Source organism: Sporosarcina ureae (assembly GCF_029267015.1).
Lineage (GTDB): Bacteria > Bacillota > Bacilli > Bacillales_A > Planococcaceae > Sporosarcina > Sporosarcina ureae_D.
On sequence record NZ_JARIEA010000044.1, the window covers coordinates 1 to 57,671 of the forward strand.

At 40.9% G+C, this 57,671-nt stretch carries 52 protein-coding genes and 1 other annotated feature (1 of these 53 running past the window's edge); of the genes, 14 read left to right on the forward strand and 38 right to left on the reverse strand.

Annotation, left to right across the window (positions count from 1 at the left end):
- Window positions 1-572: HD domain-containing protein (locus Q7P97_RS06575; protein ID WP_303968219.1), on the reverse strand; the 572-nt coding region annotated here is incomplete at its 3' end.
- A gap of 504 nt (window positions 573-1,076) precedes the next feature.
- A complete protein-coding gene (locus Q7P97_RS06580; protein WP_303968222.1) occupies window positions 1,077-1,289 on the reverse strand; it encodes a hypothetical protein in 213 nt (70 codons plus the stop codon).
- Window positions 1,290-1,510: 221 nt separating this feature from the next.
- Between Q7P97_RS06580 and Q7P97_RS06585 the strand changes: the two genes are divergently transcribed.
- On the forward strand, window positions 1,511-1,927 hold the full coding sequence (locus tag Q7P97_RS06585) for a coiled-coil domain-containing protein (protein ID WP_303968225.1): 417 nt from the start codon (window positions 1,511-1,513) through the stop codon (window positions 1,925-1,927).
- 153 nt (window positions 1,928-2,080) lie between these two features.
- Here Q7P97_RS06585 and Q7P97_RS06590 read toward each other — a convergent pair whose 3' ends face one another.
- Entirely contained in the window at window positions 2,081-2,425 is a 345-nt protein-coding gene (locus Q7P97_RS06590) for a hypothetical protein (protein WP_303968227.1), read from the reverse strand.
- 15 nt (window positions 2,426-2,440) lie between these two features.
- Window positions 2,441-3,706, reverse strand: a complete 1,266-nt coding sequence (tyrS, locus tag Q7P97_RS06595; RefSeq protein ID WP_303968229.1) for a tyrosine--tRNA ligase — start codon at window positions 3,704-3,706, stop codon at window positions 2,441-2,443.
- A 370-nt stretch (window positions 3,707-4,076) separates the two neighbouring features.
- On the opposite strand from tyrS, the gene Q7P97_RS06600 reads away from it, so the two are divergent.
- From Q7P97_RS06600 to Q7P97_RS06615, 4 genes are all read left to right on the forward strand, one after another.
- A complete protein-coding gene (locus tag Q7P97_RS06600) occupies window positions 4,077-7,019 on the forward strand; it encodes a transglycosylase domain-containing protein (protein ID WP_303968231.1) in 2,943 nt (980 codons plus the stop codon).
- 266 nt (window positions 7,020-7,285) lie between these two features.
- Complete coding sequence (locus Q7P97_RS06605) at window positions 7,286-7,918, forward strand: N-acetyltransferase (RefSeq protein WP_303968233.1); 633 nt, start codon at window positions 7,286-7,288, stop codon at window positions 7,916-7,918.
- Window positions 7,919-7,933: 15 nt separating this feature from the next.
- Window positions 7,934-8,578, forward strand: a complete 645-nt coding sequence (locus tag Q7P97_RS06610; protein ID WP_303968234.1) for an acetoin utilization AcuB family protein — start codon at window positions 7,934-7,936, stop codon at window positions 8,576-8,578.
- Window positions 8,575-9,729, forward strand: a complete 1,155-nt coding sequence (locus Q7P97_RS06615) for an acetoin utilization protein AcuC (protein WP_303968236.1) — start codon at window positions 8,575-8,577, stop codon at window positions 9,727-9,729. The genes Q7P97_RS06610 and Q7P97_RS06615 overlap by 4 nt, the downstream gene beginning before the upstream one ends.
- A 116-nt stretch (window positions 9,730-9,845) precedes the next feature.
- Here Q7P97_RS06615 and ccpA read toward each other — a convergent pair whose 3' ends face one another.
- On the reverse strand, window positions 9,846-10,847 hold the full coding sequence (ccpA, locus tag Q7P97_RS06620; RefSeq protein WP_303968239.1) for a catabolite control protein A: 1,002 nt from the start codon (window positions 10,845-10,847) through the stop codon (window positions 9,846-9,848).
- Between the two features lie 134 nt (window positions 10,848-10,981).
- A complete protein-coding gene (locus Q7P97_RS06625; RefSeq protein ID WP_303968242.1) occupies window positions 10,982-12,064 on the reverse strand; it encodes a bifunctional 3-deoxy-7-phosphoheptulonate synthase/chorismate mutase in 1,083 nt (360 codons plus the stop codon).
- Window positions 12,065-12,237: 173 nt separating this feature from the next.
- Here Q7P97_RS06625 and Q7P97_RS06630 point away from each other — a divergent pair, with 173 nt between their 5' ends.
- Entirely contained in the window at window positions 12,238-14,364 is a 2,127-nt protein-coding gene (locus Q7P97_RS06630) for a cell division protein FtsA (RefSeq protein WP_303968414.1), read from the forward strand.
- Window positions 14,365-14,464: 100 nt separating this feature from the next.
- On the opposite strand, the gene Q7P97_RS06635 is transcribed toward Q7P97_RS06630, so the two are convergent.
- The 9 genes from Q7P97_RS06635 to Q7P97_RS06675 all read right to left on the reverse strand — a co-directional run bounded on the left by Q7P97_RS06635 (window position 14,465) and on the right by Q7P97_RS06675 (window position 24,154).
- Window positions 14,465-15,232, reverse strand: coding sequence for a YtxH domain-containing protein (locus Q7P97_RS06635; protein WP_303968244.1), 768 nt, complete (start codon window positions 15,230-15,232; stop codon window positions 14,465-14,467).
- Between the two features lie 59 nt (window positions 15,233-15,291).
- Window positions 15,292-15,744 (reverse strand): DUF948 domain-containing protein, encoded by a 453-nt coding sequence (locus Q7P97_RS06640; protein ID WP_303968246.1) that lies wholly within the window; start codon window positions 15,742-15,744, stop codon window positions 15,292-15,294.
- A gap of 162 nt (window positions 15,745-15,906) precedes the next feature.
- Window positions 15,907-17,220, reverse strand: coding sequence for a UDP-N-acetylmuramate--L-alanine ligase (gene murC / locus Q7P97_RS06645; protein ID WP_303968249.1), 1,314 nt, complete (start codon window positions 17,218-17,220; stop codon window positions 15,907-15,909).
- A gap of 131 nt (window positions 17,221-17,351) precedes the next feature.
- Window positions 17,352-20,306 carry a DNA translocase FtsK gene (locus Q7P97_RS06650; RefSeq protein ID WP_303968252.1) on the reverse strand — a complete coding sequence of 985 codons (2,955 nt, stop codon included), beginning with the start codon at window positions 20,304-20,306 and terminating at the stop codon, window positions 17,352-17,354.
- Between the two features lie 187 nt (window positions 20,307-20,493).
- The gene (gene ytpR, locus Q7P97_RS06655; RefSeq protein WP_303968255.1) at window positions 20,494-21,099 is read right to left on the reverse strand and encodes a YtpR family tRNA-binding protein; all 606 of its coding nucleotides are present in this window, start codon (window positions 21,097-21,099) and stop codon (window positions 20,494-20,496) included.
- Complete coding sequence (locus Q7P97_RS06660) at window positions 21,096-21,911, reverse strand: DUF1444 domain-containing protein (protein ID WP_303968259.1); 816 nt, start codon at window positions 21,909-21,911, stop codon at window positions 21,096-21,098. Before Q7P97_RS06660 ends, ytpR begins: the two co-directional genes overlap by 4 nt.
- 33 nt (window positions 21,912-21,944) lie before the next feature.
- The gene (locus Q7P97_RS06665; protein ID WP_303968261.1) at window positions 21,945-22,463 is read right to left on the reverse strand and encodes a hypothetical protein; all 519 of its coding nucleotides are present in this window, start codon (window positions 22,461-22,463) and stop codon (window positions 21,945-21,947) included.
- A 78-nt stretch (window positions 22,464-22,541) separates the two neighbouring features.
- The gene (locus Q7P97_RS06670; protein WP_303968264.1) at window positions 22,542-23,057 is read right to left on the reverse strand and encodes a DUF84 family protein; all 516 of its coding nucleotides are present in this window, start codon (window positions 23,055-23,057) and stop codon (window positions 22,542-22,544) included.
- Window positions 23,058-23,080: 23 nt separating this feature from the next.
- Window positions 23,081-24,154: a M42 family metallopeptidase gene (locus Q7P97_RS06675; protein WP_303968267.1), complete on the reverse strand. Its 1,074-nt coding sequence runs from the start codon at window positions 24,152-24,154 to the stop codon at window positions 23,081-23,083.
- Between the two features lie 200 nt (window positions 24,155-24,354).
- On the opposite strand from Q7P97_RS06675, the gene Q7P97_RS06680 reads away from it, so the two are divergent.
- Window positions 24,355-24,669, forward strand: coding sequence for a hypothetical protein (locus Q7P97_RS06680; protein ID WP_303968270.1), 315 nt, complete (start codon window positions 24,355-24,357; stop codon window positions 24,667-24,669).
- Between the two features lie 357 nt (window positions 24,670-25,026).
- On the opposite strand, the gene Q7P97_RS06685 is transcribed toward Q7P97_RS06680, so the two are convergent.
- From Q7P97_RS06685 to dat, 4 genes are all read right to left on the reverse strand, one after another.
- Window positions 25,027-25,872, reverse strand: a complete 846-nt coding sequence (locus Q7P97_RS06685) for a YtnP family quorum-quenching lactonase (protein WP_303968273.1) — start codon at window positions 25,870-25,872, stop codon at window positions 25,027-25,029.
- 118 nt (window positions 25,873-25,990) lie between these two features.
- Window positions 25,991-26,635, reverse strand: coding sequence for a tRNA (guanosine(46)-N7)-methyltransferase TrmB (gene trmB, locus Q7P97_RS06690; protein WP_303968276.1), 645 nt, complete (start codon window positions 26,633-26,635; stop codon window positions 25,991-25,993).
- A gap of 39 nt (window positions 26,636-26,674) precedes the next feature.
- Window positions 26,675-27,643: a nuclease-related domain-containing protein gene (locus Q7P97_RS06695; RefSeq protein WP_303968279.1), complete on the reverse strand. Its 969-nt coding sequence runs from the start codon at window positions 27,641-27,643 to the stop codon at window positions 26,675-26,677.
- A complete protein-coding gene (dat, locus tag Q7P97_RS06700; RefSeq protein ID WP_303968416.1) occupies window positions 27,627-28,511 on the reverse strand; it encodes a D-amino-acid transaminase in 885 nt (294 codons plus the stop codon). Before dat ends, Q7P97_RS06695 begins: the two co-directional genes overlap by 17 nt.
- A gap of 378 nt (window positions 28,512-28,889) precedes the next feature.
- Between dat and Q7P97_RS06705 the strand changes: the two genes are divergently transcribed.
- Window positions 28,890-29,111, forward strand: coding sequence for a DeoR family transcriptional regulator (locus Q7P97_RS06705; RefSeq protein ID WP_085426601.1), 222 nt, complete (start codon window positions 28,890-28,892; stop codon window positions 29,109-29,111).
- A 51-nt stretch (window positions 29,112-29,162) separates the two neighbouring features.
- Here the strand turns inward: Q7P97_RS06705 and Q7P97_RS06710 are convergent, their stop codons facing one another.
- Entirely contained in the window at window positions 29,163-29,894 is a 732-nt protein-coding gene (locus Q7P97_RS06710; RefSeq protein WP_303968283.1) for a pseudouridine synthase, read from the reverse strand.
- Between the two features lie 3 nt (window positions 29,895-29,897).
- Window positions 29,898-31,514 carry a putative polysaccharide biosynthesis protein gene (locus tag Q7P97_RS06715; RefSeq protein WP_303968286.1) on the reverse strand — a complete coding sequence of 539 codons (1,617 nt, stop codon included), beginning with the start codon at window positions 31,512-31,514 and terminating at the stop codon, window positions 29,898-29,900.
- Between the two features lie 151 nt (window positions 31,515-31,665).
- Between Q7P97_RS06715 and Q7P97_RS06720 the strand changes: the two genes are divergently transcribed.
- Window positions 31,666-32,922 carry a BaiN/RdsA family NAD(P)/FAD-dependent oxidoreductase gene (locus tag Q7P97_RS06720; protein ID WP_303968289.1) on the forward strand — a complete coding sequence of 419 codons (1,257 nt, stop codon included), beginning with the start codon at window positions 31,666-31,668 and terminating at the stop codon, window positions 32,920-32,922.
- A 215-nt stretch (window positions 32,923-33,137) separates the two neighbouring features.
- Here Q7P97_RS06720 and leuS read toward each other — a convergent pair whose 3' ends face one another.
- On the reverse strand, window positions 33,138-35,552 hold the full coding sequence (gene leuS, locus Q7P97_RS06725; RefSeq protein WP_303968292.1) for a leucine--tRNA ligase: 2,415 nt from the start codon (window positions 35,550-35,552) through the stop codon (window positions 33,138-33,140).
- 80 nt (window positions 35,553-35,632) lie between these two features.
- Window positions 35,633-35,850: a binding site (T-box leader), on the reverse strand.
- A gap of 146 nt (window positions 35,851-35,996) precedes the next feature.
- Here leuS and mnmL point away from each other — a divergent pair.
- A complete protein-coding gene (gene mnmL / locus Q7P97_RS06730; protein WP_303968295.1) occupies window positions 35,997-36,950 on the forward strand; it encodes a tRNA modification radical SAM protein MnmL/YtqA in 954 nt (317 codons plus the stop codon).
- 1 nt (window position 36,951) lies between these two features.
- Window positions 36,952-37,560 (forward strand): tRNA 5-(aminomethyl)-2-thiouridylate-methyltransferase MnmM, encoded by a 609-nt coding sequence (mnmM, locus tag Q7P97_RS06735; RefSeq protein WP_369684260.1) that lies wholly within the window; start codon window positions 36,952-36,954, stop codon window positions 37,558-37,560.
- A 37-nt stretch (window positions 37,561-37,597) separates the two neighbouring features.
- Here mnmM and Q7P97_RS06740 read toward each other — a convergent pair whose 3' ends face one another.
- The 6 genes from Q7P97_RS06740 to Q7P97_RS06765 all read right to left on the reverse strand — a co-directional run bounded on the left by Q7P97_RS06740 (window position 37,598) and on the right by Q7P97_RS06765 (window position 43,324).
- The gene (locus Q7P97_RS06740; RefSeq protein ID WP_303968298.1) at window positions 37,598-38,323 is read right to left on the reverse strand and encodes an SDR family NAD(P)-dependent oxidoreductase; all 726 of its coding nucleotides are present in this window, start codon (window positions 38,321-38,323) and stop codon (window positions 37,598-37,600) included.
- 26 nt (window positions 38,324-38,349) lie between these two features.
- Entirely contained in the window at window positions 38,350-38,484 is a 135-nt protein-coding gene (locus Q7P97_RS06745; RefSeq protein WP_303968300.1) for a hypothetical protein, read from the reverse strand.
- Between the two features lie 101 nt (window positions 38,485-38,585).
- The gene (locus Q7P97_RS06750; RefSeq protein WP_303968302.1) at window positions 38,586-39,251 is read right to left on the reverse strand and encodes a 3'-5' exonuclease; all 666 of its coding nucleotides are present in this window, start codon (window positions 39,249-39,251) and stop codon (window positions 38,586-38,588) included.
- Window positions 39,252-39,319: 68 nt separating this feature from the next.
- Entirely contained in the window at window positions 39,320-41,248 is a 1,929-nt protein-coding gene (locus Q7P97_RS06755) for a DUF294 nucleotidyltransferase-like domain-containing protein (RefSeq protein ID WP_303968305.1), read from the reverse strand.
- Between the two features lie 188 nt (window positions 41,249-41,436).
- Window positions 41,437-42,984 carry a solute symporter family protein gene (locus tag Q7P97_RS06760; protein WP_303968308.1) on the reverse strand — a complete coding sequence of 516 codons (1,548 nt, stop codon included), beginning with the start codon at window positions 42,982-42,984 and terminating at the stop codon, window positions 41,437-41,439.
- Between the two features lie 13 nt (window positions 42,985-42,997).
- A complete protein-coding gene (locus Q7P97_RS06765) occupies window positions 42,998-43,324 on the reverse strand; it encodes a DUF485 domain-containing protein (protein ID WP_085426611.1) in 327 nt (108 codons plus the stop codon).
- Between the two features lie 456 nt (window positions 43,325-43,780).
- Between Q7P97_RS06765 and Q7P97_RS06770 the strand changes: the two genes are divergently transcribed.
- Entirely contained in the window at window positions 43,781-44,440 is a 660-nt protein-coding gene (locus Q7P97_RS06770; protein ID WP_085426612.1) for a GntR family transcriptional regulator, read from the forward strand.
- A gap of 53 nt (window positions 44,441-44,493) precedes the next feature.
- Here the strand turns inward: Q7P97_RS06770 and brnQ are convergent, their stop codons facing one another.
- The 10 genes from brnQ to Q7P97_RS06820 all read right to left on the reverse strand — a co-directional run bounded on the left by brnQ (window position 44,494) and on the right by Q7P97_RS06820 (window position 56,890).
- The gene (gene brnQ, locus Q7P97_RS06775) at window positions 44,494-45,876 is read right to left on the reverse strand and encodes a branched-chain amino acid transport system II carrier protein (protein WP_303968313.1); all 1,383 of its coding nucleotides are present in this window, start codon (window positions 45,874-45,876) and stop codon (window positions 44,494-44,496) included.
- Window positions 45,877-46,217: 341 nt separating this feature from the next.
- Window positions 46,218-49,292, reverse strand: coding sequence for an AAA family ATPase (locus Q7P97_RS06780; RefSeq protein ID WP_303968316.1), 3,075 nt, complete (start codon window positions 49,290-49,292; stop codon window positions 46,218-46,220).
- The gene (locus tag Q7P97_RS06785; RefSeq protein ID WP_303968418.1) at window positions 49,289-50,443 is read right to left on the reverse strand and encodes an exonuclease SbcCD subunit D; all 1,155 of its coding nucleotides are present in this window, start codon (window positions 50,441-50,443) and stop codon (window positions 49,289-49,291) included. The genes Q7P97_RS06780 and Q7P97_RS06785 overlap by 4 nt, the downstream gene beginning before the upstream one ends.
- Window positions 50,444-50,548: 105 nt before the next feature.
- The gene (locus Q7P97_RS06790) at window positions 50,549-51,268 is read right to left on the reverse strand and encodes an NAD-dependent deacylase (protein ID WP_303968318.1); all 720 of its coding nucleotides are present in this window, start codon (window positions 51,266-51,268) and stop codon (window positions 50,549-50,551) included.
- Window positions 51,269-51,395: 127 nt separating this feature from the next.
- Window positions 51,396-52,400: an aliphatic sulfonate ABC transporter substrate-binding protein gene (locus Q7P97_RS06795; protein WP_303968321.1), complete on the reverse strand. Its 1,005-nt coding sequence runs from the start codon at window positions 52,398-52,400 to the stop codon at window positions 51,396-51,398.
- A gap of 27 nt (window positions 52,401-52,427) precedes the next feature.
- Window positions 52,428-53,183 (reverse strand): ABC transporter permease, encoded by a 756-nt coding sequence (locus Q7P97_RS06800; protein ID WP_085426617.1) that lies wholly within the window; start codon window positions 53,181-53,183, stop codon window positions 52,428-52,430.
- Window positions 53,116-53,958, reverse strand: coding sequence for an ABC transporter ATP-binding protein (locus Q7P97_RS06805; RefSeq protein WP_303968326.1), 843 nt, complete (start codon window positions 53,956-53,958; stop codon window positions 53,116-53,118). Before Q7P97_RS06805 ends, Q7P97_RS06800 begins: the two co-directional genes overlap by 68 nt.
- A gap of 238 nt (window positions 53,959-54,196) precedes the next feature.
- Window positions 54,197-55,123 (reverse strand): cysteine synthase A, encoded by a 927-nt coding sequence (cysK, locus tag Q7P97_RS06810; RefSeq protein WP_303968330.1) that lies wholly within the window; start codon window positions 55,121-55,123, stop codon window positions 54,197-54,199.
- A 42-nt stretch (window positions 55,124-55,165) separates the two neighbouring features.
- The gene (locus Q7P97_RS06815) at window positions 55,166-56,377 is read right to left on the reverse strand and encodes an MFS transporter (RefSeq protein WP_303968332.1); all 1,212 of its coding nucleotides are present in this window, start codon (window positions 56,375-56,377) and stop codon (window positions 55,166-55,168) included.
- Between the two features lie 33 nt (window positions 56,378-56,410).
- On the reverse strand, window positions 56,411-56,890 hold the full coding sequence (locus Q7P97_RS06820; RefSeq protein ID WP_099624715.1) for a PaaI family thioesterase: 480 nt from the start codon (window positions 56,888-56,890) through the stop codon (window positions 56,411-56,413).
- A 166-nt stretch (window positions 56,891-57,056) separates the two neighbouring features.
- Between Q7P97_RS06820 and Q7P97_RS06825 the strand changes: the two genes are divergently transcribed.
- Together Q7P97_RS06825 and pepF are read left to right on the forward strand one after the other, a co-directional pair.
- Window positions 57,057-57,509 carry a hypothetical protein gene (locus tag Q7P97_RS06825; RefSeq protein WP_303968338.1) on the forward strand — a complete coding sequence of 151 codons (453 nt, stop codon included), beginning with the start codon at window positions 57,057-57,059 and terminating at the stop codon, window positions 57,507-57,509.
- 80 nt (window positions 57,510-57,589) lie between these two features.
- Window positions 57,590-57,671, forward strand: the 5' portion of a protein-coding gene (gene pepF, locus Q7P97_RS06830; RefSeq protein WP_303968342.1) for an oligoendopeptidase F. The gene runs 1,730 nt beyond the window's last position; only the first 82 of its 1,812 coding nucleotides appear in the window; its start codon is at window positions 57,590-57,592; its stop codon lies off the right edge, out of view.

Below are 57,671 nucleotides of genomic sequence, written 5' to 3' on the forward strand. Positions count from 1 at the left end.
CTCAACATGTCTGTAAGTATATTTTCGAGGAAGTATTCAACACAATGCATATCTTGAAAATGCAAAATGGTTGTGAGTGCTTCTTCGTAGATCTCTAAAAATAAAGGTTCGGGATTATTCTTTTGGATCTCTCCAAATGATTCATATAGTAAATCCACTTTATCCGCAACTGATAAAATTCGGCCTTCTAACGTATCATCTTTACCCTCTTTAAATCGTTCTAGATAAATACTCTGAAACTCTGCCGGAATTTCTTTTTCCACAAAGTTTTTCGTCATCTCCTCTTCTACTTCACTGAATAATTTCTTCAACTCTTTCGATGCATATTTTACAGGTGTTTTAATATCACCAGTGAAAAGTTCCGCATAATCATGATTCAAAGCTTTCTCATATAAAAGCTTCCAATCTATTTTGTTGCCGAATTTCTCTTCTACCGTCCCAAGAAATTGAGCAATTTTTGTTACTTTAAATGAATGGCTGGCAACTGAATGTTTTTGATATTTAAATTTCCCCGGACATCTAATAATCTGTTCTAAATCTGATAAACTTTTAAAGTATTGATGTACCCCCATTGTCCTCATCTCCTAACGAGTTTCTGTTAGTAATTAAATACTACAAAATAGTTCTATTGGTAAATTCATACTGTTTCTGTATACTCTTTAACTCTAGTCTTTAATATTATTCCCTATCCCCAATGAAGTATGCTAATAATCACGTATTTGCACAATGGAGTTACAGAACTCTTATCATTTGTTCTGCATACATATTTCGAAACGAGGATACTCTCTGCCCGCTATATAGAGTCCAAATGCGAAAAGGATAGAAGGTGTGGAAATGTTTTTTCCACACGATTAGATCTTTATTCTTATTATTAAAGTTATTTAAAGTTCTTTGGTTATTGGTATGCCCCAAACTGACAGATGCATTTGTGCAATACCGACACATGAAGTAGCTCCAAACCGACAGATGGCTTGCTTACATTCCACATACAACGGCCGACTGATTATTTTATAAAAATATCAAATGAAAAAGAACGCCCGTGGAAAATGGCGTTCTTAATTTGTATAAAAATGTTATTACACCGTTTGTGCTTCGTCTTCTGTAACTGAAACATATAATACGTCTCTGTAATAGAAACAATATAATGTTCCTTTACTATCTGTAAAAACGATATCGTTACTTCTAGAATTTGTAGCTATGCTTAAAGCATCTTCTTTATCTATCGCTTCTACTATTCTTAAAATATTTCCAGCGTTAGCAAAGTGATAATGTACTCTGTACTTTTTCAAAATTTTCACTTCCCTCTAAATCTTATTATTCGACATAAAGATAGAAAACCCTTTTATTCATTCGATTAAATTCCAATTAAGCTATACTAATTACGAATGTATGTTCTTTACAAATTAATTGAAACATGATAAGATAAAAAAAACAAACATAGAGTATGTAAATCTCAAGTAGACGTCTATTATAAAAAAACACAAATAAAAAAATTAAAAGGAGGATTTCTATGACAGATCGAGAACTTCTTGAACTTTTGGTTGATAAAGTAACAAACATTGAACATGACTTTTTCGGTTTTAAGACTGATGTCTCTTCGCTGAAGACTGATGTCTCTTCGCTAAAGACTGACGTCTCTTCGCTGAAGACCGATGTCTCTTCGCTAAAGACTGACGTCTCTTCGCTGAAGACCGATGTCTCTACACTAAAAAAGGATGTTTCATCTATTAAAGAAGAGCAGATCTTTATGAAACAGGCTATATTTGAACTGGATGCGCGCTCCATCGCTACTGATCATAAAATTGATGCTTTAACTGAACAAGTCTCATCTAATACAACAAAGTTAGATGACCTACGCACTGCTCAACGCCTCGTAAGCGATCACGACACCGACATTCGTATGATCAAAAAAATGTTAACACAATAAATACAGTGTTCTTGAGTACCTATGTATTAAATTTCTTTGTTCGCTTATGCTAACCTAGCTATTTATTATATAGGTACTTTTTATATGTCCAATCAGTTATAATCTTCATTTCACGCAAAAAAGACACCTCCGAAGAGATGCCCCAAAATCTACTTATTTTCGTAACTTATCGTAAATCCGATCCATAATACTTACCATGAACACTTCATGTTTTTTTAACGCGGCTGATGCAGCTTCCACGATATTTTCAGACCGCATAGCCGTTGCTTGTTTGTTCGCTACGTTCCACAGTTTGAACGCTTCGATTAATTCTTGATGCTCACCAGTAAAAATGTCAGGTGGCGTTTCTTCTTTAATGGCTGCCTCCACATTAGTGAATAGCTTAGTCGCCCTTTTGACACCTTCTGGACTTTGTTCCTCAATGGCATCTATCATTTCATTAATCGCGTCGCCAATTGAACCTAACGTCATAGCGTACATCATATATTCTTTTTTCAATTCGTTATCCCCTAATTAAACAAACTTCACCATACTATAGTTCTTTTTACCGCGTCTCACAATTGTGAAAGCATCTTCCAAACGTTGCTCTGCTCCTACTGTGAACGCTGTATCTGTAATGCGTTCTCCGTTAAAGGAAATTGCACCATTCGTTACATCTTCACGTGCTTGACGTTTCGATGGAGATACACCTGCTTGGACGATGAAATCGACAATGTTTTGATCTACTTTTTCCATCTCTACAGTCGGCACATCTTTAAAAGCATCTTTCATTTCAGAAGCAGTCAATGCTTTTAAATCCCCGCTGAACAATGCTGCTGAGATACGGATCGCTTGATCAAGTGATTCTTGACCATGAATCAAACGTGTCATTTCTTCAGCTAGTGTCTTTTGAGCTTTACGTAGATGTGGCTCTTCTTGCACAGATACTTCTAGCGCTTCAATTTCTTCGCGGCTTAGGAATGTAAAGATTTTCAAGTACTTCACAACATCTGCGTCTGCAGCGTTGATCCAGAATTGGTAGAACTCGTATGGTGATGTTTTCTTCGCATCTAGCCATACTGCACCGCCAGCAGATTTACCGAACTTCGTGCCGTCTGCTTTAGTGACTAATGGAATTGTAAATCCGTATGCTTTTACTTCCTCATCATGCATCTTACGGATAACTTCTAGACCTGTTGTAATATTCCCCCACTGATCCGATCCACCGATTTGCACACGACAGTTGTAGTGATCAAATAGATGATTGAAATCTGCACCTTGCATAAGCATGTACGAGAACTCTGTGAAGGAAATTCCTTGTTCCAGACGTGATGCTACGTTATCTTTTGCCAACATGTAGTTGACACTCAATAATTTACCGTAGTCACGCAAGAATTCGATCAATGACATCGAACCGATCCAGTCATTGTTATTCACAAGTTTCGCGCCATTCTCTGTTTGGAAATCAAAAATCATTTCAAGCTGCTTTTTGATTCCACGAACATTATCAGCGATTTGATCCGTCGTTTGCAATTGGCGTTCTTCTGAGCGTCCAGAAGGGTCCCCGATCATCCCGGTTGCGCCACCGATCAATAGAATTGGCTGGTGTCCATGCAATTGAAAACGGCGCAGTGTGAGCATCGGAACGATATGACCGATATGCATACTATCTGCTGTTGGGTCTACTCCACAGTATAAAGAAATTTTTTCGTCCGTAAGAAGCTTCTCTAATCCTTCTTCATTTGTCTGCTGGTATAGCAAACCTCTCCAGCGTAAATCGTCCATTAATTCATTTGACATTTTCCATTTCCTCCTAATTTCAACATAAAAAGTCCCCACACGATCAATAAATGATCATGCAGGGACGTTAGTTGATTAATTAATAACGCGGTACCACCCGGCTTGAGAGCTGAAAACTCTCCGGCTTTGAGGCGCAGGTAACGTTGCGCAAAACGTACACTCCAAAACTGTAATTCATGCATAGTGCACCGAACAGCTTCCACTAACCGCTGTCTCTCTATGACGGAACTCACTATCACTACTTCGGTTTTTTCGACATGTAATTTCGTATGTGTTCAATTTTACCCATCTTCCATTGAAAGTCAACATTTATTGCATAACTTCTGTTTAATCTATGATATAATGAGTAAGATTTTGGGGGGAGAAAACTTTGAATAACGAAAAGAATAATAGAATTAAGCAACTTGAAGATAAGTTTGAACAAGCGAAAAAAGAGCCTTGGGCCAAAAAACTTCGCATCGGTACCGGCGTACTTTGGAACTTGTTTATTTTACTCATTATCTTCGCCGTGATCGGTGCTGTATTTGCAGGTTCTGTTGGAGCTGGATATTTTGCTTCTCTAGTCGCAAAAGAGCCCTTACGTTCAAAAGAAGAACTTCGCGACCAAGTGTTTAATTATGAAGAAACATCTGAAATGTTCTTTGCGAACAATATTTATCTAGGTAAGATCAACTCGGACATTGAGCGACGTCAAATCACACTGGATAAAGTGAATCAATATGCATTGGACGCAGTTCTTGCCACTGAGGATGAATACTTCGAAGAGCACAAAGGCATTGTACCAAAAGCGATTTTCCGAGGAGTCTTCCAAGACGTTACGAACTCGGACAGTCAAACAGGTGGATCGACATTAACTCAACAGTTAGTGAAAAATCAGATTCTGACAAATGAAGTTTCCTATGAACGTAAAGCCAAAGAAATCTTGCTGGCTATGCGCTTGGAACACTTCATGACGAAAGATGAGATACTCGAAGCCTACTTGAACATCATTCCTTATGGTCGTGATGTGACAGGACAGAATATCGCGGGAATTGAAACGGCAGCACGAGGAATCTTCGGAATTAAAGCAGCTGATCTAAGTTTACCACAAGCTGCATATATCGCAGGAATTCCGCAGGCACCTTATACGTACACACCGTTTTATAGTAAGAATCAAGGAATTAAGGAACGCGAAAAGCTGATGTACGGAGTAAACCGTATGAAGACCGTGCTATTCCGAATGCGTGATGCAGGTTATATTACGGACGCAGAATGGAAAGAAGCAAAGGCTTACGATGTGACAAAAGATTTCAGACAGCCGTCACGACGTGCTACTGAACGATATCCTTATGTCACACAAGAAATTCAAAATCGTACAATCGAAATTTTAGCGGAAGTACTAGCCGAAAAAGATGGTATCGATAAAGAACGTTTCGATGAAGATTCCAAGATTAAAGAAAAATACGAAATCATGGCAGACCGTTCTATGCGAACAGACGGCTATCGAATCTTCTCGACGATCAATAAAGATTTGTATGACAAAATGAATGAAGTGGCTGATAACTTCCAGTACTACGGATTTACGTATACTTCAGAATCAGTAGATGAAGAATCAGGTAAAACGATTACTACAGAAAATCCTGTTCAAGTCGGTGCTACGATGCTCGAGAACCATACAGGAAAAGTACTTTCTTTCGTTGGTGGGCGCGATTATGAACTTGAAGCATTGAATCACTCTACACAAGCTTTTCGACAAAATGGTTCTTCTATTAAGCCATTACTTGTTTACGCCCCAGCTATTGAATACGGCGTAATCGGCGCGGGAAGTCCCCTAGTCGATGTGAAATATAATTGGTCTGGTTGGAAACCTGGAAACTATTTTGACCGTGAGCTTGGTGTGCTATCTGCTAGAGAGTCTTTGGCACGTTCACAAAACTTATCAACAGGTCGATTATATAACCAAATCTTTGACCGTAAGCCAATTGATTTCCTTAAGAAAATGAATTTCTCAAAGGTTACGGATGATGATGCTCAAATCCCTGCCGCTTCACTTGGCGGATTGAAGCACGGAGTAACAGTAGAAGAGAATACGAACGCCTTCGCTACATTTGCGAATGGTGGGCAATTTATTGAATCGTATATGATTGAACGGATTGAAGATATGAAAGGCAATATCGTATTTGAACATAAAGCGGAACCCGTAGAAGTGTTCAGTCCAGAAACTTCTTATATCATCACCGATATGATGCGTGATGTATTAAAAGGCAACGGTACAGCTGCGAGATTACCTGGGTTGATGAATTTCCGTCCCGATCTAGCTGCTAAAACGGGTACATCCCAGCATTATGGTGATGCTTGGTTAGTCGGTTATAATCCGAATATATCGCTAGGTGTTTGGATGGGTTATAAAAACCAAAATACACCATTGTATAATGGTTACAACAGTGGTCAAATGCATCCATCAGAACGGACAGCAAGATTGTACGGTCAATTGATGAATACAGCAAACACTGTAATTCCTGAAACCATCAAAGCCAGAGATACATTTAAGCGTCCTGCCGGGGTTGTTACACGTTCATTCTGCGGCATTTCAGGTCTAGCACCTTCAGCAGCTTGTTCAGCAGCAGGACTTGTTCGATCAGATCTATTTAATTCGAAAAAAATGGTTCCAACAAAAGCAGATGATAGTATTGTTTCTTCTGCAGCAGTTCGAGTAAACGGTAAAGTATATCAGGCGTTACCTTCTACACCACGTGAATTTGTCACATCTGGTGGAATCGGCGTAACTACTGAATATGGCAAGCGCATGCTTGGACGTTTAGGCGGAGATGCATCTAAATTATTGGCTGGTCGTGGTGCTTATTCAAGCAGTGTAGCAGGATCTACCTTCCCTGCAGACAATGTACCGCCAGCACCAGTATCAGCCGGACAGAATGGTTCCGTTCTAACATGGACTGGTTCTTCATCAAATGATGTCATTGGTTATTACATCTATCAGAATGGTGTCAGAATCGGTACGGTTCATGACGGAGCATCCAGATCGTATAAAGTCGGGTATGGTTCGTACTATGTGCGCGCAGTAGACATTACTGGCCTGTTATCAGGTCCTTCCAATACAATCACAAATGCCGCACCTGCACCGAAAGCTCAGCCAAAACCTGAGACGAATAGTGATACAAAGCCAGGAACGTCGACTCCAGAAACAAAGCCGGATACCGGTTCTGAAGCGAAACCCGAAACGAAACCTGAAGCTACGCCAGAACCAAAACCAGAAACGAAGCCAGAAGCTACACCGGAACCTAAACCGGATGCAACTCCTGCAGAAAAAGAATAACGGATCAACCGGAATACAATCGTATATTGTATTCCGGTTTTTTCATGAAGCGCTTCTGTACATGCATTTTACTACCTATTCCAAAACCTATGCCCCCGCCCTTGCATCCACACGTCAAATTTAATACCGATAATTCAGTTATTTTATGATAATAATATACTTTTACTATCTATAAATTGTATACTGAATAGAGAGCTACACTAACCGTACCTACAGCGATTATTTATATGTATAAAGGGTAGAATTATTAGGAAGGGGTGAACTGCTTGGAACATATAAAAACCTACTTTTCCAGAACGTTTCCGCATGAAGAAGGTGAGCTTGTCATTGAAGGTCCTGTTTCATCCGAGCAATTGGCATCGTTTGACTTTCATGAAGGACTAAAAGCTTTCCGTCCACCAAAACAACAACAAGAGGCATTAGTGAAGATTGCCGCATTCCCTGAAGGACGTATTAATATAGCGAGAATTGAAAATATGATTATCGGATATGTGACGTACTTGTATCCTGATCCACTTGAACGTTGGTATGAAGCAGACTTAGATAACTTAATAGAGCTAGGCGCCATCGAAGTAGTTGCAGCGTATCGCGGTGCACGTATCGGTAAGTCTTTACTAGAATTATCGATGCTTGATGACGCAATGGAAGATTATATCATCATTACGACAGAATATTATTGGCACTGGGATTTAAAAGGCACAGGGTTAACAGTATGGGATTATCGTAAAATGATGGAGAAAATGATGCGTGCAGGTGGAATGGAATTTTTCTCTACAGATGATCCCGAAGTATGCTCCCACCCTGCCAATGCATTAATGGCAAGGATCGGAAAACGAGTCGATCAAGAATCCATCCAACAATTTGATCGTGTACGTTTCAAAAATCGCGTTAATTACTGAAAGTGAGGAATGGTCATGCTCGTACAAGATATTATGAAAACAGACGTGATTACACTTAATTCCACGCATACGATTGCAGATGCGGTACAACTAATGAAAGAAAAGCGAATTCGGCATATTCCCATTGTAGAAGATGGGCGCGTACAAGGTTTGGTGACAGACCGCGACGTGAAAGAAGCGTCTCCTTCAAGTATTTCTGAGAGACTGGAGCCTTCTCTTTATGAAACAACACTCGATAAAATTATGAAAACCGACTTATTGATCGGACATCCACGGGACTTCGTAGAAGAAGCTGCATTGATGTTCTACACGTACGAAATTGGGTGTCTACCTATCGTTTCCAATTATCAACTCGTCGGAATTTTAACTAAGACGGACTTATTGTATAACTATATTGAACTGACGGGTGCCAATCAGCCAAGTTCTCATATTCAAATTCGTGTACCGAACACCCCTGGCATTCTGTATGAAGTGTCAAAAGTATTCCATGACCACAATACGAACGTGCTCAGTGTACTCGTCTATCCTTATCAAGATGACGAACAGCATAAGATTCTAGCCATCCGGATTAAACGAATGAATCCGCTCCCCATCATCGAAGGGTTAAAAAAACAAGGGTTTGAAGTCCTTTGGCCAAGCGAACCGGAGATGGGCGTATGACAAGACAAGCGAGCTTTATCTTTTCAACCGACCAACTAAACTATGAATTTTCCGATACGCACCCTTTCAATCAAAAAAGAATCGTATTGACCAAGAGTTTACTAGACGAAATGAATACAATTGAACCAGATGAAATCGTCATTCCACGTACAGCAACAGATGAGGAACTGCTTCTAGCTCACGACGCAAAATATATTGAAATCGTAAAAAAAGCGAGTAAAGGTGAAGTGAGTGAAAATATTGGCAGTATCTATGGAATCGGTACAGAAGATACCCCCTTCTTCCATGGCATGCATGACGCCAGTGCATTGCTTGTAGGCGGTACGCTTACTGCGATTGAAGAAGTAATGGAAGGTCGTTCAAGATACGCGTTGAATCTCGGTGGTGGCTTGCATCACGGTTTCCAAGGTAAAGCATCTGGATTTTGTATTTACAACGATAGTTCAGTAGCTATTAAATACTTACAACAAAAGTACGGGGCGCGTGTACTGTATGTAGATACAGATGCCCACCATGGTGACGGAGTGCAATGGACGTTTTACGATGATCCAAACGTCTGCACATTTTCCATCCATGAAACAGGTCGCTATTTATTCCCTGGGACAGGCAATGTGACAGAGCGAGGAAATGGTGCAGGTTATGGCGCTTCATTCAATTTCCCTATCGACGCATTCACAGAAGACGAATCATTCCTGCACATCTATAAAACGGCTCTACGTGAAGTCGCAGCGCACTTTAAACCAGACGTTATCCTTACACAAAATGGAGCCGATGCACACTACTTTGATCCATTGACACATTTATATAGCACAATGAAAATCTACGAAGAGATTCCGAAACTAGCAAAGGAAATTGCTGAAGAATACTGTGACGGCAAATGGATCGCAATTGGTGGCGGTGGATACGATATCTGGCGTGTAGTACCTCGCGCATGGTCACATCTGTGGCTCACGATGAAAGACATCCCAACACCTACTGGGCGACTACCTGAAGCCTGGCTGAGCAAATGGCAACCTGAATCCCCCGTTCCTCTTATCGAGACTTGGGAAGACCCTGATGACTTATACGAAGCAGTCCCTCGAAAAAATGACATCAACGAAAAAAACGAGCAAATGCTAACAAGAGCACTGCACGTCATAAGAAAGTCATAATAAAAAGCAACTTATCGCAAAGATAAGTTGCTTTTGCATTTCCTATTCTCACAGAAAATATATTAAGTGTATAAAATCAGAACAACATATCCGTTTTTCAACAGCGTTATTCTATTTTACTGTCTAACTGACTGCCGCTCTTCCAAATAATAAGGCAAAATAACTTCAGTCTCTTCCACTTCTTCCTCGCTCATTAACTTCGTCAACAAACGCATCGACACAGCGCCTAAATCATACAGGGGCACTACAATCGACGTTAACTGTGGACGCACAATACGCGCTAAAATCGAGTGTTGGAAACAAATAATCTCCATATCTTCAGGAATTCTAAGATTCTTATCACGCACTCCGTTCATGATCCCAACAGCAATTTCATCGCTGCTCGCCATGACAGCGGTCGGAGGATCAGACACTTTACCTAGCCCATTCCAGCTTTCGTACGCGTCATCATACGTATTATCAGTTTCCACGATCAAGGACTCATCGATTGTCATTCCCGCTTCTTCCAACGCACGAATATATCCCACACGCTTGCAGTAACGATTAATGTCGCGCGTAAACGGTCCCGAAACAAAAGCAATGCGTTTGTGGCCGTTGTCAATTAACTTCTTCGTTGCTTCATATGCGGCTTGTTCATGATCAATATTGACAGAGGGTAAACTAGTTTCAAAATCCAACGTCCCTGCTAAGACAATTGGAACATTCGCCGTTTTCATTTCTTTACGTACTTCAGGTGAAATAGAATCACTCATGAAGATCAATCCATCTACTTGCTTACCTAAATGATCTTCAAATAATTCAACCTCTCGAGAGGTACTCTTATCCGAGTTGGAGAGAATGATATTGTATTCATACATTGTGGCAACGTCTGCAATCCCTCTAGATAACTCTGCATAGTAACTCTTGGACATGTCGGGGACTATTACTCCGATCGTCGTAGTGCGCTTGCTGGCCAGTCCACGAGCGACAGCGTTTGGTCGGTACCCTAATCGTTCAATACAGTCCAATACTTTTTTGCGAGTCGCCGGCTTCACGTTTTGATTGCCGTTCACTACACGTGAAACCGTTGCCATCGATACGTTTGCTTCTCTTGCTACATCGTAAATTGTGATAGCCATTTTTGCTCCTCCTATCCTTATTCTCTACTAGTATACCGTGTTCTTACGGATTATAAAGTTTTTCTATGCAGAAATATGCCATTCTATACAGAAAAACACCGAACCTTAGTAATAAAGGTTCGGTGTTGGATGTTTTAAATCGTTTGGTGTGTGTTCATGAAGCGAGTAATCTCTTCGTAGAACTCATCAAACTGTGCAATATCCATTTGCTGCGCTGAATCCGATAATGCTACGGCTGGATCTGGATGAACCTCCGCCATAACGCCGTCTGCTCCTACTGCGATTGCTGCTTTCGCTGTTGGAAGCAATAAATCTTTACGGCCAGTGGAGTGTGTAACGTCCACGAATACCGGTAAGTGCGTTTCTTGCTTCAAGATTGGAACAGCAGAGATATCGAGCGTGTTCCGAGTAGCCGTCTCATATGTACGAATTCCTCGTTCACAAAGCATAATCTCCGTATTACCCTTAGAAATAATATATTCAGCTGCATTGACGAATTCAGAAATCGTTGCAGACATTCCGCGCTTTAGAAGTACTGGTTTGTTGACCATTCCAGCTTCTTTCAGCAATTCAAAGTTCTGCATGTTACGTGCACCGATTTGGATTACATCGATATATTCGAGTGCTTCCTCCAAGTGTGACGGTGTAATGATTTCTGTGACGATAGAAAGTCCAGTTTCATCTGCAACTCGCTTTAGAATTTTTAAACCTTCCAGGCCTAAACCTTGGAAATCATATGGAGATGTACGTGGCTTGTAAGCTCCTCCACGGATCATTGTTAATCCTTTTGCTTTGATTGATTTTGCTACTGACAAAACCTGCTCGTAAGATTCTACTGCACAAGGTCCAAATACGAAAGACGGATTTCCATCTCCGATTTTATGGCCGTTTACATCCACAATCGTGTCTTCAGGTTTTCTAGTACGGGATACGAGCAATGCATTCTTCTGCTCATCTTGCTGTACTTCTAGTGCTGACATGAAAATAGACTTAAATACCTGTTCCAAGATACCGTCTGGCAAAGGACCATTGTTGGCCTTCTTCAAGACGTTGAGCATCTCGCGTTCGCGAACCGGATCATATCTGTTAACACCTTGCTTTTCTTTTAACTTACCAATTTCTTGGATAACACCTGTACGTTCATTGATCAATTTAAGAATATCTAAGTTTAACTGATCAATCGTACCTCTCAACTCACCTAAATCTTGATTGCTCATAATTCTGACTCCTCCCCGTACATATCTCCCTTTTCTAACACCGGAATCTATGGTACATTTTTATATAATAGACCTAGTATAATGAATACTCTTTGAAAAGTCACGCAATTTCACCGAATTAATCCTTATTCACTATTTTCACATAGAAAAAAATTGAAAAGAGGTTGGAAATCCTGATTACTAAGTTATTCGCTCTTGATATCGGGACACGCTCCGTAGTGGGCATTGTATTGGAAGAACAAAACGATTCATTCCATATTGTAGACTTGATTTCAAAAGAACATAAAGAGCGCTCGATGATTGATGGACAAATACATAATATTTTAAGCGTCGCCTCCATAATTCAAGAAATCAAAGAAGAGTTGGAACAAATTCACGGTCCTTTAAAGCGCGTAAGCGTAGCAGCAGCCGGTCGTTCATTGAAAACAGCAGAAGGAACCGTCACCGTCGATATTTCAGAACGAACGTTGATTTCCAAAGAAGACATTAACCGCCTGGAGTTATTAGCGGTACAAAATGCGCAAGAAAAGCTACTTTCCGCACATCAATCACAAGAGGATGACCACTATTATTGTGTTGGTTATTCTGTCTTGTATTATAAATTACATGATGAAAAGATTGGAAGCTTGATAGATCAAACAGGGAACACTGCAACAGTCGAAGTCATCGCTACATTCTTGCCACGAGTAGTTGTGGAATCTTTGCTCGCTGCATTAAAGCGTGCAGACCTTGAGATGGAAGCCTTAACACTCGAGCCGATTGCCGCGATTCATGTACTCGTCCCCCCTTCCATGCGTAGATTAAATATCGCATTGGTCGATATTGGAGCGGGTACATCGGATATTGCCATTGTTAGTGAAAATACCGTGACCGCTTACGGAATGGTGCCCGTGGCAGGCGACGAAATGACCGAAGCGCTAAGCACCCATTATTTGCTCGACTTCCCGATGGCTGAACAAATGAAACGACAAATCAATGATCATGATATCTTGAAAGTTCAAGATATTTTAGGGTTTGAACAAGAAATACCTGCTGAAGAAGTGATTGATGTAATTAAACCTTCCGTGAAGCATTTAGCTTTGTCGATCGCTAATGAAATCAAACGATTGAACCATAACACTTCTCCACAGGCGGTTATGATTGTGGGTGGAGGTGGATTAACACCTACTCTCACAAAAGAAGTGAGTACGCAACTAGACCTTCCTGAAAACCGAGTAGCCATTCGAAGTCTAGATGCCCTTTCAGGTGTCACACTTTCGGATCAGATCGAAGCTTCCCCTGCACTTGTCACGCCAATCGGTATCGCAATTGCAGCGCAAAGAGCACCCATTCACTATATTTCCCTGAGTGTCAATGAACAATCCATTCGACTATTCGAATTAAAAGAGCTGACAGTAGGTGACGCTTTGCTTGCAGCCCGTATTTCCGCTAGACAATTGTATGGTAAACCAGGGCTTGCATTGACTGTAAAAGTAAATGGACAATGGCGGACGCTTCCTGGCGAGCACGGTTCCTCGACGACCATCCTGTTAAACGGCACTGAAGCCGGCACAAAGGACAGCATAGCAAATCAGGACAACATTGAGTTGTTGTTCGGCAAAGACGGTACAGACGCTATAGCGACAGTCAGGGACTTGATGGATACACCTCAATCGATCACGTATCAACTGAACGGAGTAAGTAAGACTGCTATAGGCGAAATCCTGCTAAACGGAAAGTCCGTTACGATGGATACCGAGATTGCAGACCGAGATGAATTAACCTTACAACAAACAACAAGAGTAAAAGATATCTTAATGCCCCATTCAATTTCTGAAACGGACGCGTATACGATTATATGGAATGGTACTCCCCATCGTTTAAAGCAACGTGAGACCGTCTATATCGCAAACGGCCAAATAGTATCGGATGACTACCAGATTCAGTCAGATGATCACATCGAAACGCGTCATCCTAGTGCTCTTTCATTAAAAGAAATAGCGAAAGATTTGGATATTGTTCTTGAAGAGCGTGCTGATATACTGTTTAACGAAAAACCTATCGTCATTAAGAAGCAACGAACTGCCGTCTATGTAAACGAAAAACCAGCAAGTCTTGACTACCGTGTACAGTCAAACGACAAAGTAGAGTTTAAAGTATTATCCCATTCTCCTATTATATTTAGTGATATATTTTCATTCACTGATTTCACGTTACCTACGCAGTCCACGGCATCTTATCGATTACTGCGTAACGGTGAATCCATTCGCTTCAATGATTTGATATTCGGCGGCGACCAACTAGAGATCCTATTCGAATAAAAGCTACGCTGTGCAGTTTTGCATAGCGTAGCTTTTTATAGCATATTTTTCATCTAACAGTGTGCAAAAAAACCTTCCAATAAAGGAAGGTTTTTAACTATTACTTAGAGTGGCTTTTGTTGTTACTGTTTGAAGATGTATTATTTCCTTTAGACTGCTCATTCTTTTTAGCAGTAGTATCTGCTTTAGGTGATTTATTATCTTCTTTTTTATTTGAAGAATCTTTTGCTTTTGAAAGATTTCCGGATTCTTCGTTATTTTCTTTTGTACCTTTATAGTCCACTGCTTCTTCTCCTTCAGATGATACAGTTCCGTCATCCATAGGAATGTTTGCCTTTGATGTTGCTGATTTCACCTTACCTACTAGCTGCTCAGATTGCTCTTGGATGTTGTGGGACAGCTCGGAAGTTTTGTCTTTTGCCGCTGAAGTGAATGCTGCTGTTTTTTCTTTTGCAGTATCCGTTAAGTCAGCTGTATAATCTTTTGCCGCACTTGAGTATTCTGCCGCTTTGTCTTTCGCTGTACTAGACAGCTCAGCAGCTTTATCTTTCGCTGTGCTGGATAGTTCTACTGCTTTGTCTTTCGCTGTTGAACTCAATTCAATACTTTTCTCTTTCAGATGTGAAGCTTGTGTAGTTAAATCTTCACGCATTTCACGACCAGTTTTCGGTGCCAGGAATAGCGCAGTTGCCGCTCCAATAACTCCACCAATGATTGCGCCGGCAATGAAACTTCCTGTGCCGCTGCTATCTTCATCATACAGGTCATTTGTTGAACGGTATGTGTAGTTTGCTGGATATTGTGGCTGTCCATAAGTGTTTGAATAGTTACCTTGGTTGTTGTTGTAGTTTGGTTTGTTTTCTGTCATTTTTTTCTTCCTCCTGTGAATTAGCTGTTTTTTGTATGTTTCAAAGGAAAATGCTTGTACTAGGAGCGCGCTTTGTACACTGTCCAACCGGTGGACTTTTCAGGTTGCCGTTCCTTTATTTGATCGTATAGACCAACCGCAACAGTTCCCCATTGTACTACTTGCGCGATTTTATCACTGTTTTGTTCAGCTTGGGTAGTGACTGAGCTCGAGATCCGATGAACGGATTGATTGAGCGTATTCACTGAGTCGCCTACACCCTTTACCGCATCCACCACAGTGTTCAGCTTGTCCGCTTTCCCTTGCAGATCTTCGGCCAGCTGATTCGTTTTTTGTAGGAGCTGTGTACTTTCTGTAGTCACTCCTTCCAATTGCTTTGATAAGTCATCCACTGTATGCGAGACACTTTGTAAAGATGTTTTTAAAGACCCCAATGTCATCGCCAGACTTACACAAAGAATAAGAAATGCGATTGCCGCAATTACTGCAGCAATGTAAAGTAAATTGATCACCTTCGTAATCCTCCTAGAGCATATTCTTACGAAAACTTTACCCCTCTTTCAGAGTTTCTAAACTTTTCGTCCTACTACTCCTGTTCGACATAACTTAGCTATTCCCTTTATCAAATTACTAAAACTTCTAAAAAAAACGAGAGACAGCCCTCTCATAAAAGATTAGGCTGTCTCTTCTTTAGTTATATCGGATTTGAATAGCTTTAAATATTGTTGGATATCCCCAGCTCCCATGAATAGGATTACAGGATTTTGATGTGCCGCTAGACCTGACATATCATCCATTTTCAAATGTTGAGATTGCGGAATTTTATCAACCAAATCTTGAATTGTTAAACTTCCTTCTTGCTCTCTTGCAGATCCGAAAATATCACATAGGTACACATGATCTGCTTCAGAAAGACTTTCTGCAAATTGATCTAGCATCGCAGCTGTTCTGCTGAAAGTATGTGGTTGGAATACAGCAATCACTTCACGGTTTGGATATTTTTGACGTGCCGAGTCCAATGTCGCACGAATTTCCGTTGGGTGATGGGCATAATCGTCCACGATAACACGATTTTCTAATTCCATGACAGAAAAACGTCTTTTCACACCCGTAAACGTCGCGAAGCGTTCATCTACAATTTCAGCTGGAATATTCTCATAGTGACATAGCGTAATAACGCCCAATGCATTTTTAATAGCATGATCACCTGTCTGCATAATAGTGAAGCGATGATAGAATTCATTTCGGATGAATACATCAAACGAGCAACCATGTTGATCTTTTTCAATATTCGCCGCGTAGAAATCATTAGATGAATCTAACCCGTAATAGACAATCGGAACCTGGCATTGTAGCTTTTGAAGATTATCGTCGTCTCCGCAAGCAATTAACGCCTTTTTGACTTGGCTTGCCATTTCTCCAAATGCGTCTAGAATATCATCTAAACTTGTAAAATAGTCCGGATGATCGAAATCAATATTCGTCATGATCGCATAGTCTGGATAGTATGCCAAAAAGTGACGTTTGTATTCACATGCTTCAAATACAAAGTACTCTGTGTCCTTGACACCTTTTCCTGTACCGTCTCCAATTAAGAAAGAAGTTGGGGCAAAGCCACCTAAAACGTGCGCAAGCAAGCCTGTGGTAGATGTTTTACCATGTGTTCCCGTTACCCCAATGGATGTGAACTGTTCCATGTATGAGCCGAGGAAGTCATGATAACGAATAACCTCTAAACCAAGTTCTTTAGCACGAACTAATTCAGGATGGTCATCTTTAAATGCGTTCCCCGCAATCACTTTCATACCTGGCTGAATATTATTTTCGTCAAAAGAAAGTACTTTTATATTTCTTTCATGTAAAGGATCTTCTGTAAAAAAGTATTTTTCTACGTCAGAACCTTGAACTGTGTAAGAAGAATCATGTAGTAACTGGGCAAGGGAACTCATTCCTGATCCTTTAATGCCTGTAAAGTGAAACAATGTCATATTGAAACCTCCCGGGAATTCTTTCATCCCTCTTTTTACCTCCGACTGTCCTAAAATAAACTCGGAGATTATTTCTTGTCATAGTATATCATGTGTTCGTTAAAAGTTTAGATACGAACGTGTGGATTTTTTTACTTCATGAAGCTTTCAAATGCTTGTTCAGTCAAAAAGACATCGCGCGCTCTGCTTCCTCTTTGTTCAGATATAAATTGATTTGCTTCCATTCGGTCAATTAACTTCGCCGCTCGGTTGTACCCGATGCTGAAATGACGCTGTAATGACGAGGTCGATGCACTCCCCTGCTCTATGACAAAGCTGCAGGCTTGCTCAAATAACGGGTCCGATTCCTCTTCTTGGACAGCGGCTGCCAGCAAATCATCTTGGCCGAATAAGTAATTCGGTTCTGCTTCATTACGAACATGTTCTATTATACGCTCGATTTCATCATCCGTGACAAATGTCCCCTGAAGACGGACAGGCGCTGATTGACCATTCCCTAAGTACAACATATCTCCTTTACCAAGTAGACGATCTGCCCCTACCGAATCCAGGATAGTCCTTGAATCCACCTGTGAGGAAACAGCGAATGCAATGCGTGTTGGGATGTTGGCTTTGATCGTTCCGGTAATGACATCAACAGAAGGTCGCTGTGTCGCAATGATCAAATGAATACCGCAAGCTCTTGCTTTTTGCGTAATTCGGCTAATCGACACTTCTACATCTGCAGGAGCCATCATCATTAGATCAGCTAATTCGTCGATCACTACTAAGATATAAGGCATCTTTAAAGAGAAACGGCGTGATTCCATGACCATTTCGTTATAGCGTTCTATATTACGTACTGCGGAATGCGCAAATAATTCATAACGTCTTTCCATCTCATTGACTGCCCATTTCAACGCTGCAGTAGCTGCTTTAACATCCGTAATAACAGGACTCAACAAGTGAGGAATACCATTATAAGGTGCTAGCTCAACCATTTTAGGATCAATAAGTAATAATTTCAAGTCATGATGCGAAGCTTTATACAGCAAACTGATCAGTATAGAGTTGATACATACGGATTTACCGGAACCTGTTGCACCAGCAATCATTCCGTGTGGCATCTTCCGCAAATCAATCGTTTGCGGCTCCCCTGTCAAGCTTAGTCCGAGCACTGCCTCTAAAGGTGAGTCGGAATTCGTGAATGCGTCACTATCAATAACCTCTGAAATTCGAACAGCACGTGTTTTACGATTCGGGATTTCAATACCGATCATACTTGTTCCTGGAATGGGTGCTTGGATACGAATATCCCTAGCCGCCAAAGCCAATTTTAAGTCATCAGTTAAATTTCGAATCTTACTGACTTTTGTTCCCTGCATTACAGTTAATTCAAACATCGTCACAGCAGGTCCTTGAACCGCTTGTACGACAGTCGCTTGTACAGCGAAGTGAGAAAGAGTATCTTCTAATGTTTCAGATTGCGATGCAAGCCACTCTTCATCTATTATTTCTTCTTCTGGAGGTGCAAGATACTGCATAGTAGGGAATCCATAATGGGGCGGTTCTTCTTCAACTGTTTCCGCCTCTGGTTCTTCTACAATCGTTTCGGAAGTTGACGCAACAGTTTCTGTCACTACGACTTGAGACTCTTTCGCAATGGCTTCCGGCTCTTCCGCGCGTGGTTCTACTATCACAGTCTGTTGTTCTTCAACTACGGGTTGTAGTTGTTCTAGCGCCTCTGCTTGTTCCACTGTAGGCTGCTGAACTTGATCCGTTTCTATTTCAAACGACTCTTCTACTGCTTTTTTCTTTGCGGCATTTTCTGCAAGTAGCTCTTCTACTCTAGCAGCTAATCTTTCTTTATCAGATTTAAGCATCAACACATTAAATGGTACGATTTTTTCTTTCTTGATCGGTTCTTCTTGCTCTTCCATATCATCCATTTCGGATGCCACTTCTTCTACATCTTGTTCTTCAACTTCTTCGTCCAATGGAACAATTATTGGTTCTTCAGGTGTTTCTACAAATTCCTTTGTTTCAGTTGCCAACTGCTCAGGCTCTTTTACTTCTACTTTCACTTCCGTTGCTTCTTCTGTTTGCTCTACATCTTCTACGGCAGAGACTACAAGTGACTCTTCTGGCTCTATAATGATCTCTTCTGTTTCAGAATAATCGTTGTCATGCACAGCTACTTCTTCTTCTGCCACTGGCTCTTCTTCGGTCTGTTCAACGCGAACCATATCATCTTCGGGCTCTTTTTCAGATGCAAATGAAACCGTTTCTTCGATTACATCAGTATGTTCTTCTGTAGAAGTCATTTTTGGCTGTCTTTTTTCTGATGAACTAGCGAATAGCGGTGCTTCGCTTGGTTGTTGATTAGTAATCAATGATAGTGGCAATTCCTCATCCAGATCTTCTAGCTGGCTGTGTAATTCTTGATCTTTCATATCTTTCTTTTCTATAACCGACTCCATAGCTTCACTAATGGGTGAACTACTTTTCAGTCCGTAAATAGGAGACGGCACATGTGTAGGCGTAAATGGTCTTCTCATCTTCTTTGGCTTTTCAATTTTCACAGGTTCCTGTTGCTGATATGAAGGTTCCTGTGGTTCAGCAGGATGCTTAGATTCATATGGTTCGATTCGCTGCGGCTCTGCATGCAAATTCCGTTCAGATTTCCCCCCAGAAAACGGAAGAGGTAACGGATTGGATGTAGGCGGAATAATACGCGCGAATTCACGTCTAGTCTCCGCACGATACACTTTACCATTGGTCTCATAACGGCCTGGCCAACGTTCATTCTGTTGCAAAGGAATGATTTCATACGGCTCTTCAACTATTTCATCTTGCAAATAATCTTTTGTATATTCATCATGATGGGTCTGTGGTTCCCACCCATAAATTTCATAGTCAGAAACTATCGGAAATCTAAAGTTCGTTTTTTTATTTTCATCAAGGTTTTCATCGTTTTTTTCATTAAGTTTTTCATTGTATATTTCATTGTTATTTGCAGGAGTTTTTTGCTCATATAAAGGTTCATCTTTTTCATTGCCTTCTTCCATTTGCTGAAGGCGTCTTTTCATATTCCGTAACCAGCTCAAATATATCACTCTTTTCATGTCAATCATTTCATTTTAACAGGTTCTCTATGAGGAAATCAAACAGTTCTATGTACTTTCCGTATAAAATAGTGATTTGTAACCCTATGTAACAATAATACAAAAAAGCTTTTGCTACAAGCTTAACGAGCCTTGTGCAAAAGCTATTCACTATGGATATATTTACATCTTACGCTTCGAAAGCTTCTCCGACGATTCGGTCATCTTCCAATACAAGAATACCTTTTTCTTCAGGTGCATCTTTCAAGCCCAATTCTTTAGCAGAACAGATCATGCCTGATGAAGCGACTCCACGAAGTTCAGCATCGCGAATGACCATACCTGAAGGCATGACAGCACCCACTTTCGCTACCACTACTTTCTGTCCTGCTTCTACGTTAGGTGCGCCACAAACGATCTGTAGAGTCCCCTCCCCTACTTCCACTTGGCAAATATTTAATTTATCTGCGTTTGGGTGCTTCTCTTTCTCTGCAACATAACCCACTACAAATTTAGGAGTGAAATCCAATTCAAGCTCTAAGTCTATGTCATTTTCTTTCAGGGCATTTTGCAATTGTTCGCCAAGCTCTTCTGTCAACTCTACTTGACCTACTGCTGAAATTGGAAAATAGCTTGTAGCATTAAATAAATTGAACGCCACAACGTTTCCTGTCTTTTCCTCTTTGATCACTGTTACATTATTTGTTCTTTCAGCTACAATAGCTGCTGGTCTTTCTGTTGTAAGTTGTACGAACAATACGTCGCCAACACCTTCTGGATTATAAAAGATATTCATTTTTTCTTTTCCCTTCTAGCCAATCTGTTTTTTGCCATAATGAAAATTGGTTCGAGTTTACCATCTTCATAAATGAAAGATAGTGACGTAACAGGAACGGCACCTGTTGTGAAAAACTGCATAGCGATTTGCGCAATGACGTCATAACCTGTGTCATTTCGGATATCACCGATTATTAACACGTCTTGGTGAGGAACAGAAACAACCATATGCCCCTCGATTTTCTGTTCCATTTCCTTCAAGAAAGGTTGGTTCAATATTCTGCTTGCATCATAGCCATCATTATTATTGATGAAGTAGAAGATATTGTCAGATACGATGTCCTGCTTATAAGCTGTTGGTAACGTCTTGACTTTAAACATCGCAACTTCCTGAATTTCCTGTTCTGACATCTGCATATCGGAAAGCATACCGTGGTCAATCAAGCGGTAGGTATTTCCTAAATCCAACGCGTAGAAAATCCGTGTTTCTGCCGTATGATCTTTCGTCAAGAAAGTTTCTCCAGCAGAACTTTCAGTCGGGAATGAAGTTGAACGGATGACTGGGAAAATATTGTTTTCCCCTGCAAAACCTTTTGCATGTTCTTGCTCCATTGCGCTGAACGTCTCTAGGATGGTATAGGCTACCTCATCGATTGCACGCTCTTTTTTTTGCTCATATTTTGATAAAATTTCAGGTAACGAGATATCAATACCTTTATGAAGAGTATGGTGGACAATTCGCAATTTGTCTGCCTTTCGATCAAATTGCCAATCAAAGTTCTCTTTAGGTAAGCGGTTCTTCAGCTCTTCTACCAAATCTTTAGCTTCCATTCGTCGTCCCTCTCCTTCCGTACTCAATTTTTTTTATTGATCATCATGTTGAACTGAACGAGCAATTTCCATCATTTTTTCCAAGTAAGCGCTAGTGTTTGCTTCGTCTGTTACAGTTTCCACCTTCGCTCCACCTACGTTTGCAATTAACTCTACTTGCTTTTCACCTTTTTGAATAACCGCCACAAAGCCAAATGCTTCATCTTTAGAAAATGTTTGTGCACCTACTAAGTTTTCCGGTTCATCCGTCAATAGCACATCATAATAGACATGGCTATTTTTCTTTTCATTCGGATTAACGGTTAAGTAAAATGAATCATGTCGTTTAGTTAAGACAATCGTTTGTGAAGTTGATTCTTCATCTACACGTATAGTTGGCGGTTTATAGAAGTCGATATCGCCTACCGTATGATTCGTTTTTTTGCTATTCAATTCAAATACTTTTTTCGCTGAGACAAATGCATCGTCAGTACGGACTTCTACTTTCTGATTGCATCCTACTAATACGACAGCTAGTAGCAACAGCAAGAAAACCTTTCCACTTCGCAACATTCAGGTTCCCCCCTTCTCTACTTTCGTTCACTTTTCTATCAGTCCTATTCTAATCGCACGCTGTCGCTATTGCAATCGTCAACTCTGCCGTGACAGGCTATACAAGAGCTGACCGATTAATAACTGCATAATATGTTCAAAAAGTGCATCTCTTGGTACAAGTTGCGCTGTCAACATTCCCATTGCGCCTTCTGACATACGGACATTTCGCTTTTTAAAATAGTCATCCACCGCGTCGCCCAGTTCTCTACCACTGCGAATTTCATCAGCCAGTTCTTCTGGCAACGGAATTTGAGCGCCCGCGGCAGTATACGTTTTGCCTTCCGGTGTAGTGAGGGCTCCCCAATTGCAAAGATACATGGTGTCCGCAATCATGTGGACACCACCTTCCAAGCCAATACCATACGTATCGTTTGCAACAGCAACCGATCGATTAATCGCACCTTGACGTGTTTCCTCTTCACTCATCGGCTGGGCGCTGACGCCTGACGAAACGGACACGGAAGAAACAGAACTATTTTCCAGACACCGCTCGATGATTCGAACGACCGCACGCTTCTTGGCCTGATTTTCAGAGCCTAGAATAAATTCCATTCAGTCCCCTCTTTTCTAAGAGCCTAGCCATTTTGCTTTAACGTTTCTACTGTAGTTTTATCACATGCTTTTACTAACTTTGTAATTAATTCCTTCGCTGCTGCATAATCATCTGTGTGGATGATCGAAGCCGCAGTGTGGATGTAGCGAGAACAAATACCAATGACTGCACTTGGGACGCCGTTATTCGCCACATGTACCTGCCCTGCATCTGTACCGCCTTGGGAAACAAAATATTGATACGGGATATTGTGAGTTTCAGCGGTATCTAAAACGAACTCTCGCATGCCTCGATGAGTGATCATCGAACGGTCCATGATACGCAATAATGCGCCTTGGCCCAACTGCCCAAATTCTTTTTTATTGCCGCTTGCATCATTTGCAGGACTTGCATCGAGTGCAAAGAATAGGTCCGGATCAATCATGCGAGCCGCTGTTTGCGCTCCACGTAAACCGACTTCTTCCATAACTGTTGCACCTGAATACAATGTGTTTGGCAACGTTTCATTTTTTACTTCTTGCAAGAGTTCAACAGCTAGACCGCAGCCATATCGATTATCCCACGCTTTGGCCATAATCTTCTTTGGATTTGCCATAGGTGTGAACGGACAGATTGGCAAGATCTGCTGGCCCGGACGAATTCCGAAGCTCTCTGCATCCGCTTTATCATCTGCGCCTACATCGATCAGCATATTTTTGATATCCATCGGTTTACTGCGCTCTGCATCACTTAATAAGTGTGGCGGAATCGATCCAATAACTCCCGTAATTTCTGTATCTTCCGTGATGATCTGGACTCGTTGCGCAAGTAGGACTTGGTTCCACCAGCCACCTAACGGCTGAAAACGAAGCATACCATTATCTGTAATACCCGTTACCATGAAGCCGACTTCATCCATATGTCCCGCAACCATGATCTTCGGTTGATCTTCTTTTCCGTGGCGAACGCCAAAGATTCCACCCAAACCATCTTGAATAATCTCATCCGAATTTTGTGCCAGCTGCTCACGCATAAAAGCCCGGACACGGTATTCATTACCTGGTGCGCCCGGAAGTTCAGTCAGTGTACGAAATAACTCTAATGTTTCTTTTTTCATCTAAATCCCTCACTTTTTCAGTCTATTCGTATTATATCCAGTAAACAAACAGATGAAAACTAATTAGGTTAACAATCTGCTTTACACAAAGGTGCCATATTTTACCGATTACTCAAGCGAGAAAAGCTTTTGAATCGCCATGCCCTTTTAAACTATGTTACACTATAAGAAAAGATTTGCGAAGGAGGCTGCATTAAGCCATGAGAGTAAAAGATTTTGTTGCTGGAATTTTAACCGGAGTTGCTGCAGGCGTAGTAGTGAATGAGGCATTTAACCGTTATAACGAAGAAGTACCTGCTGACAACGTACTCAAAAAAGTAAAAGACGCATTTAAAGAAGAAGGACCAATCGACGGTTCTTGGATCGTAATGAAGCCAGAACCTTACACAAACCATGTCATCTCCATGGACGTTTACCGTGGTGGCGTTTCACGTATGAAAGACGGCAAGCTAGAGCAATATGAATTCGCAGCAGATGCGAAAACAGGCACTGTCGTAGAGCTAGTTCGCCAGTAATCTATACTTAACTATACGAAAAGAGACTATCCGAGAAGTATCTACTTCTCGGATAGCCTCTTTTTTTAACAGGTATTTTACATACAGAAAAAGACAACCCCCGCGTAAATGGGATCTGTACCTAGGACTTAATTTTTCAACAATGCATATACGTTCAAACGTCAGAAGATGACGCCAGTTGATCGTAAGTGCAAGGCGGCGACTCCTAGTGGATCAGCGTGAGCCTTGAGACCCCGCAGGAACGAAGTGACGAGGAGGCTCAAGCCACGCCCACAGGAAAGCGTCCGCCTGGAACGTCGATCAACTGCGCCTCCCCGTCTAATCACTTGAACTTGAACTTGAACTTGAACTCAACCTTTACCGTGTACGAGGCAAGCTATCCACAATCTTCTTTCCATCCTCACTAAACTTCGCCATGCGATACACAGCATCATGATAGAAAATAAAACCATATTCATTTGGAAGCGCTTCCTTCATAATGCGCTCTTTCGCAAAAATCGAGTCCATTGGATAATCATCATAAGCTAATACCCACAACGGGTTCGTATGCGCATGCGTCGGCATAATATCCGCCATATGAATCAGCGTCTCGCCGTCCTGTTCTAACTTAATCACACTATGACCATCACTATGACCGCCAGTATGTATCATTTTTATGCCCGGCACTACTTCGATTTCATCTTCAAACGTTGTCACTTGTCCTTGAATCGGTTCCCAGTTTTCTTTCCAGTACGTATTTCGAGAGCGAATATTTGGTTCTCTCATTTCGTCCCACTCGACTTGTGAAGTGTAGATCTTTGCATTTTTAAACACTGAAACGAGCTGATTGCCTTCCCATTGCGTCAAACCTGCCGCATGGTCATTGTGAAGATGGGACATCAACACAACATCGATATCATCCGGTGTCATACCTAGTTCTTCCAAGCTCTCTTCTACACGCGTTTCAGCACGCACACCCAAATTGCGCTTTTTCTTCTCGTCCAACTTACCTTTACCTATACCTGAATCGATTAAATAATTTTTGCCTTCGTATTGAATTAGGATTGGGTCTGTTCGTAGTTCAATCAAATTGTTTTCATCTGCTTCATAGCGTCTTGACCATAATGCTTTCGGAACGACACCGAACATCGTACCGCCATCCAAATAGTTTACGCCACCGTCTAACCACGTTAGTTTCATGTCATGAAAAGTTAATTGATCCATTATATTTCCTCCCTACATTCCTAAATTATCTGTTGTAATGACGTGATACTTCTCCACCAACCCCTATAGCGTGAGTGGAAAAGTATCACGTCAGACAACTAGTGATCTAGCCAATTAATCAGCTTTGGTACTGTGCTTCCAAACGATAAATCGGTTGACCTTTACTTGAGAACTTTTCTTCGTACTCTGTTAACACATTGTCTTCCGGCATGTTTGCATGTAAATCCAGTGAAACGGTTAGCAGTTTCATGCCATAGTTCGTCAAGGAGACAAGAGAATACTCAAACAACGGACGATTGTCTGTCTTAAAGTGAATTTCTCTATTCTCCTTCAAAACACCTTCATATTTCGCTAAAAAGTTTGGATGTGTCAAACGACGTTTCTCATGGCGATCTTTTGGCCACGGATCAGAAAAGTTCAAATAGACTCGATCAATCTCGGATTTTGCAAAAATGGCTTCTAATTCTTCGCCATTCACACGCATCAAACGTAGATTGGCAGGTTTTTCTGCCTCGATCGTTTTCTCTAACGCCGAAACGATAACATTATCAAAATGTTCAATACCGATATAATTAATTTCTGGATTAGCCAATGCCATTCCAATAACAAATTGTCCTTTTCCTGTACCTACTTCAATATGGATCGGAGAATCGTTTCCGAACTCTTCCGCCCAATGACTTTTCTTGCCTTCTGGATCCAAAATCAATACATCCGGATGCTCTGCCATGAAATCTTTTGCCCATGGCTTATTTCGTAAACGCATACTGGTTACACTCTCTCTTTGTCTGTGATTTCTAGTCTATTACTCTTCCACGATTTCTTCCGCATCAAATAATCGGCTCATTGCTGTAGTTTGTGCATGATCCAAAATAGCCTGCGCCGCTTTAAATTGGGTATGCTTCATAGGACTCGGATTGCTACATAACTTTGTCAGCCATTGTTCATACGTTTTACGGTCAATCGTAGTAACTTCAAATGGCGTTCCTGGATAATCAATATAGCCCGTTCTTGAAACAATCAATTTCTTGATCGGAATCTCCACTTTCGCTGCTTTGAAAAATGATGAAACAACTTTCTCCATCCTACTGAGCGCTATAGTAGGATTCAGTACTTTCTCTTCTTGATCCCCAAACTTTTTGAGCCAAAATCTTTCGCCAGTACCTATGTACGCAGCCAATCTTTCATCTTCGAGCACCGTTATGCAGTAGCAAGTAGTAGGTGCCAATAAGATAATGTCTAACTCGACAGGCGCTTTATTCACTTTGACGATTGGATAATAAAACAACAAAAAGCTATCAGGTAAACGTAATGTCAGTTGTTTCAATAATGGGTCAGAGAAATACTTCGGGTCTACACGAGATCGATCATACAATGTAGAACTCGCCCACTTTAATTGGAATTGAAACAATTGATCGCGATATGCCTTCTTTAATTGCTCAACATTTAAAGGTTGCCCCGAGATGGAAGCTTGAAAATCCAAATCATCGTCTTGATCTTCCGCACCATCCTCTGAAACTGTAAACTCTTGCGCGAACTCCACATCTCTTCTTTTACGCCATTTTCCGAATAATACCGTATACCATCTTGAACGCTCTTGCACATCTTCTGGAAAAATAGCCGCTTGCTCTACATGCAAATCAGCACCGTGTTCCCATTGATTTTTAATACGCTTCCATTGATAACGTTTTAAACGGATAAATTGAGTAGGATAGCGCGTTAAGTCATTCTCGTAACGAGATACATAATCGACGAGTTTAACTAGCTGGGCCATTTGATTCTCTTTCCTCAACATTACCAGACGCTACTAACATCGGAATCTGTGCATCAAACGCAACTTGCAACTTTCTCGTCAACGGACCTGGGACTCCTTGTCCTATAGGTTGCTGATCAATCGTCACGGCAGGCGTAATCTCTGCATTCGTCGATGTATAGAAAAACTCATCCATTTCTAATGCTTGCGGCAGCGTGAATTCTTTTTCTTCAACCGGAATATTCAAATTCTTAGCTAACTGCAAAACGACACGACGAGTAATCCCGTTAAGGATAAAGTTATTCGCAGGGTGCGTGTATAGAACGCCATCCTTAATGCCGAATACATTAGAAGATGAGCCTTCACGTACCAACCCGTTACGTACGAATAGCGCTTCTTGACATCCATGATCAAATGCCTCTTGTTTCGCCATCACATTGCCGAGTAGGTTCAAACTCTTTATATCACAACGAAGCCAACGTACATCTTCCACAGACTTCATGGCAGCACCTTGCTGAAGATAGTGCATAGGACGTTCATTTTCTACCGCGTACCCAACTACGACAGGCTGAATACTTTCAGGGAATTGGTGAACGCGTGGCGCAACACCACGGGTTACTTGTAAATAGATATGTCCCATAGTAATTTCATTTTCAGTTTGAAGTTTTTGTATGATCTCGCCTAATTCTTCAATAGTATATGGCATGGCCATACGAATCTTTTCTGCACTTTCTATTAAACGCTCCAAATGTTCTTGTGCAGTGTACAATGCGCCATCGTATATTTTAATTACTTCGTAGACGCCATCGCCAAAAGCATAACCACGATCATTTACGGATACATGTACTTCATCTTCTTCTAGAAACTTTCCGTCTTTAAAATAGATCATACCACCGTCACCTCTTCTGTTATGAAACTTCAAGCTGTCATACCGCCAGTTTCTTCTGTTCCTATTTTCACATGTTTACCGAATAAAATCAATTAGACCTTGATAAGAGCATCAATGTATTTTCTTGTTAACAGAGAAAACTAGCTAACTGTCTAACTTAAAAACTATTAATTCGAACTTATACAAATTAACAAGCGAAAACATGTGCGCTTTTGTCTATAATGCGTTATACTACTAGTGTCAGAATCATTCACTAACTATTCTGGCATAACATAGTATCGAGGAGCGGATCAGGAAAGATATTATCAGAGAATACCCCAACAGTCTTCTTTTGCAATGTTGGCGTGAAAATATGAAGATGAAGGAGTGGTTTCTTAGATGAACCCAGCTACCGATCGCATGTTAATTCGTATCAAAGATGTCTATCTGTTCATTCGGGATAACGGAAAAGTAACGACGGAGGATGTGGCGGATGAATTCAACATTTCAACCCGCACAGCTCAACGCGACTTAAACGTTCTGGAGTACAATGAATTGATTAAGAGCTCAGTCCGCGGCGAATGGACGACGACGTCCAAGAAAGTGAAATTATCTTCCTGATCCTGTCTCCTATATACACGTTTACAAAGCAAAAAGGCTGACGCTTTTGCATCAGCCTTTTTGCTTGGAACGATCTATTTCTTTCAACTGCTGTAATTCCTCATCCGTCAACTCCCGGTATTCCCCTAACTCCAAATCTGGATCTAATTCTAGAGGTCCCATTGTTAAACGCTTCAGGTATACCACTTTTTTCCCTACCGCTTCAAACATTCGCTTTACTTGATGAAACTTTCCTTCTGTAATCGTCAATTCAATTTCTGACTCTTCAGCAGAATGCAAGATATGTAAAATACCCGGCTTCGTTTCATAAGCATCATCCAAGATCACGCCGCGCGCAAAGGCTTCAGTGTCTTCTTCCGTTACAACTCCTGCCACTTTCGCGTAATACGTTTTGGGTACTTCTTTTTTAGGTGACAATAAATTATGCGCAAGCTTTCCGTCATTTGTCAGCAATAATAATCCTTCTGTGTCTTTATCTAAACGACCTACAGGAAACGGTTCGAAATGTCGATCTTCTCCTGCAAGTAAATCAACAACCGTTTGATCACGGTTATCTTCCGTCGCAGATAAGACACCAGGTGGTTTGTGCATCATCAGATAGATGAATTCTTTATAAACCACTTCTTCACCTAGAAGTGAAATATTGTCCGAAACTGGATCCACGTGCTGGGCAGGATCTTTCATCACTGCCCCATTGACGCGGATCATGCCTTTTTTCAACAGTTGTCGAACTTCTTTACGTGAACCGTATCCTGTATTTGATAATAATTTATCGAGTCTCATTCATTACCCTCCAAGTCCGATGCGTCTCATAATACGTGTCAGACGATCACCGAATAGTTGTTGTGCAAGTCCTGATTTCAAAGCGAGGAATCCGTAAATTACCATACCGACGCCCGTTCCAATCATGACATACAGCAAAGCTTGCCAACGACCTACAGGAATATGCGCCATGTTCAGACCTTTGTTCGTCAGCCAAACACCAGCAAACATCACCGCGTTGAACGCCAAAATCAGGAATAAGCGTCTAATGACCATTTCAGATTTATAATTCAATGCTTTTTTAATGACGAGCAAGTTAATACCAACCGCTACTGAATAGCCAATTGCGGTAGCTAAAATCGCACCGTTTGTTTCAAACATCTTGATCAATGGGATGTTGATCAGCATCTTAATAAGTAGTCCCAGTAACGAAGTAAAGACGATCCATTTGTGATGATCAATTCCTTGCAAGATCGCAGCCGTTACCGTGAACATCGCGAAAAGAATCGCAACTGGTGCATAAGAAGCCAATACGCTAGCACCCGCCACATCATGCTGATACAAGAATTGATACACTTCACTGTTTAAGACAATTAATCCTATTACCATAGGAATCGTCAAGAACAACATAATTTGATACGTCTGATCCAGTGAACGCGTAACGCCTTTTTGATTGTTCATCGTATAGTCTTTCGTAATAATTGAAATAAGTGCCATGGAAAAACCAGTCGCAACCATTACGGGAATCATGACAATTTTATGTGTCAAAAAGTTTAATTTCGTTAAATACAAATCCGATACACTAGCGAGACCAATAGAACTCATCGCACCGTTAAATGTAATCATATCGACAAATTGATAGATTGGATTGATTGTTCCAACTAGCACAAACGGTAAAACATAGGCAAATACTTCTTTATAAATTTGTTTTAGCGGGATGGAACTTGCCGGCGGACTGTTCGATAATAAATAATCAAATTCATCTCTATACTTCTTCCAATAATAGTAGAGACTCCACAGACCTGCAAGCGCACCAATGAATGCCGCAAACACCGCAAATTGAACTGCGATTCTTGGTGACAGACCTAGTACATTGACGACTACGAATGCACCGACTAGGACAACAATAATTCGTACAATCTGTTCAATTAATTGGGAAACAGAAGTCGGTTCAAATTTTTGATACCCTTGAAGGTATCCACGTGCAATACTCAGTAACGGAACCGCAAGTAACGCAAAACTTACCCAGCGAATGACTGTCGCAATATCGTGTACGGTAAAAATCTGTTCATCGCTTTTGATGACGAGTTCGGCAATGGGATTCGCAAGGAAAAACAATGCAAGAAATGACAGAAAACCAGTTACGGACATAACGACCATACCCGATTTCATTAATTTCCTGCCGGTCGCATAATCGCCTAATGCATTATACTTGGAGACGAATTTGGATATCGCAAGAGGTGCTCCAGATACGGCTACTGCTAGCGCTAAGTTATAAGGTATGTATGCGTATTGATAGAGTCCAACACTATTCTCTCCAACGATTGCATAAAACGGAATTACATAAAGTAAACCAAGTGCTTTCGATAAAAATAGGCCAATCGTTAAAATGGCCGTGCCCTTCAATAAATTCGATGCCATAATTGATTCCTTCCATTCCTTAAGAGATACTTGTATAGTTTACCCCTCGACACTCATTTGTACAATCTTTAACTGAAGACTAAATCAAAAAGCAATCGCACCTATATGGTGTATAATGAAAGACAAAACGAAATGAAAGAGTGGTTCTACAATGTATGATGTAATCGTAATCGGTGGCGGACCTTCAGGCTTAATGGCCTCCATTGCGGCAGCCGAACAAAAAAAGCGTGTGCTGCTAATTGAAAAAGGGCGAAAGCTCGGCAATAAATTAGCCATTTCTGGCGGCGGTCGCTGCAACGTCACAAATAGATTGTCACAAGAAGAAATTATTAAACATATTCCAGGTAACGGAAAGTTCTTATACGGACCGTTCTCTGTTTTCAATAATCAAGATATCATTCAGTACTTCGAAGGGCTCGGTGTACCATTAAAAGAAGAAGATCATGGCCGTATGTTCCCTGTTTCAAATAAATCCAAAGACGTCGTCAATGCGTTATTGAATCAAATGGATGAACTTGGCGTAGAAATACGCTTAGAAAGTCGTGTACAAAAGTTGCTGATGGACGACGAAAAAATTCTTGGGATCCGATTAGAAGACGGTGAAGAGATCCGCTCGCATGCGGTAGTAGTTGCAGTCGGCGGCAAAGCGGTTCCGCAAACAGGAAGTACGGGAGATGGCTATCCTTGGGCTGAACGCGCGGGACATACTGTCACGACACTATATCCAACAGAAGTGCCTTTGCTATCACGAGAACCATTTATCGTTTCAAAAGATTTACAAGGCCTCGCACTACGTGACGCAAAAGTATCTGTTTTGAATAAAAAAGGCAAAACTCTCGTAACCCACCACATGGATATGTTATTCACTCACTTTGGATTAAGCGGTCCTGCCATTTTACGTTGCAGTCAGTATGTGGTGAAAGAACAGATGAAGAATGGCAAGCAGCCAGTTTTGCTTCAAATTGATTCGATACCTGATCAGCACGAAGAGCAACTAACACAAACTATCGCGAAGATTTTAAAAGATGAACCTAAAAAACAAATCAAAACTTCATTAAAAGGACTTGTTCCTGAACGTTGGTTGCTGTTTTTATTGAAAAAGGCGGGAATTAGCGAAACAGAAATCGGTCTAGATATTAAACCGGAAGATGTTCGCACACTCGCCCAACTTTTGAAAACATTCCCTGTGCATATTACAGGTACGCAACCAATCGAGAAGGCTTTCGTAACAGGCGGCGGAGTTTCCGTTAAAGAAGTCGAGCCGAAGACGATGGCTTCACGAAAAAAGATCGGACTGTTCTTCTGTGGCGAAATTTTAGACATCCACGGCTATACGGGCGGTTATAACATTACCGCAGCGCTTGTGACAGGTCGATTAGCTGGGATGAATGCCGGTTTGGCTGACTGACTGTTTTTTCTATGAGCGGATATGAGTCGGCTATGATCGGTTAGCGTGTGTGATAGAGCACTCAACCTGTTTCATAGAGCGCTTAACGCATGCCATAGAGCACTAATCCCATCCGATAGAGCGCTTATCGCGTATGTATGAGCACAACCAAATATCCAAGACACTATAAAAAGCCGGTAGGAGAAATAAATCTCCTACCGGCTTTTCCCATTTCATTACCCTGCTACGATATTAACTAGACGCCCAGGAATCGCGATAATTTTCTTCAATTCCTTGCCTTCCATCCACTGCTTCACGTCTTCATTTTCCAAAGCCGCTTGTTCTAATTCTTCTTTCGTGCAATCTCTCGCTACGGTAATTTTCGCACGGATTTTTCCGTTGATTTGTACCGCCACTTCCACTGTGTCATCCGACAATTTCGACTCATCAAATGTTGGCCACTGTGCGTAAGCAATCGTGTCCGTGTGCCCTAGTTTCGACCACAGTTCTTCAGCCAAGTGAGGTGTGATAGGTGAAATTAATAATAGGAATCCTTCGATGTATGCTTTTGGCAACTTCTCCGCTTTATAGCTTTCATTGATGAAGACCATCAATTGGGAGATCGCTGTATTATTGCGCATCGCTTCGAAATCCTCTGTAACTTTTTTGACAGTTTGATTATAGACTTTTTCTAGTGGTCCGCCTGTTTCATCCGTCAATTTATCCGTCAACGTATCATCTTCATTGACGAGTAAGCGCCAAATGCGGTCTAGGAAACGACGTGATCCGTCTAAACCATTCGTCGACCATTCTTTCGATGCGTCAAGTGGTCCCATGAACATTTCATAAATACGCAATGTATCTGCACCGTGTGAATGAACGATATCATCCGGGTTGATGACGTTGCCTAGTGATTTAGACATTTTCACATGTCCTTCACCTAAGATCATTCCTTGGTTAAAGAGCTTTTGGAACGGTTCTTTCGTTTGTACAACACCGATATCGTACAATACTTTATGCCAGAAACGAGCATACAATAAATGCAGTACCGCGTGCTCCGCTCCACCTACATAGATATCAACCGGCAACCAGCGCTCAGCCAACTTTGGATCAATGATCATATCATCGTTATTCGGATCGATATAACGCAAGTAATACCAGCAGCTTCCTGCCCATTGTGGCATCGTGTTCGTTTCACGTCGACCTTTCATACCTGTTTTTGGATCCACTACATTGACCCACTCCGTAATGTTTGCAAGTGGTGATTCACCTGTTCCACTCGGTTTAATATTGTCTGTTACCGGCAACATCAATGGCAACTCCGATTCATCGACAGTAGTCATAGTGCCGTCTTCCCAATGAATGACAGGAATCGGCTCGCCCCAATAACGCTGACGAGAAAATAACCAATCGCGCAAACGATACGTAATTTTGCGTTCGCCGTTACCATTCTCTTCGAACCACTCAATGGATTTTGTAATGGCTTCTTCTTTTCCTAAACCGTTTAAGAAGTCCGAGTTCACATGCTCGCCTTCTCCTGCATAGGCTTCTTCTTCAACGTTACCGCCTGCCACTACTTCTACAATCGGTAAATCGAATTTTTTTGCGAATTCATAGTCACGCTCATCATGTGCAGGTACTGCCATGATCGCACCTGTACCGTAAGTAGCCAAGACGTAATCTGCGATCCAGATCGGCATCTTCTCGCCACTTGCTGGGTTAATCGCATACGCTCCAGTGAATACGCCTGTTTTATCTTTCGCTAAATCTGTACGCTCAAGATCACTCTTAGATTTCACTGCATCAATATACGCTTCTACCGCTTCACGCTGATCGTCTGTTGTGATCGTGCTAACCAATTTAAGCTCAGGAGCGAGAACTGCATACGTCGCACCGAAAATCGTATCAGGACGTGTAGTAAAGGCTTCGAATGAATGCTCAGTATCCGCAATTTCGAATTTCAGCTGCGCGCCTTCAGAACGACCAATCCAGTTACGCTGCATGTCTTTCAAGCTCTCAGGCCAATCCAAATCATCCAAGTCTTCTAACAGACGATCTGCATATTCCGTAATACGCAAAACCCATTGGCGCATCGGACGACGTTCAACCGGGTGATTTCCACGTTCAGACAATCCGTCGATCACTTCTTCATTCGCAAGAACTGTTCCTAACGCCGGGCACCAGTTGACAGCTACTTCATCGATATACGCAAGGCCACGCTTATAAAGTTGAATGAAAATCCACTGCGTCCATTTGTAATAGCTTGGGTCCGTTGTATTGATTTCACGAGACCAATCATACGAAAATCCAAGATCCTGCATTTGGCGTTTAAACGTTGCAATGTTCTTTGCTGTGAATTCAGCTGGATCATTCCCTGTATCAATTGCATACTGCTCAGCAGGCAATCCGAAAGCATCCCATCCCATTGGGTGCAAAACGTTATATCCTTGCTTACGTTTGAATGCACTCAAAATATCTGTCGCGATATAGCCAAGTGGATGTCCAACGTGAAGGCCAGCACCTGACGGATAAGGGAACATATCCAACGCATAAAACTTAGGCTTGGATGGATCATCAATCATTTTGTATGTATCGTGATCTTCCCAATACTTTTGCCACTTCTCTTCAATTTGCGTGTGTTTATAACTCATGTCAAAAATTCCTCCAATGTAATCTAATTTCTGTTTCTTGTATTGGTGAGTACAGATAAAAAAAGACTCTCGTCCCTCTATAAAGGGACGAGAGTCTATATAGTTTCCCGCGGTACCACCCAAATTGACGGATTACGCCGTCCAACTTGATTCCTTAACGCGGAGTACGGTATTAGTTACAAGTATTCACCAATACAGGCTCAAAGGCGAGTTCGTTCCACACTAATACAGACTTGCACTGGCCGTCTGCTCTCTAAAAAGTAGCGTATGAAGTACTATTCCTCATCATTGCCTTCATTATTTTCTTCAGTTTACCCGAAACAGAAGATGAATACAAGCCTTCTCTGTTGGTTTTTGTCGTATACCAAACAGTTCATGCAATTTGTTATGTGATCTCTCCGTATATTCCGTGGTACAATGTCTGATGTAAAGGAGCTGTACATAATGAATGAAATCAATCTTCCGTTTCCAAGTGAAGGGAAACGATACCATACATGGTCAAGACATTTGAAGGATACATTCGGTTGTAAAATTGCGAAAGTTGCGCTAGATGCGGGATTTGACTGCCCAAATCGTGACGGTACCGTTGCGCATGGCGGCTGTACATTTTGTAGCGTAGCAGGTTCAGGTGATTTTGCAGGAGATCGCGTAGATGCAATTGAAGTCCAATTCGCCGAAATCAAAGAGCGATCCCAACGCAAATGGAAAGACGCAAAATATATGGCCTATTTCCAAGCGTATACGAATACTCACGCCCCTCTTCCTGTTCTAAAAGAAAAGTTCGAAGCAGCGTTAGCCCAAGAAGGCGTTGTGGCATTATCCATCGCGACGCGTCCTGATTGTCTACCGGATGACGTAGTAGAATATTTAGCTGAACTTAATGAACGCACGTATTTGTGGGTGGAGCTCGGTTTACAAACGGTACATGAATCTACAGCCAAACTCGTGAACCGCGCCCATGATTTCGAATGCTATAAAGAAGGCGTCGACAAGTTACGTAAGCACAATATCAATATCTGCAGCCATATCATCAACGGCCTACCCGGTGAAACAGAGGAAATGATGATGGAAACCGCTCAAGCCGTTGCCGAACTTGATGTACAAGGTATTAAAATTCATTTGCTACATTTATTAAAAGGAACACCCATGGTGAAGCAGTACGAAAAAGGCAAACTAGAATTCCTAACGAAGGAAGCGTATATCAACCTAGTCGTCGATCAACTGGAAATCATGCCTCCTGAAATGATCGTACATCGTATCACTGGTGATGGCCCTATCGATTTATTAATCGGACCGATGTGGAGCGTTACGAAATGGGAAGTGCTAAATGGTATTGATCAGGAGCTTGAAAGACGCAATAGCTGGCAAGGGAAAAAACATTTACAAGAGGTGAAATAATGTGACAGACATCTTGTTGCATCGCGTATTGCCGATAGCAAAACGTCTGATTTCGGAACGCGTGCAACCTGGAGATACAGTAGTCGATGCGACTGCTGGCAATGGTAATGACACAGTCTTCTTAGCTGAATTAGTCGGTGACGAAGGACAAGTAGTAGCATTTGATATTCAGCAACAAGCACTTGATGTAACAAAGCATAAACTTGGTGACATGGCTAGTCGTACTGCATTAGTTCATGACAGTCATGCGAACGTTTGCAACTATGTGCAAAGTGAAATTAGCGGTGCTATGTTCAATTTAGGGTATTTGCCATATAGCGAAGATCTCAGTATCGTCACGACCCCTTCATCAACCATTGCGGCACTCGAGTCGTTGCTTAGTTTGCTGAAAAAGTCAGGCATTATAACGATCACAGTCTATGACGGACATGAAGGTGGCAAAGAGGAACGTGATGCGTTGCTCGATTACGTCTCGACATTACATCAAGGTGATGTTCATGCCATCCGATATGAATTGCTTAACCAAAGAAGAAACCCTCCGTTTTTGCTTGCGCTCGAGAAGATGAAAGACTTTACTGAAGTACGGAAGTTAGAAGCCGGAGAATCATAAAGCTCGTTGCCACGATCCATGTGGCAACGAGCTTTTCTTAGAAGAATTTACGAATGTCTGCGATTGTATCCGTTTCAAGGAAGTCGACTTCCATTGCAAATCGCTTTAGTTTTTCTGCTGTTTCGTGCGCAGAACTTAACTGCCCTTCTTGCTTGTACGCCTCAAAACGTTTCAAGTGTGGAAATTGTTGTTCAGATGATGAGCGAATTGTCTCCTGCATCCCTGTGTCGATAATTCCCGGCGCGATAGAAACAACACCCGTTGGATAGCTAGTTGCTTTTTGCTCCAACGCAATAACACGCGAAAATTGATCAAGTCCTGCCTTTGTCGTGCAATACACTCCCCACCCTTCAGAAGCGCTACGTCCTGCTCCAGAAGAGATGTTCATGATTTTCTTCGTTCCCATAAAATCTTTCAATGTATCGATAAATGTATTCGTTAATAAAATAGGTGCCGTTAAATTTACTTTAATCGCCTGCTCTACTTTTTGAGGATCCAATGAACCGACTAAACTAATCGGGTCAACCATACCTGCATTATTGATGAGCGTGAATGAGCTAGCTTCTCCAATATGCTGACTAATTACGCCTTGTAAAATAGCAGTCGCTTTCTCAACATCAACTAGATCCACTTCAAACATTGATTGTTCTTGTTCAGGGTTTGTCCGTGCCAAGCCGTACACCGTAGCTCCCGCTTCTTTGTATTGACACAGTAGTTCTTTCCCTATACCTTTTGATGCTCCTGTAATAATGATAACATCCATATGTATCCGCTCCTTTTTTATACGATTCAACTAGTTAGTGATTCCACATATACCGCTACATCTTCCACAGTTTTATTCGGTAACTCAAAAAATAATATCCAACAATACACTGCGATAGCTAAAATAATGACGATCAATAAAATCAATTGACGCTTATTCATTAATTCACGTCCTTTACACATGGTTCCGCTCTTTCATTTCTACTATATCACAACAAAAAATGGGCTCGCCACTGTTTGAATGGCGAACCCAGCAATCTAAATTAAGTTTGCGAAGCAAATTTATGTGCACCACCATTTTTTATACGCAGTAAATCCGCTAGCGTCTTCACGCCATGACGATCGAGTTTTCTCAGTAACGCTGTGAATACATGTGCTGTCGTCAAAGCATCTCCTAGCGCACGGTGACGTTCAAAGATCTCTGTACCAAATAGACGCGCATAGTCTTCCAAGTCTTGTTGCTCACCTGTAGGATCCAAATAGTTGATCAAATGCATCGTATCAAATGAAGTCGGTGTTTGAAATGTGCATTTCTGACGACTTAATTCTTTCTTTATGACCATTTCATCAAAGCTAACATGATGCCCAACCCAGCCCGCACTTTTATGTTTTTCAATAAACGCAAAGTATTCTTCAATAGCAGGTAATGGCATAGGTGCATGATCAACTTGTGATTGCTGTATAGAAGTCAGTTTGCTAATGACAGGAGGAATATCCCTCGATGGATTCACAAATGTTTGAAATACATGATCGGTAACCTCGAAACCCTCTACTTGCACGGCACCTATCTCAATCATTCGATCATCTGCTCCAATAGCGAAACCAGTAGTTTCTGTGTCAAATACTGTGAAGTTCATGTCTTGCAGTGGCGTATTCAACTGTAGTGATTGTTGTAATTCATACGTCAACTTTTTCTTTTTCCAAAACATAATGTCGCCCCCTATCTATATAGTACATTATGTACGAGCTGTGTACAGGGACCTTTATCTATATTATCTTATAGTTTTGATAATAAATGTGATTGAAGAGCTCTGACCGTGTCTAGTGTTGTTCGCAATTCATTCAATTCCCATCTTCGCAGATCGCGCAAATCGATTTCCGTAGAAATTTTCTCTCCACGTAAATGTTTTTCCCATGACATAGTAATTCTAATACTTAAAGATATTTCATAAGCATGACGAACCTCTTCTGCAAAGTCTTTCGTGATTTTCTTCTTTTTCTGCAAAGCTGAAATAATCTCAAGTGGCGTTGCATTTATAATCCCATTACTAACTCCTAAAATTTGCAAACAGTGATGAAGTGGAAATAGCGCATGTTTTTTAATATCAATAATATCTGCTTTACTGCGCCCTCTGAAAATATTCAAGAAGTTTTGTTGCAATTGTGGGATCGGCTTCTCTTTTTCTTGTTGCGCCATATAGTAAATAAAAGTGGCAGACTTCTTCAAAAGACCATGAACCATCGTGATAAAACGTTCATTAACAGCAGATTCACCGTATAGGAAGCGGAATGATAGGAAGTTGTATCCGAGCAGTATTTGTTCAGGTGTAGATTGAAGAGCCCATTGACGAATACGTTCATGCCAAATCGCCATCGTTCCACGCCACTGCGTCTCGCTAGCCATCATAAATCCGATACATCTCGTATAACCTGCCTGCTCAAGATGAACCACAATTTCATTACCTAGAAGTTCAAAATATTTCTCGACATACTCAGATTCTTCCCTCGATACATCTTCGTAGACGAGAAAATGGTCTTGATCGGTCAGCATGAACTGCTCTCCACGTGCTCCACTTCCCATCTGGTACCAAGCAAACGGAACGGGTGGCATTCCTTTCCCTTGATCTTCAAGAGACTGTACAGCAAGCATGACGCAATGTTTCGCCAGTCGATCATAAAACTTCGTCACGATTTCCAATGTGTGAATAGTCGATATTTCATCTTGAATTAAATTAGATAGCACATCATAAATCGCCGCTTTTACAACTGGCAAATTTTCGAAGGAAGCTTCTTCTATCGTTTTTAATATATTCATGGAATTACGATCACGTTTCGTCATCAATGTAGCGAACGTTACAATGCCTACAGGTTTACCTGCTTTTACAACTGGCAAATGCTTTATTCCATGTTTATAGAATTTAGTCAAAGCTTCATAATAATAATCGGTTACTCTTACCGTATGCGGCTTTTTCGTCATAATGTCTTTTGCTCGCAGTTCATTTGGCGAAGCGCCGTCTGCTATTACACGTTCAACAAGATCTTTTTCGGTTACGATTCCAATAAGTTTACCTGCCTGATCTGTAATAACAATTGAACTAATCGAGTTTTTAATCATTAATTCCGCAATTTCTTTTGTTTCTGCTTCCGCATGAATCGTTATAACCGGACTACTCATGAAATCTTGCACACGACGGACATACGGCTCACTCTCGCCATATTCGTCAGCCAAACGAACTTGCTCCCCTAAAGAGGTATATACATTCGCCAAGCGAATCGACATCTTGCGTAATACATAATCACGTACATTTTGATCGTCCATACGTTTTTTTATCACTTCATACGGAACTTGCAGACAAATCGAGTCTTCTGCTACCACCATATCAATGTGATGCTTATCAAGCGGTCTCGCCATTTCCCCCAAGTAGTAAGCAAAATTGGAAAAGCCGATGATTTCATCTTCCTGAATAAATTCTAACGTTACCGAACTGCCATCTTGTCCTTCTATTTGAACCTCTGCCGATCCTTTTAACACGATGAGCAATCCTTCTTGTGGTGTTTTGAAATAGTTGGATTTATCCGCTTCCTCATATATCTTTAATTTACAACCTAACAATAATTGATCGAATTCCTTTTCTGTTGTATCGATAAATAAAGGATTCCTATGGACTTTATCATATAATTCACGATCTTTTACCGTCTTCAACATTTCAAAACCTCCTGTTCATGTATACCTTAACAAAGCGCTCACTTCATATTATTCGAAGATAGATGTCAACAGTACCGTTATATTTAGGTTAAACAATATTCCAGCCAGGAAAATCGATAAAAAAAACGGTCTCTTCTTCTGACATACTGACAGAAGAGGAGACCGTTAGTTGTAAATCTAGCTAGTTATTATAAATCAAGCTCTTTGTATCCAGTTTCTGCTTTGAAACGAACTTCTGCATAAGAAACTTCGTCTTTTTCATGACGCTTAGAACTAACAACTGTACCGATCCATGCAGCAAGGAAACCTGCTGGTACGGAAACAATAGCCGGGTTAGCATAAGGGAAGATTGGATTACCAGTAATAAGTGTCATTCCTTCAACTGGGTTCATTACAGATGGGCTGACCGCAACAAGAACTAGCGCTACGATAAGACCTGTTAACATCGATGCTACAGCACCTGTTGTGTTAAATTTCTTCCAATAGATTGTTAATAGAATTGTTGGTACGTTTGCCGATGCAGCAACACAGAATGCCAGTGATACTAAGAACGCAACGTTCAACTTTTCAGAACCTAATGCAAGAAGGATTGAGAATACTCCGATTGCAATTGAAGCCCAACGAGCTGCAGCAACCTGTTGTTTCTCAGTTACATTACCATTTTTGAAGATTTGTCCATAAATATCGTGAGCGATTGCAGAAGCACCTGAAAGTACAAGTCCTGCAACAACTGCCAGGATTGTAGCAAATGCAACAGCAGCTACGAATGACTCAAGGGCATCTCCACCAAGAACTCCAGCGAGCATTGGTGCTGCCATGTTTCCTGCGGCGTTTTCTGCGATGATTGCGTCCGCTCCAACGAATTTAGCTGCGCCAAATCCAAGGAAGATCGTCAATACATAGAAGATACCAATAATCCATACAGAATAAATTACGGAAGAACGTGCTGTTTTCGCATCTTTAACTGTGAAGAAACGCATTAAGATGTGTGGAAGACCAGCAGTACCTAAAACTAGTGCGATCAATACAGAGATAAGACCGATTGTGTCTTTATAAACAACCCCTGAGTGAAGGAATGCTTCACCATGCGGAGTAGCAGTTTTCATTGTCTCGAACATACCGATGAAGTTAAAGTTAAATTTCATAAGTACTAAGAAGGAGATAATAATTGTACCCAACATCAAAAGAATAGCCTTAACGATTTGTACCCAGCTTGTTGCAGTCATTCCACCGAATAGAACGTAGATCAACATCATTGTTCCAACGATTAGAACCGCAATCCAATACTCGATACCGAATAATAATTTAATAAGAGCACCCGCACCAACTAATTGTGCAAGCATGTAGAACATTACGATTGTAATTGTGTTCAATGCTGCTGCTCCACGCACTTTCTTAGCGCCGAAACGAGCACCGATCATATCTGCCATCGTAAACTTACCTAAGTTACGTAGTGGCTCAGCAATTAGGAATAGAACAACTAGATATGCTGTTAACCAACCAATACTGTAATAGAAACCATCAAATCCGTTAAGTGAAATCGCACCTGCGATACCTAGGAATGATGCTGCTGATAAATAGTCACCAGCGATAGCCATACCGTTTTGCCAACCTGTTAATGAACCACCGGCAGTATAGAAATCACTTGCCGTAGTTGTTTGCTTTGCCGCCCAATATGTAATGTAGAGCGTCAACGCGATTACCGCGAAGAATATAGCATAGGAAATCCAACTCATGAACACAACCCCCTTATTTTAGAACGTTTTTCTCTATAATTTTGTCTACTTCAATATCAAAGTGTTTTGCTTTATTCATGTATATGGATGTGAACACCCACACCATAATGAACATCGAGAATGCATAGATCCAAGTCCATGTCATTGCGCCAATTGCTGGTGTTTCAAGAATTTTTGTATAACCTGTTAAGAGTGGAAGAATAAAGTACGCTGCGAAGAAGAAAATAACAAAAGGTGTGGAGAAGCTCTTCTTTCTTTTAACAAGACCTTTAAAGTCTTCAGTTTGAACGAGTTTTTCATAGTCTAATGTGGATTTACCACGCGAAACTTGATTAGTCATTAGTTAATCCCCTTTCTATTTTATATAAATTAGCAAATTGGTTCTTATTCCCCTCCTTTTATTGAAAACGCTTTCATCCCTGAGCCAAATAGACAATATGTTACAGTGGATGTAATTGTTCATTTGTTATAGTACACATGTAAACAATAACAAAATTCTGCTAGTTTTGCAATACCCTTTTTTGAAGATTTGTAAAATTTAATCTACTAAGCTAACGCAAAACCCACATAGACATAAATCTATCAAATACAGGCAGAAACTACAAGAACTATTTAAAATTATTTCATTTGAACCTTTAAAAATAATCAAAATTCATTATTGGAATTTCCATTTATTTTTGCAAGTTTTGAATAATACTGTTAAACAACAGTGAAAAGATGTAGTATATTGTATATCGGCTGTTAGTGCAATTCGACTTATGTAAAGACAACTTTTATAGAAAGATGGTGTGATATAATGCCTATCCCTACTAATCATGCACAACCTGTACGTAAAACCGCTAAGGAAAATGCGTTTAGTCAATTACAGAAGTGGATTATCGACGGAACACTCCAACCTGGAGAAAAGCTAAATGACGTAGAATTAGCAGAAGCACTCGGAGTGAGTCGTACGCCTATACGTGAGTCACTTCAATTATTGGAAGTACAAGGATTCGTTCAGATGTTCCCCGGTAAAGCTACGCAAGTAACCGATGTAGATCGTGAATCTATTTCTGATTTACTCCCCCCACTTGCTGCACTACAGGCACTCTCAGCTGAACTTTCCATACCTAATCTAACTGACAGTGTGATCAAGAAATTACGTGACACGAATAAGAAATTTGCGCTAGCAGTTGAAAAGGAAGACTATTTCCAAGCTCTGAAAATTGATGAAAAGTTTCACCAAATCATTGTCGACACAGCTAATAACCCATATATTTCTTCTTTGCTTGTCTCCCTGCAAGCTCATGTGCGCAGACTTTTCTTCCATAATTCCATTATATTGACGGAGAAATCGATTGCAGAACATGAACAAATTATAGATTTGATGAGCAAGCGTGACGGTGAGCAAGTTACAACTGTTATGCGAGAAAATTGGTTACGAGCCATCGAGGAGTTTCACTCTATAAAAGAATGAACTCAGAAATAGACGTGAAAACAGGATCCAATATATCGGATCCTGTTTTTCTTTTATATTTTATTACTATTCGGACCCGGTTCGATATTCACTGCTTCTTTATTGGATAATGCTACAGCTAAAGCTGTGATTACCGTCACAATCAGTACAGGAACTAACCAGCCGATGCCTTGCGCGTAGTATGGAATGTATGCTGTATATATGTCATCTACAGTGACAAGCCAGTTCGGCATATTCTTTTCTACCAGAGTGTAAAATTTCACGAGCGCTTCAACAAAGCTTATTAGGAACGCCATGATCGTCGCCGTTCGATATACTAAGCTAGATTGACGGAATAAGGGACCGGTGAACGTCAATATGATTAGTACCATCGCCAGAGGATAGAGTAATACAAGTACCGGAATAGAATAATTAATAATATTTGCTAGACCAAAGTTTGCTACAACCAAGCAGAATGTCGAAAAGAACACTACAAATAATTTATAGCTGATTTTAGGGATAATCGCATGAAAATACTCTCCACATGCTGTAAGTAGGCCAATTGCGGTTGTCAGGCACGCTAACATAATCACTACGCCCAGTAACAATAGACCTGTCGTACCAAATAAGTGTGAGGCAGTCTCACTTAAAACAGATCCTCCACCATCAAGATAACCAAATAAATCAACTGAAGTAGTACCCAGATACGCAATACCTAAATATATTATGGCTAAAAATCCAGAGGCTACAAGTCCAGTTTTAGCAGTAGAAGCCAATATCTGCTTTTTACTAGTAATCCCCATCGCATGCAATGCATTTATGACAATAATTCCGAAAACGAGTGAAGCCAATGCATCCATCGTATTGTACCCTTCAAGGAAACCAGTAAAGAACGGCGTTTCATTGTATGGAGCTTGTGAAACTTGTGCACTTCCCATTGGATTTAGAAGAGTCATACCAATTAAACCAATCAATAAAATAATGATAAGCGGAGACAAATACTTACCCACTCGATCAACGATTTTGGCAGGGTTTAATGATAACCACATGCTGATTCCAAAGAATGCCAATGTAAATAGGAAACGGGCAAGATCAATAGAAAAGCCATTCAAAAATGGAGCGACCCCAATGTCAAATGCTACAGCTCCTGTACGAGGTGCAGCAAAAAAAGGGCCAATTGTTAAGTAAAGTATCGCTGTAAATACAACAGCATATACCGGGTGAATTCGACTTGCCAAGTCTTGTAAATCTTTCTTGCCAGAGAAACCGATAGCCAATATACCTAAAAAGGGTAAACCAACTCCGGTGAATAAAAAGCCAAGCATTGCTTTCCACGTTTGATCTCCAGCAAGCTGTCCAAGCTCTGCCGGGAAAATTAGATTACCTGCTCCAAAAAATAATGCGAATAGCATAACACCAATAACTAAGCTAGATGAAAACGATAATTTTTTCTCCATATGTTTCAAAATCCTCCCAAAAACAACAGCACTTATTTGTATGCAATATATCACGTTCCCTCATATTACTCTTCCCTATTTAGAAAATCAACAGCCAACTAAATCATTTAACTTTTGCATTTATTGCCAACTTACTGACTATTGTCTTTTTCTATATTATGTTATTCTCAAAATAGAAAAAACTGAACTTTTTTAAAGATCAGTTTAAAGTAAAATATGAGATATTAATTAATAGTGGTTAAGATCTTGCGTTAAAAATGTAGGAGAGCGTCCGCTTGGAACCTCGTTCAGCGATACCTTCTCCTTATTCACCCCCGATATATAAACTGAAAACCACAACATCAATTCAACACGAATTTCGTCTGACTGTATCCCTCTTTCAACTTAGTTACTTGCAACGTAGCAGGGATAGCCTCTTTCATCTCATCGATATGTGAAATGACACCAATCATTCTGCCTGACTGTTGAAGAGCAATTAGCGTATCAATAGCTTTCTGAATAGCTTCTTCATCCAAGGCTCCAAAACCTTCATCGATAAACATTGTTTCCATGCGAACGGCACCTTGGAAGCTTTGAATGACATCCGCCATCCCTAGTGCCAAACATAGAGAGGCGTTGAACTTCTCTCCACCTGATAACGTCTTGACGTCTCGGGTCTGTCCTGTATACGCATCATGGACATCTATGCCTAAACCACTTTGCTTTCCTCTAGTTTCTTGACGATCACTACGTACTAATTCATACTGTCCGTTCGATAAATCACGCAAGCGAATATTGGCTGCTTGAATGATACGTTCTAAATACTCGATTTGAATATAACGTTCAAATGATATTTTCAATTGGTTTTGACCACGAACTATATCGTATAAATTTGCAATCTTTCCGTAGGTCTTTTCAAGTTCGGCTTCTTTTGATTTGCTTGTTTCTAATTCTTTGTGCAGATCTTGTGCGGCCTGTTGCCAAGCTTTTGATTGATTATACAGGGCAAACGCTTCTTCATATTGTATTTTCAGCGCTTCTACCTGATTCTCCATAATCGCCATGTCCATCGGTTGTTTGCCCTCTACAGACTTCTTGAGTTCTGCTACGGTTGATTTCAACGTGTGAAGCGTTTGTGCGAATGTTTGAAGTTGTTGCTGGATAGCCTGGCGTTTTTGTGTCGGCAGTTTTACTTGTAAATAATTTTCTTCTGAAGTAAATCCTTCTTCTTTTAGACGTTGAGTAAATGAAACTATACTCTGATCCAACTTTTCTTTCATATCTGCAAGTGACTTCTTCTCTAGATCTTCTCGAGATTCCCATTTTGTTTTTTCTGTTGTAACATCTTGTAATCTCTGTTGAATAGATTTCCAAGCATTTTCAAGTTGTAGATTTGTTGCTTCTTTAGATTGAATTTGTTTTTGCAACGCGGATAGCTCTTGTAGGTTTTCCGGAACAGTTGCAAGCACGTGTTCATACAGTGCTTGTTTCGTTTCAAGTTCTCCTTTTGATTCGTTACGTTGCTGCTCTAATCTTTTTATTTCTGTAGCAAGCTTTTCCATCGCTAGTTCTGATTGACTTTGTTGTTCTTTTCTTTTTTTCAGTAATTCTCGTTTACTTCTAAGCACGGACACCTTTTCCGTCAACTCATTTTGTTCTTTTTGATAATCATGACTTAAATCTACTTGTTGTTCATGTAGTTCAGCCTCACTTGCCTCAATACGCTGTTGTACTTGCTGTAATTCAGCTTGTTTAAGAAGGAAAGTCTGTTCTTTATGCGTCAACTCAAGTTTCGCTGTGTCTAACTGTTGCTTGGATACAAGCTCTCCTTCCGACTCTCCTGCCTTTTTAGGGTGCTCGATACTACCGCAAACAGGACAAGATTCTCCGTCATGCAGTGCAGCAGCGAGGATTGCCGCTTGATTGCCAATCCAATGATTCTCAAGCGCTTGGTAGACTTCTGTGTACTGCTTTACTTGTTGCTCGGCTATTTTATACTGGACTTCGAGCTCTTTTTTAGTTGCTAGTTGTTGCCCATGAGATAGTACTTGCTTCGCGATGGCTTTAGTATTTGCAAGTTCCTCTAGCAACTGTTCATATTGATCTAATGAAGTTTCTAATTCTTTTATTTCGTTTTTTTGAACATTCATCATTTCTTTTTGCTGATCATACGCTTGTTTATTTCCTAGTAAGGACTCTTCTACTTCCTTGACGTTTTTCTTGAGTGACTCTAGCACTTGTCGTTGCGTAGCGAGACCCGACACTGTTGGAAGAAGCTGATTCAACGTTAGTAACTCTTCTTTTATTTCATTTCTTTCAGGTTCTTTAGCTAGTTCTTGTTCAAAAGATGCCTGTGTTGACACGAACTTTTCCTCTATAGCGGCGAGGGCTGTCACAGCTTCAGAGTAGCTTTGATCTTTTTTCTGCCATTCCGCTTGATTCGTCTTCACGAGTTGTTCTACATCTTCTAATCTTGCCGCCTGTTCCGCTTGTTGCAGCTGTTGTTCCAGTATTTTCATCTCTTGTTCTTTCGCTTGCAAACTACCTAGTTCATTTTGACGTTGTTGTAATTTCGTAAATTGTTCATTGATTACACGCGCTTCATGTAGTTGCTTTTGTTTTTCATTATGGACGCTATAGAGTCTAGTATATTCTTTATGCGTTTCGCTAGATTGCGTTTCATGGTGAGTATGTTCTTGTTGAAGACCTGACACGAGTTGATGGTAGTTTGGATACTCCGACTGTAATTCAGTAAACAATAACGAGTCACGTTCAGGTAACTTTGCCGGTATTTGATGAAGAATCGCATCACTCATTTGCTTTTCACGTAGAAATTCCGCGTTCGCTTCTTCTTTTTTCACTTTTAACCGTTCAACAATCTTTTGATACGGTTCAGTTTTAAAGATTTTGCGCATGATCGCTTCCTTATTGCCTGTATCGGAAGTTAGGAATTTACGGAATTCACCTTGAGGCAGCATCATAATTTGGCTGAACTGCGCATGCGTAAAACCTAATAATTGTTCAATCTTGTCATTTACTTCGGTAACTATTTGACGATCTACTGCTGGAATGAATTGCTCCTCTTTTTCTTCGAATAACTCACAGCGTCCAAGTGTATCCGATTTATTGCCTTTCTTTCGGTAAGGAATCTGGCGCACAACTCGAAACCTTCGCTTGTGAATATCAAACGTTAATTCAACTGTCGTTTGGACGTCATCCTCAGCAAACTGACTGCGCAATGCTTTTGTATCTGTACGATCTTCACCACTTGCCTGTCCATATAACGCAAAACAAATACCGTCGAAGATAGTGGTTTTTCCTGCACCCGTCTTTCCCGAAATAACAAATAAACGATGCTCTTTTAAATCGCGAAAATCAACCGTTTCTTTATCTTTGTACGGTCCAAATGCCGTCATAGTTAGCGTAATCGGCTTCATGAGTGCCCCTCCTCTTTCATAACATCCCACAAGACTTCAGCAAATAACTCTTTCGTCTCTTCATCTGCTTCTTCGCCTTGAAGTTCTTTAAAGAAGGAAGCAAACATTGCTTGGTCATCCTCTTTTTTCTCGACATCTACTGATCCGCCTATTCCATCCAAAGAAGAAACGACTAGTTTACGCTCCACATGCATCGCATTTGGAAAGACAGATCGAATTTTCTCCATAGGCTGTATAACCGGTACCGTATCTAGCAGTTTGACGTACACATAATCTTCATTATGTTCCATCGCCACTATATCCTCCATAGTCCCTTCCACCGTACGCACATCATGCAGTGGAGTAAGTAACCTTTTCTCGACTTCTACTTCGCCATTTTCTTCTAGTTCCACAATCAGATATCCTTTTTGATGATTCTGTTCAGAAATAGAGTATTTTAATGGTGATCCAGAATAACGAATTGTTTCATTACCTACAAAATGTGCCTGATGCAAATGACCAAGCGCTGTATAATGAAACGGCTCAAATAAATCAGAAGATACGTATTCAGCACCGCCAATAGATAATGGACGTTCGGCATCACTTGTGTTTTCCTCTTTCTCGCCATGTTTTGTGATGAACGCATGTCCAACTAAAACATGCCGAGCGTCTTTATCCATTGATTGCTCGATACGTTCAATAATCTTTTTCATTGCTTGCTGATGAGTAGATACCTTATCATCTTCAAACAAATAACTGACTACTGATGGATCCGCGTATGGTATTAAATGAAAATAGACGTCGCCATATTGGTCTTGCAGTTTTACCGGAGACAAATGAGTGGATAATTCTCCTGTTATGTACAATCCTTGATCTTTCATAAAAGTACTACCGAAATGAAGTCGGCTTGGACTATCGTGATTTCCTGCAATTGCGATGACAGGTGTTTTTAGATCAATAACAATCTCTTGTAGAACTTCATTCAACAAACCTACCGCCTCTGTTGGTGGAATCGCACGATCGTAAAGGTCACCAGCAATAACCACTACATCTGGTCGTTCTTTCTTAATCTCTTCTATAAAAGCTTGTAAAATAAAGCGCTGATCCTCTGTCATATAAACCCCTTGCACGAGTTTTCCAAGATGCCAGTCTGCCGTATGGAATATCTTCAAATCCATTCCCCTCTCTTCATATATAAAATTGGAGACAGGAAGAATAGTGTAGCAGCGGATCTGTATAGAACATCCTAATCTGCTACACTTATTCTTCTGTCTAATTTACTTATTTTTTACTGCTTTATCAGCTTCATTTAACACTTCACCAATTTTTCTTTCATTGATGACCAAGTCTGCATAGCGATCCATCTCAGTAGGTTCCATATTCACAATGACCAACTTCGCGCCTTGCTCTTTTGCTATCAGTGGAAATTGATTTGCTGGAGTTACAGTCAACGATGACCCGAGTACGATGAACAAATCTGCTCTCTCACTTTCAAAAACTGATTGAATAAATGCTTCTTCAGGCAACATCTCTCCAAATAACACAACGGACGGTCGTAATTTTCCGCCACAGTCGCAGTAAAATTCATCATGCGCGTACCGTTCATTGTCGTACACTTTACCACATGTTTCACAATGTACATTACGAAGTGTTCCGTGAAGTTCCATGACATTTTTTGATCCCGCCATCGTGTGGAATCCGTCGACGTTTTGTGTAATGATGCCGTTGATTAGTCCTTGCTTTTCCCATTTAGCCAATATCTCATGACCAGCATGTGGCCCCGTTTCTTTCGCAGCAATGACACGTTGCTTGTAGAACTGTAGAAACTGTTCAAATTGCTCATTTAAAGCGGTTGTACTTGCCACTTTCGCAGGATCTTCAGTTTCCCACATGCCCGTTTTAGCGGAACGAAAATCAGGTAATCCACTTTCTGTTGACATTCCTGCTCCTGTATAGACGATAGTACGTTTCGATACTTGTAATAAATCTCCCAGCACTGTCCTCATCCTTTCAACTAGCGAAATTATGTTCTATCTATTATAGTAGCATATCCTGTTTGACTGATAATTACCAAATGATACGAAAATAGAAAAGCGGATATCCCAAATGGATACCCGCAAAGTATTATTGTGCTGTGATTTTTTTTATTGCTTCCAGATCAATCAATCCGTCAATTACATTGCTCTTAATATAATCTGCTTCCTGACTAATATCAGCCATTTCTTGCAATACATCTTCATTTACTTCGGTTGTGACGACAATACGACTAAAAGCTGCTTCAAGTTCATCACTATTTAATTCTTTGCCCGTCAGATCTTTTATATGCTTCACAACTAACGCTTGTGCTTCCTCTGGCTCGTCTCGAACAAACTGAACTGCTTTTGCGTGAGCTGTTAAATAAGAATTTACTAGTTTTTCATTTCCTAAGAATGCATCACTAGTGGCAACTACTGTATTCGTAGACTCTTTACCCCAAGCAAAGTCCTCCCAGTCCAAAATCAATTTCCCACCTGCTTGATTTTGTAAGATATACCCCCAAGGTTCTTGAGTTGCTGCTCCATCAACTGAATCTTGGATGAATAAAGTCGCTGTATCCGCGGGTGCTGCCGCGAAGAATTCAACTGATCCACCATTCGCTTTTGCTTTTAAATCTACGTCTTTCAATGCTTTACGTAACATTACGTCTTGTGTACTTCCGATTACTGGTATAGCGATACGCTTTCCATCAAGATCTGCCAATTCATTAATGTCACTTTTGTCGTCTGCTACTAATACCGCACCACCATTTACTGCACCAGATACAATATGGTATTTGGGATCTTTAACGAAATAGTTGATAACAGGTCCTGGTCCAACAGTTCCGATATCAATCGAGTTAGAAGCCATTGCTTCCATGAATAGTCCACCGTTACTTACAGTCTTCGTTGTGATTTTAATATCCTCGCCGAATTCTTCCGCAAAATAATTTTTTTCTAGTCCAATGATCGTTGCGATATGCGTCAAGTTCGGGAAGTATCCAATCTTTACTTCACTTTTATCCGCGCTACCTGCGTCTGTTTTTCCGCATCCTGATAAGATCCCTACAATAGCAAATACCGAAAGTAGTCCACCCAATAATTTCTTATTCATATTCTTTTCCCCTTTTCTTAGAGCGAGTTACGCCCGAATTCCCCATTTTCTCTCTACACTGCGTTCCAAACGTAAGAATAATACATTATCCATAATCGTTCCGATCACACCGATGATGATCATGACCGAAATTACTAAATCCATTTGGCCAAGTGCGCGTCCTGCTTCCAGTAGTTGACCGAGACCGACGCTTGCACCTAGCAATTCTCCAGCCATGAGCGCTCTCCAAGAGAAAGCCCATGCGATACGTAAACCAGAAATCAATTGCGGTACAGATGCGGGCAAAATTACCGTCCGCAAAAAGTGAAGCCCGCTAGAACCTAATGATTTTGCTACGCGCTGATATAACACCGGTACGTTTTTGAACCCGCTCGTTGCATTGACAATCATTGTCCAAGTTGCCCCTAATGTAACGATAAATAAAATAGCAAAATCATTAAGGCCAAACCATATGATGGCAAGCGGGAACCAGACGATACTCGGAATGGACTGTAATGCTGTCACAAGAAATCCAAGTGTGTCTTCCACGATTTTGTAGCGCCAGATCAGATAGCCAAGCACTAGCCCTAGTATAGAAGCAATCGTGAAACCGATTAGTAATCTACTGAGGCTTGCACCGATTGCAGTCAAAATTTGTCCGGAGATGAGTCCTGAAATCAAAGTCGACATAACTTGCGTGAAGCTCGGAAACATAAAATCGGGTAAATCCGATAGTCTAGATGTGACTTCCCATATCGCCACTAGTATCCCGAGAAACACTATTCGTCTTAAAGCTGTAGTCATCACCCATCTCCTCCTTCAACACCTTCTCTATTTCTTCTTGCAGTTCAGCTAAAATTTGTTTTTCTAGTTGCAACGTCACATCACTAGGCATGACACCGTCTTTGGAATCTTTGGAGAGGAAAGTCGCTTTGATTTTTCCGGGACGTGTCGCAAACACGACAATCTTTTGCGAAAGCAATACAGCTTCCCGGATATTATGTGTAATGAAGAGAACCGTTACTTTCGTTTTTCTCCAAATATCCAATAACTCTTTATGAAGTACCATGCGTGTCTGTTCATCTAGTGCCGCGAATGGTTCATCCATCAATAGAATGTCTGGTTCCATCACAAGTGCGCGAGCAATGGATACACGCTGCTTCATTCCTCCAGATAGTTGATGCGGATAGGAATCGATATAATTACCTAAGTGGACCATTTTCAACATCTCAATAGCTTTTTGTTCCGCTTCTTTCTTCGGCATTTTCTTTAGAAGCAACCCATATGTAACATTGTCTAGTACTGTCAACCAAGGAAATAATCCTGCTTCTTGAAAGACAACTACGCGGTCGGAGCCAGAACCTTTAATTTCTTTTCCATCAATACTAATTTTCCCTTGATCAGCTTTTTCCAGCCCTGCAATCAAATACAACATAGTGGATTTCCCGCAACCTGACGGACCTACAATGGAAACAAACTGTCCCTTTTCTATTTCAAGATTGATATTATCCAATACCTTGACCGTTCCCTTGTCTTTATGGGGAAAGCTCTTTTCAATGCCTTGAATTTCTAAATACATGTTGATTCCCCCTCATCAGCATTTTCCACGTTTTAATCCCTACTAACTTTATATGTTTTGTATATATATAATCTACCATTCCTATTGGATTTGTCAATACTATTTAAAATTATTTTTTCAATCTATTTAAAAAATATAGATGTACATCAGTAGATATAGCTGTTCACTACTTTACATTGCTAATATATGAAATAAAAAACCTCCACCCGATGTAGGTAGAGGTTAAATACGCTAGTAGTTATTGGAATAAATCACTCGATAAATATCTTTCGCCGGAATCCGGTGCAATACAAACAACTGTATCTTCTGGTGTTAATCGCTTAGCCACTTGCAATGCTGCATACAAAGATGCACCACCTGACGGCCCAAGTAACACACCTTCTTGTCTCGCAAATTGTCTGACTGTATTATATGCATCGTCATCTTCAATACGGAAAATTTCGTCGTATACAGTAGTATTTAATATAGAAGGAATAAATCCTGGACTTGTACCTACTAGTTTATGTTTTCCAGGTTTACCACCCGATAATACGGGTGATCCTGCGGGTTCCACTACATGGACGGTAATCGAAGGGTCATGTTGCTTCAATGATTCACCTGTCCCCGTTACCGTACCGCCCGTTCCTGAAGTACAGACAAAAGCCGTTAATTTACGATCGATTGATTGAATTGCATCGATAATTTCCACAGCGGTTGTATGTCGATGACTGTCTGGATTGGCTTCATTTTCAAACTGCATAGGAATGAAACTATTTTCGATTGACGCTGAAATTTCATTTGCTTTAGCAATCGCACCCGGCATACGTTCTGCGCTAGGTGTCAGTACAACCTTGGCCCCGTATGCTTTCATTAAGTTAATACGTTCAATTGTAGAATTGTCCGGCATGACAAAAATTGCAGGATATCCTTTTGCAGCAGCATTCATGGCCAGTCCGATTCCCGTATTCCCTGATGTCGGCTCGATAATCGTAGTACCGGGTTTCAGCACACCATTCTTTTCGGCTTCTACTAACATTTGATAAGCTGCACGATCTTTTACACTTCGGCTCGGATTGAAGTACTCCAGTTTTACATATACAGTAGCACCTGTAGTTTCGCCGAGCGTCCGTACTTTTACTAGCGGAGTATCTCCAATTAATTCCGCCATATTATTGAATACTTTCATTTCGTACACCTACTTTTCATGATGATCAAACTAGTAATCTAATTATGAAGCTGATGTAATCTTTTGATCACGTGGTAAAGCTAAACCAACTAAACCAATGAACGGCAAGAACGACGTGATAATCATCGTTTGATAGATTCCAATATAGTCGATAAGACTTCCTATGGCAACAGCACCAATAGCTCCCATTCCAAAAGCTAAGCCTACGGTTAATCCGGCCATCGTACCAATCTTCGAAGGTACGAGCTCTTGCGCATAGATGACAGTAACCGAAAAACTAAGCATGATAAAGAATCCAATGGTTAGTAGTAGTAATATGATTCCCCACACAGGAGCATATGGGAGTAATAAACTTAGCGGCAATGGTACGACAAGCGACAGGACAATCACTTTTTTTCGTCCCATACGATCTGCCATCGGTCCACCGAAAAACGTTCCGACAGCACCTAGAGCCAAGAATAGAAAAATATACAACTGACCATGTTGGATCGTCATGCCATAGTTTTCGATCAGATAGAAAATATAGAAGCTCGTAATATTTGTTACATAGAATGAACGCGCAAATATGATGATCATTAATAATGTCAACGCAATGACAACTTGTCTCTTAGTCAGATTTTCCATCGTCGTTAATAGTGCTTTCTTCCGCTTACCTAAACGTTCTTCATCGAGCTGCTTCTTATACCAGATGGAAATACGGGATAGTAAGGCAATTCCTGCTGCAGCTACTAAAACGAAAACCGCTGCTCCTATTTGGCCTAGAGGGACGAGAACAAATGCACTAATTAACGGTGCAAGTGCCTGGCCCGTGTTACCTCCTACTTGATAGATAGACTGTGAAAGCCCACGCTTGTCTCCTGCAGCCAAAAACGATACACGAGAACCTTCTGGATGAAAAATTGCTGATCCTAACCCGAGCAACATAACGGAAAGAATAATCAGCCAATAACTTGGTGCCAATGCTAACCCCGCTATTCCAATCATTGAAAATGTCATACCTATCGGCAAGGCAAACGGCTTCGGCTTACGATCACTTAGATATCCTACAACCGGTTGAAGTAAAGAAGCTACGATGTTCAGTGCAAATACAATGAAACCTAATTGTTTATAACTAAATTGAAATTCCTTTTCCAAAATCGGCAACATCGCTGGAATCACTGCCTGCAGTGTGTCGTTGAATAAATGACATACTGCAATCGCGATCATGATTGGAAATACCGGATTCGCTACGGCAGTCTGTGGAGATTTATTCATACCCTCTGGTCACACCTTATCTAGTTGTCTATTTTACTTCGTGAATGTAGCAGGCATGACGACCCCTACTACTTCTCCAGTGGCACATAGTTCATCGCCTGCGAAAATTTCTACTGCAACCTTCCACTTCTTCGGGTGAATTTCCGTGACGTTCCCAACAGCCTTTAATACTACTCCTTGTGGTGTCGGCTTACTATATGTAATCTGCAAGGAAGCTGTCACAAAGCGTGGAGGAACAGATCCATCGCCTGGCTCATGACCATTTTTTCGGTGTAATGCGAGCGCGCAAGACCCCGTACCATGGCAATCCAAAAACGAAGCTAGAAATCCTCCATACACAAATCCTGGTATTGCAGTATATTTTTCTGGCGGTAATGAATAGGTAGCCGTTTGATTGCCTTCCCAACCTGTTCGGAAATGATTTCCTTCCTCATTGAGACTCCCACACCCATAACACCATGAAAAATCATCCGCATAATCGTCCTGGACTGCATGTGTAACATATTCTTTCATAGTTAGTACCTCCCTTTCAGATGAGTCTCTCCATTATACATTCCGAATATTGAAATATCGAGCTAAAACGAAATAACTATCATTACACTGATAGTTATGTGCGTATCTTCACTACTACATTCATATACTAGTGAGAAACGTTATTTTGTGGAAGGAGGGAATTCTAATGAAAATACGTGGTGTGATATTGGCACTGCTAGTGGCTGGAGGATTTTATGTCATGATTCAGACAATTGATGAAGCTTCCTCCCATCCTTTTGAGCGATTACAAGACCAACAGCTGAATGGTTTAAATCCTTATTCTTCAATTACTTTTCGGCAACCTGGCTCTCACGCACGACATGCCGTTACTTGGAAAGTAGACGAAGCTGAAGAAATAGACCGATTGCTTTCATTTCTCCAAGCATATGATTACGAGCGAATAGATCCCGATACATTGCAATTGTTTGACGATCAATCGTTCTTCACAATTGATTTGCAAGATGAAACTGGAAATCGAATGACCATTTTAATTGAAGAAGGAGTTTTAATCCATAATGACCGCCTATACTACCAAGTTGTCAATGGTCCTATGCAAGTCGATTGGCTAATGGATTTTATCATTTCCAACAAACCATAACTTTGTACTCTGAACATTCATTGTATTATACTAGTAATTAATTCGGCAACCGAATAATCGATTTGAAGGAGAGATTCACATTGGTGAAAAGCTTACCTAAACGCGCGCAAGTAAACGAACAAGAAACTTGGAATTTACACATTCTATTTGAAAATGAGCAAG

Bases quoted from the DNA above. Each gene is read 5' to 3' on its own strand.
- Q7P97_RS06740 (WP_303968298.1), bottom strand. From the start codon at position 38,323: ATGGATGTTATCATTATTACAGGAGCATCAAAAGGTATAGGGAAAGAA.
- Q7P97_RS06680 (WP_303968270.1), top strand. From the start codon at position 24,355: ATGAGAGTAAAAGATTTTGTTGCTGGAATTTTAACCGGAGTTGCTGCA.
- Q7P97_RS06745 (WP_303968300.1), bottom strand. From the start codon at position 38,484: ATGAATAAGCGTCAATTGATTTTATTGATCGTCATTATTTTAGCTATC.
- Q7P97_RS06770 (WP_085426612.1), top strand. From the start codon at position 43,781: ATGCCTATCCCTACTAATCATGCACAACCTGTACGTAAAACCGCTAAG.
- murC (WP_303968249.1), bottom strand. From the start codon at position 17,220: ATGACATTGTTTCACTTTACAGGCATTAAAGGATCAGGAATGAGTTCC.
- Q7P97_RS06585 (WP_303968225.1), top strand. From the start codon at position 1,511: ATGACAGATCGAGAACTTCTTGAACTTTTGGTTGATAAAGTAACAAAC.
- Q7P97_RS06720 (WP_303968289.1), top strand. From the start codon at position 31,666: ATGTATGATGTAATCGTAATCGGTGGCGGACCTTCAGGCTTAATGGCC.
- mnmL (WP_303968295.1), top strand. From the start codon at position 35,997: ATGAATGAAATCAATCTTCCGTTTCCAAGTGAAGGGAAACGATACCAT.
- Q7P97_RS06715 (WP_303968286.1), bottom strand. From the start codon at position 31,514: ATGGCATCGAATTTATTGAAGGGCACGGCCATTTTAACGATTGGCCTA.
- Q7P97_RS06760 (WP_303968308.1), bottom strand. From the start codon at position 42,984: ATGAGTTGGATTTCCTATGCTATATTCTTCGCGGTAATCGCGTTGACG.
- Q7P97_RS06695 (WP_303968279.1), bottom strand. From the start codon at position 27,643: ATGGCCCAGCTAGTTAAACTCGTCGATTATGTATCTCGTTACGAGAAT.
- Q7P97_RS06610 (WP_303968234.1), top strand. From the start codon at position 7,934: ATGCTCGTACAAGATATTATGAAAACAGACGTGATTACACTTAATTCC.
- Q7P97_RS06820 (WP_099624715.1), bottom strand. From the start codon at position 56,890: ATGAAAGAATATGTTACACATGCAGTCCAGGACGATTATGCGGATGAT.
- Q7P97_RS06615 (WP_303968236.1), top strand. From the start codon at position 8,575: ATGACAAGACAAGCGAGCTTTATCTTTTCAACCGACCAACTAAACTAT.
- trmB (WP_303968276.1), bottom strand. From the start codon at position 26,635: ATGCGTTTACGAAATAAGCCATGGGCAAAAGATTTCATGGCAGAGCAT.
- Q7P97_RS06635 (WP_303968244.1), bottom strand. From the start codon at position 15,232: ATGACAGAAAACAAACCAAACTACAACAACAACCAAGGTAACTATTCA.
- Q7P97_RS06765 (WP_085426611.1), bottom strand. From the start codon at position 43,324: ATGACTAATCAAGTTTCGCGTGGTAAATCCACATTAGACTATGAAAAA.
- ccpA (WP_303968239.1), bottom strand. From the start codon at position 10,847: ATGGCTATCACAATTTACGATGTAGCAAGAGAAGCAAACGTATCGATG.
- Q7P97_RS06795 (WP_303968321.1), bottom strand. From the start codon at position 52,400: ATGAATAAGAAATTATTGGGTGGACTACTTTCGGTATTTGCTATTGTA.
- Q7P97_RS06805 (WP_303968326.1), bottom strand. From the start codon at position 53,958: ATGTATTTAGAAATTCAAGGCATTGAAAAGAGCTTTCCCCATAAAGAC.
- Q7P97_RS06625 (WP_303968242.1), bottom strand. From the start codon at position 12,064: ATGAGCAATCAAGATTTAGGTGAGTTGAGAGGTACGATTGATCAGTTA.
- tyrS (WP_303968229.1), bottom strand. From the start codon at position 3,706: ATGTCAAATGAATTAATGGACGATTTACGCTGGAGAGGTTTGCTATAC.
- Q7P97_RS06800 (WP_085426617.1), bottom strand. From the start codon at position 53,183: ATGACTACAGCTTTAAGACGAATAGTGTTTCTCGGGATACTAGTGGCG.
- Q7P97_RS06705 (WP_085426601.1), top strand. From the start codon at position 28,890: ATGAACCCAGCTACCGATCGCATGTTAATTCGTATCAAAGATGTCTAT.
- Q7P97_RS06675 (WP_303968267.1), bottom strand. From the start codon at position 24,154: ATGAAAAAAGAAACATTAGAGTTATTTCGTACACTGACTGAACTTCCG.
- ytpR (WP_303968255.1), bottom strand. From the start codon at position 21,099: ATGAATATCTTTTATAATCCAGAAGGTGTTGGCGACGTATTGTTCGTA.
- Q7P97_RS06665 (WP_303968261.1), bottom strand. From the start codon at position 22,463: ATGTTGCGAAGTGGAAAGGTTTTCTTGCTGTTGCTACTAGCTGTCGTA.
- Q7P97_RS06660 (WP_303968259.1), bottom strand. From the start codon at position 21,911: ATGGAAGCTAAAGATTTGGTAGAAGAGCTGAAGAACCGCTTACCTAAA.
- Q7P97_RS06685 (WP_303968273.1), bottom strand. From the start codon at position 25,872: ATGGATCAATTAACTTTTCATGACATGAAACTAACGTGGTTAGACGGT.
- Q7P97_RS06670 (WP_303968264.1), bottom strand. From the start codon at position 23,057: ATGGAATTTATTCTAGGCTCTGAAAATCAGGCCAAGAAGCGTGCGGTC.
- dat (WP_303968416.1), bottom strand. From the start codon at position 28,511: ATGATCTATTTTAAAGACGGAAAGTTTCTAGAAGAAGATGAAGTACAT.
- Q7P97_RS06780 (WP_303968316.1), bottom strand. From the start codon at position 49,292: ATGAAGCCGATTACGCTAACTATGACGGCATTTGGACCGTACAAAGAT.
- Q7P97_RS06815 (WP_303968332.1), bottom strand. From the start codon at position 56,377: ATGAATAAATCTCCACAGACTGCCGTAGCGAATCCGGTATTTCCAATC.
- Q7P97_RS06755 (WP_303968305.1), bottom strand. From the start codon at position 41,248: ATGTTGAAGACGGTAAAAGATCGTGAATTATATGATAAAGTCCATAGG.
- brnQ (WP_303968313.1), bottom strand. From the start codon at position 45,876: ATGGAGAAAAAATTATCGTTTTCATCTAGCTTAGTTATTGGTGTTATG.
- leuS (WP_303968292.1), bottom strand. From the start codon at position 35,552: ATGAGTTATAAACACACGCAAATTGAAGAGAAGTGGCAAAAGTATTGG.
- Q7P97_RS06710 (WP_303968283.1), bottom strand. From the start codon at position 29,894: ATGAGACTCGATAAATTATTATCAAATACAGGATACGGTTCACGTAAA.
- Q7P97_RS06825 (WP_303968338.1), top strand. From the start codon at position 57,057: ATGAAAATACGTGGTGTGATATTGGCACTGCTAGTGGCTGGAGGATTT.
- cysK (WP_303968330.1), bottom strand. From the start codon at position 55,123: ATGAAAGTATTCAATAATATGGCGGAATTAATTGGAGATACTCCGCTA.
- Q7P97_RS06750 (WP_303968302.1), bottom strand. From the start codon at position 39,251: ATGTTTTGGAAAAAGAAAAAGTTGACGTATGAATTACAACAATCACTA.